This window comes from Parvibaculum sp., from assembly GCF_019635935.1.
In the GTDB taxonomy this organism is placed as follows: domain Bacteria; phylum Pseudomonadota; class Alphaproteobacteria; order Parvibaculales; family Parvibaculaceae; genus Parvibaculum.
The window spans coordinates 1-56074 of record NZ_JAHBYN010000001.1 but is presented as its reverse complement, the minus strand read 5'-3'; the positions used below and the strand labels follow the sequence as shown (position 1 = coordinate 56074).

General features: G+C 63.9%; 55 protein-coding genes (1 of these 55 cut by a window edge). 25 read left to right on the top strand and 30 right to left on the bottom strand.

The window, feature by feature from the left end:
- The 4 genes from KF719_RS00275 to dusB form a co-directional block, all read right to left on the bottom strand.
- Positions 1 to 1820, bottom strand: partial view of a PAS domain-containing sensor histidine kinase gene (locus KF719_RS00275; RefSeq protein ID WP_293506108.1) — the 5' portion only. Its footprint begins 457 nt before the window's first position; 1820 of the gene's 2277 nt are visible here — the first part of the coding sequence; the start codon lies at positions 1818 to 1820; its stop codon lies off the left edge, out of view.
- A gap of 203 nt (positions 1821 to 2023) precedes the next feature.
- Positions 2024 to 3466: a nitrogen regulation protein NR(I) gene (gene ntrC / locus KF719_RS00270; protein WP_293506106.1), complete on the bottom strand. Its 1443-nt coding sequence runs from the start codon at positions 3464 to 3466 to the stop codon at positions 2024 to 2026.
- A gap of 13 nt (positions 3467 to 3479) precedes the next feature.
- A complete protein-coding gene (locus tag KF719_RS00265) occupies positions 3480 to 4607 on the bottom strand; it encodes a nitrogen regulation protein NR(II) (protein WP_293510530.1) in 1128 nt (375 codons plus the stop codon).
- Entirely contained in the window at positions 4607 to 5629 is a 1023-nt protein-coding gene (gene dusB / locus KF719_RS00260) for a tRNA dihydrouridine synthase DusB (RefSeq protein ID WP_293506104.1), read from the bottom strand. Before dusB ends, KF719_RS00265 begins: the two co-directional genes overlap by 1 nt.
- 128 nt (positions 5630 to 5757) lie before the next feature.
- Between dusB and KF719_RS00255 the strand changes: the two genes are divergently transcribed.
- Genes KF719_RS00255 through KF719_RS00245 form a run of 3 tightly spaced genes read left to right on the top strand, consistent with a single transcriptional unit; the run spans position 5758 to position 7894 of the window.
- A complete protein-coding gene (locus KF719_RS00255; protein ID WP_293506102.1) occupies positions 5758 to 6906 on the top strand; it encodes a bifunctional 2-C-methyl-D-erythritol 4-phosphate cytidylyltransferase/2-C-methyl-D-erythritol 2,4-cyclodiphosphate synthase in 1149 nt (382 codons plus the stop codon).
- Entirely contained in the window at positions 6903 to 7403 is a 501-nt protein-coding gene (locus KF719_RS00250) for a phosphatidylglycerophosphatase A (protein WP_293506100.1), read from the top strand. Before KF719_RS00255 ends, KF719_RS00250 begins: the two co-directional genes overlap by 4 nt.
- The gene (locus KF719_RS00245; RefSeq protein WP_293506099.1) at positions 7400 to 7894 is read left to right on the top strand and encodes a CinA family protein; all 495 of its coding nucleotides are present in this window, start codon (positions 7400 to 7402) and stop codon (positions 7892 to 7894) included. The genes KF719_RS00250 and KF719_RS00245 overlap by 4 nt, the downstream gene beginning before the upstream one ends.
- Positions 7895 to 7900: 6 nt before the next feature.
- Here KF719_RS00245 and KF719_RS00240 read toward each other — a convergent pair whose 3' ends face one another.
- The 11 genes from KF719_RS00240 to KF719_RS00190 all read right to left on the bottom strand — a co-directional run bounded on the left by KF719_RS00240 (position 7901) and on the right by KF719_RS00190 (position 19195).
- On the bottom strand, positions 7901 to 8392 hold the full coding sequence (locus KF719_RS00240; RefSeq protein WP_293506097.1) for a type II toxin-antitoxin system RatA family toxin: 492 nt from the start codon (positions 8390 to 8392) through the stop codon (positions 7901 to 7903).
- A 6-nt stretch (positions 8393 to 8398) separates the two neighbouring features.
- The gene (gene lipA / locus KF719_RS00235; RefSeq protein WP_293506095.1) at positions 8399 to 9364 is read right to left on the bottom strand and encodes a lipoyl synthase; all 966 of its coding nucleotides are present in this window, start codon (positions 9362 to 9364) and stop codon (positions 8399 to 8401) included.
- Positions 9365 to 9447: 83 nt separating this feature from the next.
- Complete coding sequence (locus KF719_RS00230; RefSeq protein WP_293506093.1) at positions 9448 to 9945, bottom strand: PAS domain-containing protein; 498 nt, start codon at positions 9943 to 9945, stop codon at positions 9448 to 9450.
- Positions 9946 to 10017: 72 nt separating this feature from the next.
- The gene (locus tag KF719_RS00225) at positions 10018 to 11553 is read right to left on the bottom strand and encodes a sulfatase (RefSeq protein WP_293506091.1); all 1536 of its coding nucleotides are present in this window, start codon (positions 11551 to 11553) and stop codon (positions 10018 to 10020) included.
- 25 nt (positions 11554 to 11578) lie between these two features.
- Entirely contained in the window at positions 11579 to 12976 is a 1398-nt protein-coding gene (lpdA, locus tag KF719_RS00220) for a dihydrolipoyl dehydrogenase (RefSeq protein ID WP_293506090.1), read from the bottom strand.
- Complete coding sequence (locus KF719_RS00215; RefSeq protein ID WP_293506088.1) at positions 12976 to 14253, bottom strand: pyruvate dehydrogenase complex dihydrolipoamide acetyltransferase; 1278 nt, start codon at positions 14251 to 14253, stop codon at positions 12976 to 12978. Before KF719_RS00215 ends, lpdA begins: the two co-directional genes overlap by 1 nt.
- A 10-nt stretch (positions 14254 to 14263) precedes the next feature.
- On the bottom strand, positions 14264 to 15640 hold the full coding sequence (locus KF719_RS00210) for a pyruvate dehydrogenase complex E1 component subunit beta (protein WP_293506086.1): 1377 nt from the start codon (positions 15638 to 15640) through the stop codon (positions 14264 to 14266).
- A 4-nt stretch (positions 15641 to 15644) separates the two neighbouring features.
- Positions 15645 to 16700 (bottom strand): pyruvate dehydrogenase (acetyl-transferring) E1 component subunit alpha, encoded by a 1056-nt coding sequence (gene pdhA / locus KF719_RS00205; RefSeq protein ID WP_293506084.1) that lies wholly within the window; start codon positions 16698 to 16700, stop codon positions 15645 to 15647.
- Positions 16701 to 16876: 176 nt separating this feature from the next.
- Positions 16877 to 17191, bottom strand: a complete 315-nt coding sequence (locus tag KF719_RS00200) for a septum formation initiator family protein (protein WP_293506082.1) — start codon at positions 17189 to 17191, stop codon at positions 16877 to 16879.
- Positions 17192 to 17276: 85 nt separating this feature from the next.
- A complete protein-coding gene (eno, locus tag KF719_RS00195) occupies positions 17277 to 18551 on the bottom strand; it encodes a phosphopyruvate hydratase (protein ID WP_293506081.1) in 1275 nt (424 codons plus the stop codon).
- 86 nt (positions 18552 to 18637) lie between these two features.
- A complete protein-coding gene (locus tag KF719_RS00190) occupies positions 18638 to 19195 on the bottom strand; it encodes a PadR family transcriptional regulator (RefSeq protein WP_293506080.1) in 558 nt (185 codons plus the stop codon).
- A gap of 344 nt (positions 19196 to 19539) precedes the next feature.
- Between KF719_RS00190 and KF719_RS00185 the strand changes: the two genes are divergently transcribed.
- The 8 genes from KF719_RS00185 to KF719_RS00150 all read left to right on the top strand — a co-directional run bounded on the left by KF719_RS00185 (position 19540) and on the right by KF719_RS00150 (position 26597).
- Positions 19540 to 21414 (top strand): DUF1302 domain-containing protein, encoded by a 1875-nt coding sequence (locus KF719_RS00185; protein ID WP_293506078.1) that lies wholly within the window; start codon positions 19540 to 19542, stop codon positions 21412 to 21414.
- A 123-nt stretch (positions 21415 to 21537) separates the two neighbouring features.
- On the top strand, positions 21538 to 22251 hold the full coding sequence (queC, locus tag KF719_RS00180; protein WP_293506076.1) for a 7-cyano-7-deazaguanine synthase QueC: 714 nt from the start codon (positions 21538 to 21540) through the stop codon (positions 22249 to 22251).
- An 11-nt stretch (positions 22252 to 22262) separates the two neighbouring features.
- Positions 22263 to 22892 carry a 7-carboxy-7-deazaguanine synthase gene (gene queE, locus KF719_RS00175; RefSeq protein WP_293506074.1) on the top strand — a complete coding sequence of 210 codons (630 nt, stop codon included), beginning with the start codon at positions 22263 to 22265 and terminating at the stop codon, positions 22890 to 22892.
- On the top strand, positions 22892 to 23260 hold the full coding sequence (locus KF719_RS00170) for a 6-carboxytetrahydropterin synthase (protein ID WP_293506072.1): 369 nt from the start codon (positions 22892 to 22894) through the stop codon (positions 23258 to 23260). The genes queE and KF719_RS00170 overlap by 1 nt, the downstream gene beginning before the upstream one ends.
- 13 nt (positions 23261 to 23273) lie before the next feature.
- Positions 23274 to 23735, top strand: coding sequence for a preQ(1) synthase (gene queF / locus KF719_RS00165; RefSeq protein ID WP_293510529.1), 462 nt, complete (start codon positions 23274 to 23276; stop codon positions 23733 to 23735).
- 307 nt (positions 23736 to 24042) lie between these two features.
- Positions 24043 to 24870 (top strand): hypothetical protein, encoded by an 828-nt coding sequence (locus tag KF719_RS00160; protein ID WP_293506070.1) that lies wholly within the window; start codon positions 24043 to 24045, stop codon positions 24868 to 24870.
- Positions 24871 to 25084: 214 nt separating this feature from the next.
- Entirely contained in the window at positions 25085 to 25669 is a 585-nt protein-coding gene (locus KF719_RS00155; protein ID WP_293506068.1) for a TetR/AcrR family transcriptional regulator, read from the top strand.
- Positions 25670 to 25688: 19 nt separating this feature from the next.
- The gene (locus tag KF719_RS00150; RefSeq protein WP_293506066.1) at positions 25689 to 26597 is read left to right on the top strand and encodes a phytanoyl-CoA dioxygenase family protein; all 909 of its coding nucleotides are present in this window, start codon (positions 25689 to 25691) and stop codon (positions 26595 to 26597) included.
- Here KF719_RS00150 and KF719_RS00145 read toward each other — a convergent pair.
- The 3 genes from KF719_RS00145 to KF719_RS00135 form a co-directional block, all read right to left on the bottom strand.
- Positions 26594 to 28222, bottom strand: a complete 1629-nt coding sequence (locus KF719_RS00145; RefSeq protein ID WP_293506064.1) for a CTP synthase — start codon at positions 28220 to 28222, stop codon at positions 26594 to 26596. The two genes, KF719_RS00150 and KF719_RS00145, sit on opposite strands and share 4 nt — an antisense overlap.
- A gap of 104 nt (positions 28223 to 28326) precedes the next feature.
- Positions 28327 to 28713 carry a preprotein translocase subunit SecG gene (gene secG, locus KF719_RS00140; RefSeq protein ID WP_293506062.1) on the bottom strand — a complete coding sequence of 129 codons (387 nt, stop codon included), beginning with the start codon at positions 28711 to 28713 and terminating at the stop codon, positions 28327 to 28329.
- 126 nt (positions 28714 to 28839) lie between these two features.
- A complete protein-coding gene (locus KF719_RS00135) occupies positions 28840 to 29775 on the bottom strand; it encodes an AraC family transcriptional regulator (RefSeq protein WP_293506060.1) in 936 nt (311 codons plus the stop codon).
- Positions 29776 to 29903: 128 nt separating this feature from the next.
- Between KF719_RS00135 and KF719_RS00130 the strand changes: the two genes are divergently transcribed.
- A complete protein-coding gene (locus KF719_RS00130; RefSeq protein ID WP_293506059.1) occupies positions 29904 to 30689 on the top strand; it encodes a DUF4386 family protein in 786 nt (261 codons plus the stop codon).
- Here KF719_RS00130 and KF719_RS00125 read toward each other — a convergent pair.
- From KF719_RS00125 to tpiA, 5 genes are all read right to left on the bottom strand, one after another.
- Positions 30686 to 30880 (bottom strand): hypothetical protein, encoded by a 195-nt coding sequence (locus KF719_RS00125; protein ID WP_293506058.1) that lies wholly within the window; start codon positions 30878 to 30880, stop codon positions 30686 to 30688. The genes KF719_RS00130 and KF719_RS00125 overlap by 4 nt on opposite strands.
- On the bottom strand, positions 30877 to 31038 hold the full coding sequence (locus tag KF719_RS00120; RefSeq protein ID WP_293506057.1) for a hypothetical protein: 162 nt from the start codon (positions 31036 to 31038) through the stop codon (positions 30877 to 30879). The genes KF719_RS00125 and KF719_RS00120 overlap by 4 nt, the downstream gene beginning before the upstream one ends.
- Before the next feature lie 30 nt (positions 31039 to 31068).
- A complete protein-coding gene (locus KF719_RS00115; RefSeq protein WP_293506056.1) occupies positions 31069 to 31293 on the bottom strand; it encodes a hypothetical protein in 225 nt (74 codons plus the stop codon).
- 52 nt (positions 31294 to 31345) lie between these two features.
- A complete protein-coding gene (locus tag KF719_RS00110; protein WP_293506055.1) occupies positions 31346 to 31555 on the bottom strand; it encodes a cold-shock protein in 210 nt (69 codons plus the stop codon).
- A gap of 208 nt (positions 31556 to 31763) precedes the next feature.
- Positions 31764 to 32522 (bottom strand): triose-phosphate isomerase, encoded by a 759-nt coding sequence (gene tpiA, locus KF719_RS00105; RefSeq protein WP_293506053.1) that lies wholly within the window; start codon positions 32520 to 32522, stop codon positions 31764 to 31766.
- 569 nt (positions 32523 to 33091) lie between these two features.
- Here tpiA and KF719_RS00100 point away from each other — a divergent pair.
- From KF719_RS00100 to trpE, 3 genes are all read left to right on the top strand, one after another.
- Positions 33092 to 33460, top strand: coding sequence for a hypothetical protein (locus KF719_RS00100; RefSeq protein ID WP_293506051.1), 369 nt, complete (start codon positions 33092 to 33094; stop codon positions 33458 to 33460).
- A 168-nt stretch (positions 33461 to 33628) separates the two neighbouring features.
- Entirely contained in the window at positions 33629 to 35521 is a 1893-nt protein-coding gene (locus KF719_RS00095; protein ID WP_293506049.1) for a SurA N-terminal domain-containing protein, read from the top strand.
- Positions 35518 to 37029 (top strand): anthranilate synthase component I, encoded by a 1512-nt coding sequence (gene trpE / locus KF719_RS00090; RefSeq protein WP_293506047.1) that lies wholly within the window; start codon positions 35518 to 35520, stop codon positions 37027 to 37029. Before KF719_RS00095 ends, trpE begins: the two co-directional genes overlap by 4 nt.
- Here the strand turns inward: trpE and KF719_RS00085 are convergent, their stop codons facing one another.
- Together KF719_RS00085 and KF719_RS00080 are read right to left on the bottom strand one after the other, a co-directional pair.
- Positions 37030 to 38241: an FAD-dependent oxidoreductase gene (locus KF719_RS00085; RefSeq protein WP_293506045.1), complete on the bottom strand. Its 1212-nt coding sequence runs from the start codon at positions 38239 to 38241 to the stop codon at positions 37030 to 37032.
- Positions 38242 to 38301: 60 nt separating this feature from the next.
- Complete coding sequence (locus KF719_RS00080; RefSeq protein WP_293506043.1) at positions 38302 to 40533, bottom strand: S8 family serine peptidase; 2232 nt, start codon at positions 40531 to 40533, stop codon at positions 38302 to 38304.
- A gap of 220 nt (positions 40534 to 40753) precedes the next feature.
- Here KF719_RS00080 and KF719_RS00075 point away from each other — a divergent pair, with 220 nt between their 5' ends.
- The 8 genes from KF719_RS00075 to lexA all read left to right on the top strand — a co-directional run bounded on the left by KF719_RS00075 (position 40754) and on the right by lexA (position 47407).
- The gene (locus tag KF719_RS00075) at positions 40754 to 41347 is read left to right on the top strand and encodes an aminodeoxychorismate/anthranilate synthase component II (protein ID WP_293506041.1); all 594 of its coding nucleotides are present in this window, start codon (positions 40754 to 40756) and stop codon (positions 41345 to 41347) included.
- Positions 41348 to 41354: 7 nt separating this feature from the next.
- A complete protein-coding gene (gene trpD, locus KF719_RS00070) occupies positions 41355 to 42383 on the top strand; it encodes an anthranilate phosphoribosyltransferase (protein ID WP_293506039.1) in 1029 nt (342 codons plus the stop codon).
- Positions 42376 to 43173 carry an indole-3-glycerol phosphate synthase TrpC gene (trpC, locus tag KF719_RS00065; protein ID WP_293506037.1) on the top strand — a complete coding sequence of 266 codons (798 nt, stop codon included), beginning with the start codon at positions 42376 to 42378 and terminating at the stop codon, positions 43171 to 43173. Before trpD ends, trpC begins: the two co-directional genes overlap by 8 nt.
- 269 nt (positions 43174 to 43442) lie before the next feature.
- Positions 43443 to 43952 carry a GNAT family N-acetyltransferase gene (locus KF719_RS00060; protein ID WP_293506035.1) on the top strand — a complete coding sequence of 170 codons (510 nt, stop codon included), beginning with the start codon at positions 43443 to 43445 and terminating at the stop codon, positions 43950 to 43952.
- A gap of 48 nt (positions 43953 to 44000) precedes the next feature.
- A complete protein-coding gene (gene kdsA, locus KF719_RS00055) occupies positions 44001 to 44849 on the top strand; it encodes a 3-deoxy-8-phosphooctulonate synthase (RefSeq protein ID WP_293506033.1) in 849 nt (282 codons plus the stop codon).
- 26 nt (positions 44850 to 44875) lie between these two features.
- On the top strand, positions 44876 to 45358 hold the full coding sequence (moaC, locus tag KF719_RS00050) for a cyclic pyranopterin monophosphate synthase MoaC (RefSeq protein ID WP_293506031.1): 483 nt from the start codon (positions 44876 to 44878) through the stop codon (positions 45356 to 45358).
- A 3-nt stretch (positions 45359 to 45361) separates the two neighbouring features.
- Entirely contained in the window at positions 45362 to 46573 is a 1212-nt protein-coding gene (gene glp / locus KF719_RS00045) for a gephyrin-like molybdotransferase Glp (protein WP_293506029.1), read from the top strand.
- A 120-nt stretch (positions 46574 to 46693) separates the two neighbouring features.
- Positions 46694 to 47407 carry a transcriptional repressor LexA gene (lexA, locus tag KF719_RS00040; RefSeq protein ID WP_293506027.1) on the top strand — a complete coding sequence of 238 codons (714 nt, stop codon included), beginning with the start codon at positions 46694 to 46696 and terminating at the stop codon, positions 47405 to 47407.
- 2 nt (positions 47408 to 47409) lie between these two features.
- Here the strand turns inward: lexA and KF719_RS00035 are convergent, their stop codons facing one another.
- Positions 47410 to 49563, bottom strand: a complete 2154-nt coding sequence (locus KF719_RS00035; protein WP_293506025.1) for a ComEC/Rec2 family competence protein — start codon at positions 49561 to 49563, stop codon at positions 47410 to 47412.
- A gap of 266 nt (positions 49564 to 49829) precedes the next feature.
- Between KF719_RS00035 and gltX the strand changes: the two genes are divergently transcribed.
- Together gltX and gltA are read left to right on the top strand one after the other, a co-directional pair.
- Positions 49830 to 51242 carry a glutamate--tRNA ligase gene (gltX, locus tag KF719_RS00030; RefSeq protein WP_293510528.1) on the top strand — a complete coding sequence of 471 codons (1413 nt, stop codon included), beginning with the start codon at positions 49830 to 49832 and terminating at the stop codon, positions 51240 to 51242.
- A 108-nt stretch (positions 51243 to 51350) separates the two neighbouring features.
- Positions 51351 to 52667, top strand: coding sequence for a citrate synthase (gene gltA, locus KF719_RS00025; protein WP_293506023.1), 1317 nt, complete (start codon positions 51351 to 51353; stop codon positions 52665 to 52667).
- A gap of 51 nt (positions 52668 to 52718) precedes the next feature.
- Here the strand turns inward: gltA and lpxB are convergent, their stop codons facing one another.
- From lpxB to fabZ, 4 genes are read right to left on the bottom strand one after another with little or no spacing between them, the layout of a single operon-like run.
- Entirely contained in the window at positions 52719 to 53891 is a 1173-nt protein-coding gene (gene lpxB, locus KF719_RS00020) for a lipid-A-disaccharide synthase (RefSeq protein ID WP_293506021.1), read from the bottom strand.
- A gap of 2 nt (positions 53892 to 53893) precedes the next feature.
- Entirely contained in the window at positions 53894 to 54763 is an 870-nt protein-coding gene (gene lpxI / locus KF719_RS00015) for a UDP-2,3-diacylglucosamine diphosphatase LpxI (protein ID WP_293506019.1), read from the bottom strand.
- A gap of 28 nt (positions 54764 to 54791) precedes the next feature.
- The gene (lpxA, locus tag KF719_RS00010) at positions 54792 to 55592 is read right to left on the bottom strand and encodes an acyl-ACP--UDP-N-acetylglucosamine O-acyltransferase (RefSeq protein ID WP_293506017.1); all 801 of its coding nucleotides are present in this window, start codon (positions 55590 to 55592) and stop codon (positions 54792 to 54794) included.
- Positions 55589 to 56065, bottom strand: a complete 477-nt coding sequence (gene fabZ, locus KF719_RS00005) for a 3-hydroxyacyl-ACP dehydratase FabZ (protein ID WP_293510526.1) — start codon at positions 56063 to 56065, stop codon at positions 55589 to 55591. The genes lpxA and fabZ overlap by 4 nt, the downstream gene beginning before the upstream one ends.
- Between the last annotated feature and the right edge of the window lie 9 nt (positions 56066 to 56074).

The following is a 56074-nucleotide window of genomic DNA, read 5'->3' as shown; positions in this document are numbered from 1 at the left end:
AGACGATATTCGATGTCCGGATGGCCGACGCGCTGAAGAAAAACCGACTGACGCAGAATCTCGCCGAGATCGACAGGCTTCATTGCCGCCACCGGCATGCGCGCAAATGACGAGAACTCATCGACCATACGCCCGATGTCGTTAACCTGGCGGATGATGGTCGCCGTGCATTGCTCGAAAACCTCGGGATCCGATTTTACTTCCTTGCCGTATTTGCGGCGCAGCCGTTCGGCCGAAAGCTGGATCGGCGTCAGCGGGTTCTTGATTTCGTGGGCGATGCGGCGAGCCACATCGGCCCAGGCCGACGTGCGCTGCGCCCGCACGAGCTCGGTGATGTCGTCGAAGGTCAGAACGAAACCGCCCTGTCCGGCATCCGTTACTTCGCGGGTGATACGCAAATTCAACGTCCGATCCTGTCCATCGCGGTGGATCGTGACTTGCGCCTGCGCGCGACGCTCGGGATGCGCGCGCGCATCTGAAATGACGGCTGCCATTTCGGGAACCGTCGTCATGATGTCGCGGCCGATCATGCCGGATTCCGGCCGGTCGAAGAATTTCAGTGCGGCGCGGTTTGCATGGCCGATGCGGCCCTCATTGTCGAGACCCAGCACACCGGCGCTCACGCCGGAAAGCACCGCTTCGGTGAATTGCCGCCGTTCGTCGAGCTGGTGGTTGGCGGCGACCAGATCGTTGCGCTGACTTTCAAGCTGGCTCGTCATCCGGTTGAACGCGCCGGTCAACATATCGAGCTCGTCGCCCGTTTGACCGACATACACGCGCGCGCGCAAGTCGCCCGCGCTGACGCGTTCGGCGGCTCGCACAAGCTCGGAAATCGGATCGACGATCCGGTTTGCCGCCCAGAGGCCAAGCCATATCGCCGCCAGCAGCATGATCAGCGCGAATATCACGTAGATCAGCGCGAACGTAACCTGGAACTGGATGCGGCGGCTTTCCAGGCTTTCATATTCGTCGACGGCGGCGCGCGTTTCGGCGAGATGTTCCAGCACGCGCGCGTCGACCAGACGCGCAACATAGAGATAGGTATCGTCAAGTGCAGGGATCGATACCAGCGCCCGGACCTGGCTGCGATCCTCGACCGTGAAAAGCGCCGCCTCGCCCTTCCCCGCTGCTTCAAATTGTTCGTCCGGCGGCATTCCGAGATCCACGCTCGCGCGGGCCTTGGTCACGATGCGGCCGTCGGATTTGATCAGATAGGCGCCGTTGAGCGCTCGCAAATGCATCTGGTCGGAGACAAGCTGGAAAAAGAGGCCGGGATTCGAGGTCAACAACGGCGAATTTCGATTGATGTCGTTGGCCATGGCGAGCGCGTCGCCGCGCAGCACATGATGGTGTTCGTTGAGATAGGCTTCGGCGACCGTTTCCGCGTTGGAAATGATGATCTGAACGCGTTCGCTGAACCAGGTATCGAGACCGCGGTTCAATGTCATTGCCGCGAATGCGGCCACGATGATCGCCGGCATCACCGCGACGATGGCAAACATGGTGACAAGACGCGCATGAAGCTTGGCGCCCGTCGTGCCGCTGACACGCGCCATGATCAGGCGAATGACGCGCCAGGAAATCAGCCCGAACAGCACCAGGACGATGGTGAGGTTGGCCAACAGGAGCGAGATCAGAACGGTGCGCGTCGGCGCAAAGGGCGTCAGGCCCGTCAGCAGCATGTAGGTGAATGAGCCGAGCAGAACAGCCGCAACGACCAGACCCACGGATACGCCGGCCGAAAAGCCCCGACGGCCTATCAGCTGCCAAAATCGGCCTTCCCACCCTGCCGACCTGTCGATCCGGTCCGTCGTCGCCATGTTGCTTCCCGCGCGGGGTTCAGCGCGAGGCCGACGGGCCTCGCGCGGCATCGCACCGGTAGCGGACTTGCGCCGCGTTGCATCCGGATATGTGCCAATTCCGCCACGCTCCCTTGCGGCAGGGCGACATTCTGTATCGGCAAGCGATACCGTTCAACAACAATGTTGCTGGATTGTGACACTTCGATATCGGGCCGCCTCGGCTATTTCAGCCCTCGAATGACCTGGATATCGAGCTCGCGAATCTTCTTGCGGAGCGTATTACGGTTAATACCAAGGAGATGTGCGGCCTTTATCTGGTTACCGCGTGTCACCGCCAGGCTCATGCCCAGCAGGGGACGCTCAACCTCCTGCAGCAATCGGTCATAGAGGCCGGGCGGCGGAAGGGCGTCGCCATGCGCGGCAAAAATGCGGCCAAGCGTGCGCTCGACAGCCGCGCCGAGCGGCTCGTCGGCGGCCGGTTGCTCGGCGGATTTGCCGAAGTCCGGTTCGGCCAGTTCGTTTTCGAGGATCGACGCCCCGATGATTTCCTCGGTGTAGAGCGCGGCCAGGCGGCGAACCAGATTTTCCAGTTCGCGCACATTGCCCGGCCAGCGGTAACGCTTCAGCAGCTCCATGCCGGCTGCGTCGATTGTCTTGGGCGGCAATCCCTCGTCTTCGGCCTGACCGAGAAAATGGCGAATGAGATCGGGAATATCTTCCGAGCGCTCGCGCAGCGGCGGCAGCCGGATCGGCACGACATTGAGCCGGAAGAACAGATCTTCGCGGAAGAGCCCCTGATTGATGAGCTGGCGCAGGTCGCGATTGGTGGCGGCGACGATGCGGACATCGGTTTTGATCGGCGTGCGCCCGCCCACGGTCGTGTATTCGCCCTGCTGCAACACGCGCAACAGGCGGGTCTGCGCTTCCATCGGCATGTCGCCGATTTCATCCAGAAAGAGCGTGCCGCCCTCGGCCTGCTCGAAGCGCCCGGTGGCGCGCTGGCTGGCGCCGGTGAAGGCGCCCTTTTCGTGGCCGAAGAGTTCGCTTTCGATCAGTTCGCGCGGAATGGCGGCCATGTTGACGGCAACGAAGGGACCGTTGCGGCGGCGGCCGTAGTCGTGCAGCGCGCGGGCGACGAGTTCCTTGCCGGTGCCGCTTTCGCCGGAGATCATCACCGTGAGGTCGGTCTGCATCAGGCGCGCCAGCACGCGGTAGATGTCCTGCATGGCGGGCGAGCGACCGATCAACGGTATCTTTTCGTCTTCCTCCGGCTGCTGGCGGGCAACGGCCGGCTCGCGCGGCGCGGTCATCGCGCGATCGACGACGCGGATCAGTTCGTTCAGATCGAAGGGCTTGGGGAGATATTCGTAGGCGCCGCGTTCGGCCGCGGTGATCGCGGTCTTCAGCGTGTTTTGCGCGCTCATCACCACGATGGGTATGTCGGGCCGGACGCGCTTGATGCGCGGGATCAGGTCGAAGGCGTTTTCGTCGGGCATCACCACATCGGTGATGATGAGGTCGCCCTCGCCCTGGCTGACCCAGCGCCAAAGTGTCGCCGCGTTGCCGGTGGAGCGGACGTCGTAGCCGACGCGTCCGAGCGCCTGATTGAGAACGGTGCGGATTGCCGCATCGTCGTCGGCGAGGAGAATGGTTCCGCTTGGCATCTCTGTTCTCCTGTCAGTGCGGCAGATCGCCGTCGGCGACGGTCGCGCCGGTATGCATGGGCAACAAGACGCGGAAGACCGTGCCGCGCGGCAGGCTTTCGCATTCGATGATTCCGCCGTGATCGCCGATGATCTTGGCGACGAGCGCAAGGCCGAGACCGGTGCCGGACGACTTGGTGGTCACGAAGGGATCGAAGAGGTGTTCCATGATGTCGGGCGGCACACCGGGGCCATCATCGATCACGCAAATTTCGAGCGGCAGGCTGACGCGGTCGCGGCTGCCGGGCATCGAGAGGCGCACGCCGGGCCTGTAGGCCGTCGTCAGGACGATTTCGCCCTCGGGCTTTCCGATCGCTTCCGCCGCGTTCTTGACCAGATTGAGGAAGACCTGAATCAGCTGGTCCTTGTCGCCCAGTACGGGGGGCAGCGAGGGATCGTATTCCTCGACGATGCGAATGCCGCTCGCGAAACCCGTCGCCGCAAGCTGCTTCACATGGCCGAGAACCAGATGGATGTTGACCGGCTCGCGCGGCACCGGACGTTCGTCGGAGAAGACTTCCATGCGATCGACCAGCTTGCAGATGCGGTCGGTCTCTTCGCAGATCAGCCGCGTCAGCGTCTTGTCTTCGGTCGAAGCCGCCAGTTCCAGCAATTGCGCCGCGCCGCGAATGCCCGAAAGCGGGTTCTTGATTTCATGCGCGAGGATCGCCGCCATGCCGGTGACCGAACGCGCGGCGCTTCGATGGGTCAATTGCCGATCCATCTTGTGCGCCATGGTCCGGACCTGCAGCAGCAGCAGCACATGGCCCGGAAACTCGGCCAGCGGCGTCACCTGAATGTCGACCTGCCGGTCGCCCATGCGGGGCGTACCGATCTCGACGCCATATTCGTTGACCGATACGCCGCGCTCGAACACCTGTTCGATCAGCGACAACACCGGACTGCCGAAGGCGACAATCTCGCTCAGCGGATGTCCGACAAGCATGGCGGAACTCGCCGCGAAAAACTCCTCGGTGCTGTCGTTGACATATTCAATGCGGCTGTCGCGATCGACGAGGATCACCGGATGCGGGATCGACTTCAGAATAACGGTGGCTTCGGGCGGCGCGCCGGCCGGGAAGGATTTTGCGGCTTGCGACATCATGCGGCCTCCCTCGATGCGCGGGCGGGTTCGCGCCGCGCGGCTTCGCCGTAAAATGCGTCAAGCGCCGCGAGCACGTCGTCCGGATCGTTCATGCGCACGACGGCGCGTTTGGCTGCGAGCGCCTCTTCCGGGAAACATCGCGACGCATCCTCGAGGTACCAGACGATATGCTTGCGGGCGACGCGCAAGCCCAGTGCCGCGCCATAGTGATCGAGCATGTCGCGGTAATGTCCCGTGACGATCTCGCGTTGCGCTTCCCATGACGGCGCGGCCAGCTTGTTGCCGGTTTTCAGGTAGTGCGCGACCTGCGCCGGGAACCAGGGACGTCCTTGCGCGCCGCGGCCGATCATCACGCCATCGGCGCCCGACACGGCAAGGATTTCGCGCGCGTCTTCTTCGCTGGTTATGTCGCCATTGGCGATGACCGGGATCGAGACGGCGCTTTTGACCTCGGCGATGAAACGCCAGTCCGCACGGCCTTTGTAAAACTGACAGCGGGTGCGTCCATGCACCGTCACCATGCGGATGCCCGCGGCCTCGGCGCGCGACGCCAGCTCCGGGGCATTGCGCGTCGCATCGTCCCAGCCGGTGCGCATTTTCAGCGTGACCGGAACAGACACGGCGCCGACGGTCGCGTCGATCAGGCTTTCCGCATGGTCGAGGTCGCGCATCAGCGCCGAACCCGACAGGCCGGTCGTCACCTGCTTGGCGGGGCAGCCCATGTTGATGTCGATGATGTCCGCGCCGGCCGCCGCGGCGAGCTTCGCGCCCTCGGCCATCCAGTAAGCTTCCCGACCGGCGAGCTGGATCGCCAGCGGCTCGACTTCGCCCGCGCCCGCGGCCCGGCGCACCACATCCCGCCGCTCACGGACCAGCGCGTCGCTCGCCACCATTTCGGAGACGACGAGGCCGGCCCCCAGCCGGTGCGCCACCCGGCGAAACGGCAGATCGGTGACGCCGGCCATGGGCGCCAGCAGGACCTGGTTCGCCAGAACGTGCTTGCCGATAAATATGGTCAAACTTTAGGCACCGATGGAAGTTGCACAAATTTTGTCCAAATTAGCGCCTGCATAATGTTTCGGCAAGGCAAATCGGCAACCGGCAAATCCGCTTGCGAAAGGCCGGTGGGGGTGCGAAACGAGCGGATATGAACGTCGTCGCTCTTATTGTGGCGGCCGGGCGCGGCAGCCGCGCCGGACCGGGCGCGCCGAAGCAATACCGCGAATTGGGCGGCGTGCCGGTGCTGCGCCGGACGCTTGCCGCATTTGCCGCCCATCCCGGCATCGATGGCATTCTGACGGTCATCCACGGCGACGACCGTGCCGAATATGAGGCCGCGGCGGCGGGACTGCCAAAACTGCTGCCTCCCTGCCTCGGCGGCGTGACACGGCAGGCATCCGTGCTGGCCGGGCTTGAGGCGCTGGCGGCGCAGATGCCGGCCCTTGTGCTGATCCATGACGGCGCGCGGCCCTTTGTATCCGCGACGCTGATCTCCAATTGCATTGAAGCGCTGGCGACACATCGCGGTGTTCTCGTCGCGCTGCCGGTCACCGACACGCTTCGGCGTTCCGTGAAGGGGCTCGCAGGGCCAACCGTGCCCCGCGACGCACTTTGGCGCGCGCAGACGCCGCAGGGATTTCGTTTTGACGCTATTCTGGACGCGCACCGGCGCATGGCAGACCAGGCGTTCACGGACGATGTCGAAGTGGCGACGGCGGCGGGGGTCGATGTGGCGATGATCGAGGGCGACGAAGACAACATCAAGATTACGGATGCCGCCGACCTGATGCGCGCGGCGCGCCTGCTAGCGCGCGGCGGCGAGGCGCGGACCGGAACGGGCTTCGACGTGCACAAGTTCGGTCCCGGCGACCATGTCTGGCTATGCGGCGTGCGGGTTTCGCATAGCGCGGGGCTCATCGGCCATTCGGATGCGGATGTCGGCCTGCATGCGCTGACCGATGCGATACTGGGCGCTATCGGCGCGGGCGACATCGGCAAGCATTTCCCGCCCGAGGAAATGAAGTGGGAGGGTGCTGCCTCCGATATCTTTCTCGCCCATGCCGGAAACCTTGCGGCGCGGGCGGGCGCGCGAATTTCCAATCTCGATGTGACGCTGATCTGTGAGCGGCCGAAAATCGGTCCGCATACCGAAGCGATGCGCGACCGGGTCGCGGAAATTCTCGGGCTTGAGCGGGAGCGCGTCAGCGTCAAAGCAACGACGACCGAGGGCCTCGGCTTCACTGGACGCAACGAAGGCATTGCGGCGCAGGCCGTCGCGACGCTGATATTCGGATGAGCCGCTTCACCCCCCTCCCCGCCGGTCTCCGCTTCGGGCATCCGGTCGTGCTTGTTGCGACATGGTTCGGCGCCGGACTGATCCGTCCCGCGCCCGGCACATGGGGATCGCTGGCCGCCATGCCCTTCGCTTTCGTCATTGTCTACCTTCTTGGCGCGCCGGCGCTCGCGCTTGCCGCGTTCGCCGCATTCGCCGCCGGCATATGGGCTGCGGAGCGATATTGCGCCGCCAGCGGAACGGAAGATGCTTCCGAAGTCGTGATCGACGAAGTAGCCGCAGTGTGGCTGGTGCTTGCGGCGCTGCCGATGTCGCCCGTCAACTGGCTTGCGGGATTTGCGCTGTTTCGCCTTTTCGACATCTGGAAGCCCTGGCCGATCGGCGCGGTGGAGCGGCGCTTCAAGGGCGGCTTCGGCGTCATGGCCGACGACGTCGTCGCCGCGATCTATGCCGTGATCGCCTTCATCCTTTGCGACATTCTGATCGGGATCGTCATATGAGCATCTTTCCGCGCCGTCTCGTTCATCTGGCCGAGCTGACGCTGGCCGACGCGCGCGAGGCGAAGCTGAAACTCGTAACCGCCGAGTCCTGCACGGGCGGTTTGATCGCCGGTCTGCTGACCGAGATCGCCGGATCGTCGGATGTGGTGGAGCGCGGTTTCGTCGTCTACTCGAACGAAGCCAAGCGCGAGATGCTGGATGTGCCGGGCGACCTTATCGCCGATTTCGGCGCGGTGTCGGAGCCCGTGGCGCGGGCGATGGCGGAAGGCGCGTTGAAGAATTCGCGCGCACATATTTCCGTGTCGGTGACGGGCGTTGCCGGCCCCGGCGGCGGCACGCCGATGAAGCCGGTCGGGCTTGTGCATTTCGGCGCCGCGCGACAGGGCCGCAGCATTCTTCACGAGATGCAGCGCTTCGGCGATATCGGTCGCGAGGAAATCCGGATCAAGAGCATCGAAACGGCGCTCAATCTCATACGCCGGATGATGTGAGCACCGTCATTCTGCCGAAGTAACGGGCGGACCGAAGACGGATGAGGCGCGCCGGCCGTGCAGCTCGTCCGCCCGATCGACAAAGGCCTGCATCAGGCGGCCGAAGGCCTTGGCGAAAACCGCGTTCATCATTTTCTGCAGCATCTGGCTGCGAAACTCGAAATCGATGAAGAAGTGAATGCGTGTGCCGCCATCGGCTAACGGCTCGAACTGCCATTTGTTGTGGAGATGGCGGAACGGCCCCTCGACATAGGCGACGTCGATCAGGCGCTTCGCGGGGTCGAGCGTGACCTTGCTGGTGAAGCGTTCGCGGAAAAGCTTGTAGGAAATCAGCAGATCGGCAATGAGCACCTCCTTGCCGTCGAGCGTGTCGCGGCGGCGGATGCGCGCGCCGCCGCACCAGGGCAGAAACTCGGGATAGCGCTCGATGCCGGCGACGAGGGCGAACATGTCGTCCGCCGCGTAGGGAACGTCGCGGGTTTGTTCGTGGGCGGGCATGGAGGTTCAGGTCCGCGGCTGCGCGGCGTTGCGCGCAGCGCTCAGGCGGGCGAAGTCCTCATCTGCGTGATAGGAAGAGCGCGTCAGCGGACTTGACGAGACCAGCAGGAAACCCTTGGTGCGGGCTATCGTTTCGTAGGACTTGAATTCGTCCGGCGTCACGAAGCGGTCGACCGCCGCGTGCTTGCGCGTCGGCTGCAGATATTGGCCGATGGTCAGGAAGTCGATATTGGCCGACCGCATGTCGTCCATCACCTGCAACACTTCCTCGCGCGTTTCGCCGAGGCCGGCCATGATGCCGGATTTGGTGAAGATCGTCGGGTCGAGTTCCTTGACGCGCTGGAGCAGGCGCAACGAATGGAAGTAGCGCGCGCCGGGACGGATGTTGAGATAGAGGCGTGGCACGGTTTCGAGGTTGTGGTTGAAGACATCGGGCCGCGCCGCGACCACCATCTCCAGCGCGCCTTCCTTGCGCAGGAAGTCCGGCGTCAGAATTTCGATCGTGGTGCCGGGCGAACGGCGGCGGATTGCCTCGATCACTTCGACAAAATGGCGCGCGCCGCCATCGGCGAGATCGTCACGGTCGACCGAGGTGATGACGACATGGCGCAGGCCAAGCTTCGCCACGGCGTTCGCGACGTTTTCCGGTTCGTCCGCATCGAGCGGCGCCGGCAGGCCGGTCTTGACGTTGCAGAAGGCGCAGGCGCGCGTGCAGGTGTCGCCCATGATCATCATGGTGGCGTGCTTCTTGGTCCAGCATTCGCCGATGTTCGGGCAGCCGGCTTCCTCGCAGACGGTGACGAGATTGTTCTCCCGGACGATCCGTCTGGTCTCGGTATAGACCGGCGAACCCGGCGCCTTGACGCGGATCCATTCCGGCTTGCGCAGGATGGGCGTGTCGGGCCGATGGGCCTTTTCGGGATGGCGCGGCCGCGCCGCAGCCGCCTTCAGCGTGTCGATGACGGTGACCATGACCTTGCTCTGGTGTTCCTGTCAGGACATGGATAGACGCTTGGCCTGATTCAAGCAAATCCCGCTGAATCGGCGGATTTCCGTCAGTCCGTCTGGGCCATGTCGTAGAGGCCGCCGAAAACCTGGAGACCGGTTTCGGCGCGCACCGGCAGGTAGAGGCATTCGAAGCGCGCATATTCCATGTCGACACCGAGGAAATTTCCACGCAACACCACCGGCTTCAAGCGGTCCATGACCCGGTTGTGAATCGCAATCTGTTCGGCGGCCATTTTCGGCTCATAGCATTCCGAGAAGCGGCGGCCGGTGAAGGGCATGCCGAGGCGCTGCTCATTCGCCGCGCCGATCAGCCGGTAGCGCATGTCGGTACCGCCATCGACGGGCTCGACGATGAACATGCCGCCCATCAAAGCCGGCATGTCGAGCGGGTTGATGTCGCGGCGCGGCGCCACATCGCCACCGACGCAACGCGCACGCCAGTATTCCAGCAATTGCCGGTTTTTCGGATGCGTCGGTTCCTGCGCCTCGATGGCGTCGTAGCCGATTTCCCGGTGTCCGGGATGTATGTCTGTGCCCAGCGACATTGCCCAACCTCGATGCTCAAGTATGGAGACCGAGGCGTTAAACAATTGCTATTTTGCCCGTTTTTTCGGCAGTCAGCCGAGGCCGAGACGCTCGAACTGGGCGGCTGGCGCGTCCAATTCCGTTAACGCCGTCCGCAGGCGTTCGGCGTAGTCGGTTTCGAGCGCGGTTCCGGCCAGATTATGGTCCTCCGACGGATCGTTTTCGAGATCGTATAGATGATTGCCGGAGAACTGCGCTCTGGCCCAAAACGGAACGTGATCGTCCTTGTCCCAGCGTTGATGAATGACCGGCACGGCGCTTCCCGGCATACGGTCGAGGAAGGCGCGATCGTCGGGCAGCGGAAGTTCCTGCTCGCGCGTCAGAAAGTGCGTCGGCATGGTCGACCAGCGGTTCGACATCATCGTCAGCGGCGCATTATCGCCAGCCGGGGCGCGTGCATATTTGCGGGCGCCATCGATGTAGTGCACCTCGCGGCCCCAGACGCCAGTGAGCAGCCAGTCGCGGATCGATTTCGTCGCGCCGCGCAGCAGCGGCAGCAGCGAGCGGCCATGCGTGCGCTGGCGGACATTGACGCCGAAGAACTCCGCCAGCGTCGCGAAGAGATCGACACTGGTGGTCAGCGCGTCGCAGGTGCCGGGCGCAATGCCGGGATGGGCGATCAGAAGCGGAATGTGGCCGAGCGGTTCGTAGACCGGCACGCCGGGCTTTCCCCAGATGTCCTTCTCGCCGAGATAATGGCCGTGATCGGTGCAAAGGATGACCAGCGTGTCGTCCCAGAGATTGTTGCGATCGAGCTCGTCCAGCACCTTGCCGAACCATTTGTCGATCATGGTCAGCTTGCCGCCATAGCTGGCGCGTATCTGCCGGGCTTGTTTCTTGTCTATGACGCCTTTCGCGATGCCGCCCTTCACATAGGGCGGCCAGATCAGATGCGCGCCTTCCCAATCCGGGTCGTACATCGACGCATAGGGCTCCGGCGTGTCGAAGGGTTCGTGCGGGTCGAACTCGTCGACGAAGAGCATGAAGCGATCGTGGCGGCCGGCATTGTCGGCGAGCCAGCGCGCGGCCGCACCCATCGTGCGCGGGCCCGGAAAATCTTCCTCGCCACGGAAGTATCCACGCGAGTCGTCATAGGGCATGTGCTTGCGCATGAAATTCGGTGCGCCGGCCCAGCTTGGGTCGGCGACCGTCTTCCACGGGTCGCCCTCGTGACCGCGTTGATAATCCCAGGCGGTGAAATCGATGTGGTAGTTTTCGCCGCCCGTCTCGAAAAGATGTGGATGGTCGGAGATCAGCTGCGTGACGACGCCCGCCTTGCGCAGTTCATAGGTGATGGCGTCTTCCCAGATTTCGACCGAGCCCCAGGGGCGCCAGAGAAAATCCAGCGCACCGCAGAGAATGTCATGTCGCGCCGGCATGCAGGGCAACGAGCCTGTGAAATGCCTTGTGAAGCGCGTGGCGCGGGCGGCGAAGCGGTCGAGATTGGGTGTCGCGAATTCGGCGCCGCCATAAGCGCCGAGCATGTGACGATTGAGACTGTCGAGAAGGATGACGACGGCGTTTTTCGGCCCATTCGACGATGCGCCGGCCGCTTCTTCTCCGCCCATGATCCCTCCCCTTGAGCCGTTTCGCTCAAGTATGGAGAACGCGGCCTTCGGCGTCGAGCACGGCTTCGCCCATCATTTCCGACAGCGTCGGATGCGGGAAGACGGCATGGATCAGATCGGCTTCGGTCGCTTCGAGCGTGCGCGCCAGACCGAAGCCCTGAATGAGCTCCGTGACTTCGGCACCGATCATGTGGGCGCCCAGAAGCTCGCCTGATTTGGCGTCGAAGACGGTTTTGACGAAGCCTTCGGTTTCGCCGAGCGCGATGGCCTTGCCGTTGGCGCGGAAGGGGAAGCGGCCGACCTTTACTTCGTAGCCCTCTTCCTTCGCCTTCGCTTCGGTGAGGCCGACGCTGGCGATCTGCGGCGTCGAATAGGTGCAGCCGGGAATTTTCGTCGTGTCGATGGGGTGGAGGCCCTTCACGCCCGCGATGCGTTCGGCCGCCAGTACGCCCTCGTGGCTCGCCTTGTGCGCCAGCCAGGGCGGACCGACCAGGTCGCCGATGGCATAGAGGCCCTTCGCGCCCGTCTCGAGCCATTCGTTGACGACGACATGCGTTTTTTCGACCTTGATGCCTGCCTTTTCGAGACCGAGGTTTTCGACATTGCCGACGATGCCGACCGCCGAGATCACGATTTCGGCTTCAATGGTTTCGCTCTTGCCGCCGGTCTTCACCGTCGCGACGACGCCAGACTTTCTCTTCTCGATCTTCTCGACCGTTGCGCCGGTGAGCAGCTTGATACCGCGTTTCTTGAACGCGCGCGCCGCCTCCTTCGAGATTTCCTCGTCCTCGACCGGGAGGATGCGGTCCAGCATTTCGATCACCGTCACCTCGGCGCCGAAGGCACGGTAGAAGCTCGCAAACTCGATGCCGATCGCGCCGGAGCCGACGACGATCAGCGATTTGGGGATCGATTTCGGCACCATCGCCTCGCGATAGGTCCAGATGCGTTCGCCGTCCGGCTCAAGTCCGGGGACGGTGCGCGCGCGGGCGCCGGTGGCGAGGATGATGTTCTTCGCGGCGAGCTCGCTCGTCTTTCCGTCTTTCGTTTCGACCGCAACCTTGCCCACACCGGCAAGCTTGCCACTGCCCTCGATGACGTCGATCCTGTTTTTCTTCATCAGGAATTTGACGCCATTCGACAATTGCGCGGCGACCTTGCGGCTGCGCGTCACGACCGCCTCGGCGTCGAAGCCGATATTGTCGGCCTTGAGGCCGAATTCGTCGAGGCGATGCAGCGTTTCGTAGACTTCGGCCGAACGCAGCAGCGCCTTGGTCGGGATGCAGCCCCAGTTGAGGCAGATGCCGCCCAGTGCGTCGCGCTCGACGATGGCGGTTTTCATCCCGAGCTGCGCGGCGCGGATCGCGGCGACATAGCCGCCGGGGCCGGAACCGATCACCACGAGGTCGTATTGGTCCGCCATCAGAGCAGCATCCTTGCGGGGTATTCGACGAATGATTTGAAGGCTTCGAGGAACTGCGCGCCGAGCGCGCCGTCGATGGCGCGGTGGTCGCAGGACATCGTGACCGTCATCACGGTCGCGACTTCGAGCTTGCCATCATGCACAACCGGCCGCTCCTCGCCCTTGCCGACGGCGAGAATTGCGGCTTGCGGCGGGTTGATGACGGCCGTGAAATGCTTGATGCCGTACATGCCGAGATTCGAAATCGAGAAACTTCCGCCCTCGAACTCGCTCGGCTTCAGCTTCTTGTCGCGGGCGCGCGCGGCCAGCGATTTCGCCTCGGCCGAAATTTCGGCGAGCCCCTTGGTTTCGGCGGCGCGGACAATCGGCGTGATCAGGCCGCCATCCAGCGCCACGGCAATGCCGATATCGGCGTGGGTGTGTTTCAGCAGCGCGTTGCCGGCAAAGCTGACATTGGCCATCGGCACTTTCACCAGCGCCAGCGCGGCGGCGCGGATCAGGAAATCGTTGACCGAGAGCTTCGCGCCCTCGCCCGCCTCGGCGTTGAGCTTCTTGCGGGTCGCCAGCAATTCGTCGAGTTCGCAATCGACGGTCAGGTAGAAATGCGGGATTTCCTGCATCGACTGCGTCAGGCGGCGGGCAATGGTCTTGCGCATGCCGTCGAGCGGGATTTCCTCGTAAGTTCCTTCCGCATAGAAAGCACGGGCGTCGATGGCGGATGCGGGGGCGGGCGCAGGCGCGGCGGATTTACGCGCGCCGGGCTTTGCGCTTTCGATGTCGGCCTTAACGATGCGGCCGCGCGGACCCGAGCCCTCAACCGACGAAAGATCGATGCCTTTCTGAGCGGCGATGCGCCGCGCCAGCGGCGACGCGAAGACGCGCCCGCTCTTTCCGTTCGCCGGCGCGGGCGGAGCCGGCTTTGCTTCGCTCTTCGCCGCCGGCTTCGGCACTTCGGGCGCCGCGCTTTTTTCGGCGGGTTTCGGCTTTTCCGGTGCTTTCGCCTTTTCGGGCGCTTTCACATCGGATGCGCTTTCGCCTTCCTCCAGCAGTATCGCAATCGGCTTGTTGACGGCGACGCCTTCGGTGCCTTCGGCAACCAGCAGCTTGCCGATGCGGCCCTCATCGACTGCCTCGACCTCCATCGTCGCCTTGTCGGTTTCGATTTCGGCGATGATGTCGCCCGACTTCACTTCGTCGCCCTCCTTCACCAGCCATTTGGCGAGCGTGCCTTCCTCCATGGTCGGCGAGAGCGCGGGCATCAGAATATCAATCGGCATGGCCCACCCCTCAGCGGTAGCAGACGGCTTTCACCGCCTCCACCACTTCCTCGGCGCTCGGTAGCGCCAGCTTTTCGAGATTGGCCGCATAGGGCATCGGCACGTCTTTCTGCGTCACGCGCAGGATCGGTGCATCGAGAAAATCGAAAGCGTCGGCCTGTACGCGTGCGGCGATTTCGGCGCCGATGCCGCAGACCGGCCATGTCTCCTCGACCGTCACGAGCCGGTTGGTCTTTTTGACCGAGGCGATAATGGTGTCGATGTCGAGCGGACGGATGGTGCGCAGGTCGATCAACTCGACATCGATCCCCTCCTCTTCGAGCTTCGCCATCGCTTCAAGGCAATAGGCGAGGCCGTGGCTGTGCGATACGAGGGTAACGTCGCTGCCCTCCTTCATCACGCGCGCCTTGCCGATGGGCAACACATGATCGTCGAGCACCGGCACCTCGAAGGTCTTGCCGTAGAGCACTTCGTTTTCGAGGAAGACGACCGGGTTCGGGTCGCGGATCGCGGCCTTGAGCAGCCCCTTCGCATCCGCCGCCGAATAAGGCGCGATGACGACGAGGCCCGGAATATGCGCGTACCACGAGGCATAGTCGTGGCTGTGCTGCGCGCCGACGCGCGACGCGGGGCCGTTCGGTCCGCGGAAGACGATGGGACAAGACATCTGGCCGCCCGACATGTAGCGCGTCTTGGCCGCCGAATTGATCAGGTGGTCGATCGCCTGCATGGCGAAGTTGAAGGTCATGAATTCGACGATGGGGCGTAGACCTGCGAATGCCGCGCCGACGCCGAGGCCGGCAAAGCCATGTTCGGTGATCGGCGTGTCGACCACGCGCCGGTCGCCGAATTCGGCGAGCAGGCCTTGCGTCACCTTGTAGGCGCCTTCGTATTGCGCCACTTCCTCGCCCATCACGAAGACGTTGTCGTCGCGGCGCATCTCTTCGGCCATCGCGTCACGCAGCGCCTCGCGCACGGTCTGCGTCACAAATTCGGTGCCGTCGGGAATGCCGGGATCGGTCTTGACCTCGATCTTCGGCTGCTTGTGCTCGACGGCGTCCTTCTCGTCCTTTTCGGTTTTCGCTTTCGGCGCAGGCTTTTCCTTCTTCGGCCGGCTTTCTGTTTTGGCCTTCGACGCATCCTCGCCTTCGCCGGCAAGCAGCGCGATCACCGCGTTGACCTTCACGTTCTCGGTGCCTTCCGGCACAACGAGTTTCGCGACGGTGCCTTCGTCGGCCGCCTCGACTTCCATCGTCGCCTTGTCGGTTTCGATTTCGGCGATGACGTCGCCGGATTTCACCTCATCGCCCTCCTTCACCAGCCATTTGGCGAGCGTGCCTTCCTCCATGGTCGGCGAGAGCGCGGGCATCAGGATTTCGGTCGGCATCGGTTCAGACCTCCGCCAACACGTCGGTCCAGAGTTCCGACGGATCGGGCTCCGGGCTCGATTGCGCGAATTCGGCGGCGTCGTTGACGACGGCCTTGATCTCCTTGTCGATTTCTTTCAGCTCATCTTCGGTCACATGCTTGCCCGCCAGAAGGCGTGCGCGGACTTGTTCGATCGGGTCGTGTTCCTGGCGCATCTTGGCGACCTCCTCCCGCGCACGATATTTCGCCGGGTCGGACATCGAATGGCCGCGATAGCGGTAGGTCATCATCTCGAGGATGTAGGGGCCCTTGCCGCTGCGGCAGAATTCGGCGGCCTTCTCGCCGGCGGCGCGCACGGCGCGCACGTCCATGCCGTCGACCTGTTCGCCTGGAATGTTGAAGCTGGCGCCGCGTTTCGACAGGTTGGTCTGCGCGCTCGCACGGGCGACGCTGGTTCCCATCGCATACTGGTTGTTCTCGATCACATAGACGACCGGCAGGCGCCAGAGCTCGGCCATGTTGAAGCTTTCATAGACCTGACCCTGATTGGCGGCGCCGTCGCCGAAATAGGTGAGGCAAACCCTGCCGTTGTCACGATAGCTATTGGCGAAAGCGAGTCCGGTGCCGATCGGCACCTGCGCGCCGACAATACCGTGGCCGCCATAGAAGCGTTTCTCGATACTGAACATGTGCATCGAGCCGCCCTTGCCGCGCGAATAGCCGCCTTCGCGGCCCGTCAACTCCGCCATCACGCCTTTCGGGTCCATGCCACAGGCCAGCATGTGACCGTGATCGCGATAGCCGGTGATGACCTGGTCGCCCTCCTCTATCGCCATCTGCATACCGACGACGACCGCCTCCTGGCCGATATAGAGGTGACAGAAGCCGCCGATCAGACCCATGCCGTACATCTGACCCGCCTTCTCCTCGAAGCGGCGGATCAGCAGCATGTCGCGATAGGCCTGCAACTCGTCCTTCGGCGACAGGGACGCGGATTTTTCGGCTTTCTTCGCAGGCTTGGCGGCGGGCTTTTTGGCCGGCTTGCCGGCAGCGGATTTGCTGGAAGTGCGGGACGCCATTCGGGGGCCTCGGCGACATCGGGACGGCTGGGGCGCGTCCGGGAAACAGGGTCTCTCGAGAGCTAGCGCTGTTCGCCAGCCCGTTCACCATACTTTAGAAGTGGATGATAAAGGTTTGGTTTCAATCGAAAAACGTCGAATTAACTTGATTTCAGTTAAATGACGTTGCGGGCGCTTCAGGGGCGATCGAGAAAAATCACCACCTCGTTATCGCCTGCATAGCCCAGCGCCGAGCGGGCACGCTCATCCAGAAGATCCGGATCGAGGCTTTCGGGCCGGAGCAGCGCCACCTGCCGGTCGAGCTGCTCGCGCTGGCCGCGCATTTCGACAAGCTGATGTTCAAGCGTGTCGACGCGGTTCTGGATGCCGAGCCAGGCGATGAAGCCGTGACGGCCATAGACCGCGTGATAGGCGAAATAGCCAAGGACGACGAGACAGACGAGCGGGATCAGCGCCTGTCGGAGGCGCAGCGGCTCGCGGGTTCGAATCAACAGCTCGTTTTCCATCAACAGCAGGGAATCACATAGCGATTCCAACGGTCAAGCGGCATTTGTCGGGTTCGACGAAAACCGACACTCAGCGCTTCAGGACGCTCTGCCCGGCAAACTCGGCCGTCGGCCCGAGCAGTTCCTCGATGCGGATGAGCTGGTTGTATTTCGCCAGGCGGTCGGAGCGCGCCAGCGAACCGGTTTTGATCTGCCCGCAATTGGTGGCGACCGCGAGATCGGCGATGGTCGCGTCTTCGGTTTCGCCCGAGCGGTGCGACATGACGGCAGTGTAGCGCGCTTTATGCGCCATCTCGACGGCGCCGAGCGTCTCGGTCAGCGAACCGATCTGGTTGACCTTGACGAGGATCGAGTTCGCGGTGCCGCTTGCGATACCGTCGGCGAGGCGCTTCGTGTTGGTGACGAAGAGATCGTCGCCGACGAGCTGCACTTTATTGCCGATCCTGTCGGTCAGCGCCTTCCAGCCCTCCCAGTCGTCCTCGGCCATGCCGTCTTCGATGGAGATGATCGGGTAATTGCCGACGAGCTTTGCCCAATAGTCGACCATGCCACCAGCATCGAGCTTCTTGCCCTCGCCTTCGAGGTTGTAGACGCCGTCCTTGAAGAACTCCGTCGATGCCGCATCGATCGCCAGAAAAATGTCGCTGCCGGGCTTGTATCCGGCCTTCTCGATCGCCTTCATCACAAAACCGAGCGCGTCCTCGGTCGAGGCGAGGTTGGGCGCGAAGCCGCCCTCGTCGCCGACATTCGTGTTGTGGCCGGCAGCTTTCAGTTCCGCCTTCAGCGTGTGAAAGACTTCCGCGCCCATGCGCACCGCATCGGCAATAGAACCGGCCGCTACCGGCATGATCATGAATTCCTGGATGTCGATCGGATTGTCGGCATGCTGGCCGCCATTGACGATGTTCATCATCGGCACCGGCAGGATGCGCGCGGCAGGTCCGCCGAGATAGCGGAACAGCGGCTGGCCGAGCGAGGCGGCTTCGGCTTTCGCCACCGCCAGCGACACGCCGAGGATCGCGTTGGCGCCGAGGCGCGACTTGTTGGGCGTGCCGTCGAGATCGCACATCGTGCGGTCGATCAGGATCTGCTCGCCGGCGTCCATGCCACCGATGGCGTCGAATATCTCGCCATTGACGGCGTCGACCGCTTTCAGGACGCCCTTGCCCTTGTAGCGCGGCCCGCCGTCGCGCAACTCAACCGCCTCATGTGCGCCGGTTGAGGCGCCGGACGGCACCGCGGCGCGGCCCAGCGCACCGTCCTCCAGCAGCACATCCACTTCGACGGTCGGGTTGCCCCGGCTGTCCAGAATTTCCCGGCCGATAATGTCGATGATGGCAGCCATGTCCGCTCCGTCTCTGCGCGCTTCCCGTGTGGCGGTTTCATAGCGGAGAGGCGGCGGCGGCGAAAGGGGCTATTCCGCGCAGCCGGTCAATCGGCTGAAACGGCCCTTAGCGGGTTTTCGTCGGGACAGCTATCCAGCAGTTCCGCGCCGTGCGCGATGATGTAGTCGCGCTGCGCCTCCATCATCGCCCGGCCGAAGCCGATGCAGAATCGCTGGCCCTCGCGCAAGGTGCCGTTGTCCTCGGCGTCGCGCCGGTCGAGATCTTCCAAAACCGCGTTGGTGTCGGCCAGCCGCTGGTCGAGCAACTCCTTCACCCGCCAGCGCGGAAGGAAGGGCACGAAGCTCAGGATGAAAATGAATTCCGAACGCAGCCGGTGCCGGGCATCGCCCTTCATCAGCGCGCGAAGGCAAGCCTCCTGCCCCGCAGCCGTCAGCTCGTAGATTTTCTTGTTGGGCCGATTGTCCTGCTCGACCTTGCGGAAAGTAACCAATCCTTCGGCGGCCAGTTCGTTCAGGGCCGGATAGAGATTCGAGAGGCTGACATCGACCAACGTCGAGACGTCATGCTCCATGACCTTCTTGATGTCGTAGCCCGTGGCGGGTCCCCCCATGAGGACACTGAGCAACAGTTCCTTGGTATTCAATCCGCTTCCTCCCCGACAGCAGATTAGAACGCTTGCAGAGAGCGTCCATTCGATATATGCAGTTTTTTATTAGGTTTTTTATACCTATAGAAAACCTTTCCATAAAAGATTGACCTATCGCGAAGCTTCTCCTCGATCCTCGCAAAAGGTCAGCATCCCTCACCACCTCGGCGGCCGGTTCCTGGGGGCACCGGCCGTTATTTCCCGACCAGATGTCCCCGCCCCAAACCCATCCAGAACCGGGCCAACCGGCCGAATCCATCCAAGCGGGAGGAACTAGCAAAATGACAGTATCGACAGGAAAGCGGCCTGTCACGAATGAACCGGCGCTACGCAAAAGTGGCATGGCCGGGGCAATCGCCAGTGCGGCCGCCGCGCTCTTCGTCTTCGGCGCCTCGGACGCCGCGGCGGCGAGCTATCAGTTCGGAGACATGAATCTGTCCATCGACACCACCGTCTCCGCCGGCGTCACGGTCCGCGCCAGCGAGCGCGACTGCCGCCGTGTATCGCTGGTCAATGGCGGCTGCATGAATAGCGACGGGCGCGTCACCGGCGTCAACTCGGACAACGGCAATCTCAATTTCGATCGCTGGGACTTCACCAACGCCACGCTGAAGGCGACGATGGACATTCAGGGAAGCTGGGAGAATTACGGCTTCTTCCTCCGCCCGACAGCTTTCTACGATCACATCTATGCGAAGAACGATCTGCGCTTTCGCGACCTCAACAAGGACGGCAAGGATCAGCTTGATTACGACTTCGACGTTCTCGATGCCTTCGTCCATGGCAGTTGGGACATCGACGGTCACTTCACTACCGCCCGTCTCGGCTGGCAGGTGCTGAATTGGGGCGAGAGCCTGTTCATTCAGGGCGGCGTCAATGCTTTCCAGGCCGTCGATGTCAGCCGCATTCGGACGCCGGGCGCGGAGTTGAAAGACGCGCTGACGCCGATGCCGATGCTCTTCGCTTCGACAACGATCACGTCGAACCTATCCTTCGAAGCCTTCTGGCAGTTCGGCTATGAGCGCACCGAGCTCGACCCGGCAGGCTCCTTCTTCTCGAACGACGACATCGTCGGCCGCGGTTCGCTGCCGGCCCTTCTCAATGCGGTCGTCGACAATCCCGATCTTGCGGCGCCTCCCGGCAGCTTCCCGCCCAACCCGCTGGTGCCGGTTGCCGTGCAGCGTTCGGCGGACCGCGTGGAAAGCAAGCGCGACCAGTTCGGTGCGGCGCTGCGCTACTATGCCGAGGATCTCGGCTCGGGCGTCGATTTCGGACTTTACTTCGTTCGTTACACGAGCCGTCTTCCCTATCTCGGCTTTACGACGGGTCCGGACGATCTCGCCAGCGCCTGTGCGACGGTTCAGGGCTTTGTCGGCGCGTTGCCTTGCGGTTCGCCGGGCGATGCGCTCAACGACGCGGCCTTCGCCTATGCGGCCGGTCAGCTTCGCTACTTCTACAGCTTCCCGACAATCGAAACGCTTGGTGTGAGCTTCGCCACCACGCTTGGCGGCACCGCCGTCTCCGGCGAAATGACGTTCTCGCCGAACATGCCGTTCGGCGTTTCCGACATGGAGCAGAACGCCTCGCAGCTCGATGGCACAGGGGCATCGGGCGGTCTGCTCGGCTCGCCCGGCCCGGTCAGCATGCTGCCGGCCGCCGGTCCCAACCAGGACACGGTTCACATGATCGAACTCGACGCCTGGCAGGGACAGATCGGCACCATCCAGTCCTTCACCACCACGGACGACATCCCGGCGTTTCTGCGCGCGGATTCGGCGGCCTTCGTCTTCAATGCCGGGTTCGTCTATGTGCCGGATGCAGGCGACTATCCGCTCAACCGCGTCGGCCCGGAAGGCGGCGTCCGCAATCCGTTCGCCGCGGCCCTGTTGTCTCCGACCTTCAACAATCCGCAATATGCGACCAGCTTCTCCAGCGGATACCGCGCCGTCCTGATTGCCAGCTACAACAACGCCTTCGGCTCGGCAGTCACATTGAGCCCCAATATCGGCTGGCGTCACGACGTCAGCGGCTATTCGCCGGGGCCCGTCACGGCCAACTACCTGAAGGGCATGAAGCAGGTCTCGATCGGCCTTGATGCCGACTACCAGAGCACCTGGCGTGGCAGCATCAGCTACACCAACAGCTTCGGGGGCGGCTTCAACAATCCGATTGCCGACCGCGACTTCATCAGCGCCAGCCTCGCCTATTCCTTCTGAGGCGGACCTGAACCCGGCGACAATGGCCCCGGACGGCATCGAACCCGTCCGGGGCCATTTTCTTGCCTGCTTGACGCGAGGGAGCCCCTCCTGTTCAACAGCCCCGAACGGAGCGGACAGGCAATGGCGATACCCGAAACTTCCAAGGCGCTGGTGCTTTTCTCCGGCGGGCAGGACTCGACGGTCTGCCTCGCCTGGGCGTTGGCACGCCATGAATACGTCGAGACGGTGGGCTTCGACTACGGCCAGACACATGCGGTCGAGCTTTCCTGCCGCGAGACGCTGCGCGCCGGCATCGCCGCCTTGTCGCCGGACTGGGCAGCGCGGCTCGGTCCCGATCACACGATTTCGCTGCCCGAACTCGGGACGATCAGCGAAACCGCGCTGACCCGCGAAGTCGAGATCGAAATGGGCGAGAACGGCCTGCCGACCACCTTCGTGCCGGGCCGGAACCTGCTGTTTTTCACCTATGCGGCGGCACTGGGCTATCGCCGCGGTGCGACGGTGCTTGTCGGCGGGATGTGCGAAACCGATTATTCGGGATACCCGGATTGCCGCGCCGACACGATCGCGGCGCTGGAACGGGCGATTTGTCTCGGCATGGATCGGGAATTCAGGCTTGAAACGCCCCTGATGCGGATCGATAAAGCGGCGACATGGCGGCTCGCCGAGGAACTGGGCGGCAAGGCACTGGTCGAGCTGATCGTCGAGGAGAGCCATAGCTGCTATCGCGGTGACCGCTCGAAGCGTCACGACTGGGGCTATGGTTGCAATGCCTGCCCGGCCTGCGAACTGCGCGCGCGCGGATATGCGGCCTATGTCGCCGGCAAGACCTAGAGAACGAGACGATGTATTCGGTGAAGGAAATTTTCTACACGCTGCAAGGCGAAGGTGCGAATGCCGGTCGCGCGGCGGTGTTTTGTCGTTTCGCCGGCTGCAATCTCTGGTCGGGCCGTGAGGAAGACCGCGCCTCGGCCGTCTGCAATTTCTGCGACACGGATTTCGTCGGCACCGACGGCGAGGGCGGCGGCAAGTTCGCGCAAGCGGCAGCGCTGGCGAGCGCCGTCGAGCGCGCATGGCAGGGCGCGGCGGCGGATCGCTTTGTCGTCTGCACCGGCGGCGAACCGTTGTTGCAGCTCGACGCGGTGCTGATCGACGCGCTGCACGAACGCGGCTTCGAAATCGCCGTCGAGACCAACGGCACCATCGCGGCGCCGGCGGGGCTCGACTGGATCTGCGTCAGCCCGAAGGCCGAGGCCGGTTTGAAGCAGACAAGCGGCGACGAATTGAAGCTGGTCTATCCGCAAGACAAGGCAAAGCCGGAACGCTTCGAAGGGCTCGACTTCCGGCATTTCTTTTTGCAGCCGATGGACGGCGACAACACCGAAGACAACACGCGCGCGGCGACCGCCTATTGCCTCGCGCATCCCAAATGGCGCTTAAGCCTGCAGACGCACAAGCTGATCGGTATTCCGTGATGAAGATATATAAAGAGTTCCATTTCGACGCCGCGCATTTCCTCCCTTACGCGGAGGAAGGCCATCCGAACCGCCGGATGCACGGTCATTCGTTCCGTGTCGTGGTGTGGCTAGCGGGCAAGCCCGCGGCCGACACCGGCATCCTTCGCCATTTCGAGGATGTCGAGCGCGAGGTCATGGCGGTGCGCGAGAAACTCGATCATCATCTGCTTAACGAGATCGACGGCCTCGAATTTCCGACGCTGGAGCGGATCGCCGCCTGGATATGGAACGAACTCGCAAAGCCGTTGCCCGAGATCGCGCGGGTCGAGGTTCATCGCGGTTCGTGCCGCGAGGGCTGCGTCTATGACGGGCCCGAAAGCGAATGACGGAGAGCGAATGATGGCGAAGAAGCCGGCAGGCCTGAAACAACTCGGCAAGGCGGCGCCCCTGCCCGCCTCGCCCGGCGAGGCGGTGCTGGAACGCGTCGTCAATCCGCATGCCGACACCGATTATGTGGCGCGCTTCACGGTGCCTGAATTCACTTCGATCTGTCCGGTCACCGGCCAGCCCGACTTCGCGCATCTCGTCATCGACTATGTGCCCGGCAAATGGCTGGTCGAGTCGAAATCGCTGAAGCTCTACATGCAGTCCTTCCGCAATCACGGCGCGTTTCACGAGGACTGCACGGTCGCCATCGGCAAACGGCTGGTCGACACGCTGAAGCCGAAATGGCTCCGCATCGGCGGCTACTGGTATCCGCGCGGCGGCATACCGATCGACGTCTTCTGGCAAAAGGGCCGGCTCCCTGCCGGTCTCTGGGTGCCGGACCAGGGCGTCGCGCCCTATCGCGGACGCGGCTGAGCCGGCACACGGGCATTTGCTATCCACCTTGCGCCCGGCCCCGATTTTTATATAATCACCATTATGCTAAAAAAGATCGACCACAATGCCCGCTGCCGCGATATTGCAACGGCGCAGGGACAGCGTGGTCGAACGCGACATGCATTGCGGTCAGCAATTCGTACGGCTGCTGCATGTCGATCCGGGCCGATGCTGGCCTGTGCGCGGATTGAAGAAGTTTAAGCCGTTCGAACTCTCCGCTTGAATGATAGGCTCAGTCCATTGACCCGGCGCCTCTTTGCGCCGGGAAAAATGGGGGGATATCCAAATGAGCTTCACTACATGGGGCCGCTCGACGGTCGCCCTTGCTTTGTTCGCCGCGCTTGCCGCCTGCACCAGCATGGAGCAGAAGGAAGCAATCCTGGCGCCGCAGTTCCAGAATTACGCGTATCCGAAGCCCGATCTGGTCGAAAGCTCGCCGGCGGTTGGTGCGAAGCAGACCGTCGCGCTCAACAAGATCATCTACACCGCGACATATGGGCCCAAGCATGGTGCTCGCCTTCTCGCGGACATCAACGACGAAAATTGGGCTTTCCGTTTCACGGCTTCCAAAGGCGCTACCTTCTCCGCCTTCACGCGGGGAAAGAACGGCGAGGCGGTTTACTGCACCACCGTGCCGGTCACATATAGCGGTTTGGCGGGCAATCTGGGCGGTTGCCTGATCGATCGGACGGGCGACGGAACTTTCGATGCGTTCTCGCGGCTCAACCACCCGCTCGACGTCTACGATCCGTCCACGGGGGTCGCAGACCTCGCGTCATCCGTTCCCTACGAGATGGTGGAGATCGGCGAGCCGGAATTTCTCATCAAGATGAACGTCTATTTCGGTGGCATCGAGGGAGGACAGCTTCTTCTCACCTCCGCAGGCGCGCGGACCAAGGGAGCCGATTTGCCCAAACGCAGCCTCACCTATGAGGACAAGCATCTGTTCGGGGCGAATACGCAGGACGTGAGGGCGAATGTCGATGGTGTCGTAATGATCATCCATAGCGCCACTGCCTCGGAAATCACCTACACCGTTGAGAGTGGCGGCTTCCAGAACATCCAGTTCCTGCATCAGGGCCGGTTGGCCAATATACGCTATCCAGTGAACTAGGCGGCCTCGTCGGGCGGCGGTCCCTCCGACCGTCGCCCGGGTCTACTCGACCGGAACAAACGAGAGATGCCTATAGGAGCCGTTTCTGGCTTTCTATTTTTCCGGCCATGCCTTCTCTCTCTCTCTCTCTCTCTCTCTCTCTCTCTCTCTCTCTCTCTCTCTCTCTCTCTCTCTCTCTCTTGCACCCCAGCGCAATTTTTATATAATCACCATTATGCCAAAAAAGATCGACCACAATGCCCGCCGCCGCGACATCGCCAGAGCCGCCATCTCCGTGATCGGCGAACAGGGCATCGACAACACGCGACTGGTCGATGTGGCCCGCGCCGCAAACGCGACGACCGGCGCCATCACCCATTATTTCGAGGGCAAGGATGCCTTGCTGCTGGCGGCGCTGGATCGTCTCGCGCAGGACATTCTCCATGCCATTCGTCACGCGACCGCCGACGACGACCTTGTCGAACTGGCGGCGCTTCTGCTGCCCGTCGACGAACAGCGGCTGCGCGACTGGCGCGTCTGGCTGAGCTTCTTCGGCCGCGCCGTCGGCGACCCCGCCCTCGCCCGCATCAACAAGGCCTATTACGAGGAATTTCGCGACGGCATCGCCGGCCTCATCCGCGCCCAGCAGAAGCTCGGAAAGCTGAGCCGCGACATCGCACCCGCAAGCACCGCCGACGCGATCATTTCGGTCATTGACGGCTTTGGCGTCCGTACCTCGCTGGAGCGCGAGGAGTGGCCGCCCGAACGCCAGCGACAACAACTCGAAGCCATGCTGCGCCCGCTTTTGCCGTCGCGCTGAAAACCGGAGGACAAACAGAATGCCGAAACTTCAGACGCTGCCTGCCACCGCGTCGGCCGATGAAATTCTGGCGGTGCTGAAACGCGACGGTGCGCTGATCCTGAAAGATGCGCTGACGCCGGCGCAACTCGCGCAGGTACGCGCCGAGACCATGCCCTATATCGAGGCGACGGAATTCGGCCGCGACGATTTCACCGGCAATCTGACGACCCGCACCGGCGCCCTTGTCGCCCGCTCGCCGGCCTGCCGAGACATGGTGATGAACAAGACCGTTGTCGAAGCGGCGAACGCCTTCCTCAAGCCCTTCTGCGAGCGCATCCAGCTTCACCTGACGCAGGTCATCCGCATCACGCCGGGCCAGAAGAAGCAGCAGATCCATCGCGACCGCTGGGCCTGGGGCACCTACCTCAAGGGCCTCGAACCGCAGTTCAATACCATCTGGGCGATGACCGACTTCACGAAGGAAAACGGCGCCACGCAGGTCTGCCCCGGCAGCCTCGACTGGCCGGACGATTATCAGCCCAAGGACGAAGAGATCGGATACGCCGAAATGTCGGCGGGCTCGGTGCTGATCTATTCGGGCGGCGTTTTTCACGGCGGCGGCGCGAACGTCTCCAATGGCGACCGCATCGGCATCAACATCACCTACACGCTGGGCTGGCTCCGGCAGGAGGAGAACCAGTATCTCTCCTGCCCGCCCGAGATCGCAAAGACGCTCGACCCCGGGCTTCAGGCGCTGATCGGCTATTCGATGGGAAGCTACGCGCTCGGCTATTACACGCCGCCGCTGCCGGCCGGCGAAGGCCCGGAAGTCGTGCCGCCGGAATTCGCACTCGGCAAGCTCGATCCCGCCGCCGCGCAATTCGGATCGGAAGAGCTGCGCGCGCAGGTCTCGGCGCAGATCAGGGGCGAGAAGCAGACGGCCTAGACCAACCGGCTCTGCTCGACCGCCGCTTCGACGAAGGAGCGGAACAGCGGATGCGGCTCGAAGGGCTTCGACTTCAGCTCCGGGTGGTACTGGACGCCGATATACCAGGGGTGATCCGGTATCTCGATGATCTCGGGCAACAGCCCGTCGGGCGAGACGCCTGACATGACGAGCCCCGCCGCCTCGATTTGTTCGCGATAGGTCATGTTGACTTCGTAGCGGTGGCGGTGGCGCTCGTTGATGCGGGTCGAGCCGTAGATCTGCGCGACGCGGCTTCCTTCCGCCAGCACCGCGTCGTAGGCGCCGAGCCGCATGGTGCCGCCGAGATCGCCGTGGGCGGCGCGCTTCACCAGTTCGTTCTCGCGCATCCATTCGGTCATCAGGCCGACGACCGGCTCGTTGGTCGGCCCGAACTCCGTTGAGCTTGCGCCTTCGAGGCCGCCGATATTCCTGAGTGCCTCGATCACCGCCATCTGCATGCCGAAACAGATGCCGAAATAGGGAACGTTGCGGGTGCGGGCGAATTCGGCAGCGCGGATTTTCCCTTCCGAGCCGCGTTCGCCAAAGCCGCCCGGCACCAGAATGCCGTCGACGTCTTCGAGGTAATGCGCGGTGTCCTCGGAATCGAACACCTCCGACTCCACCCATTTGACGTTGACACGCACCTTGTTGGCGATGCCGCCATGCACCAGCGCTTCCGACAGCGACTTGTAGGCGTCCTTGAGGCCGGTGTACTTGCCGACGATGGCGATGGTCACATCGCCTTCCGGCTCGCGTATGTTATGCGTGATGGTCTGCCACTTGGCGAGATCGGGCGCCGGCGCATCCTTGATGCCGAAAACGGCCAGCACCTCGGCGTCGAGCCCTTCCATGTGATAGGCGTGCGGTACGTCGTAGATCGTGTCGACATCCATCGCCTCGATGACAGCACTCTCGCGGACATTGCAGAAGAGCGCGATCTTGCGCCGCTCATCCTTGGGGATCGGGCGGTCGCAACGGCACATCAGCACGTCGGGCTGGATGCCGATCGAGCGCAGTTCCTTCACCGAATGCTGCGTCGGCTTGGTTTTCATTTCGCCGGCCGACGGAATGAACGGCAACAGCGTCAGATGGATGAAGCAGGTCTGGCCGCGGTCGAGTTCGTTGCCGAGCTGGCGGATCGCCTCGAAGAAGGGCAGGCCCTCGATGTCGCCCACCGTGCCGCCGATCTCGCAGAGCACGAAGTCGACATCCTCGTTGCCCGAGAGCACGAATTCCTTGATCGCGTCGGTCACATGCGGGATCACCTGCACCGTGCCGCCCAAGTAGTCGCCGCGGCGTTCGCGCGCGATGATGTCCTGATAGATGCGGCCGGTGGTGATGTTGTCGGCGCGGCTTGCCGGCACGCCGGTGAAGCGCTCGTAATGGCCGAGGTCGAGGTCGGTCTCCGCCCCGTCGTCGGTCACATAGACCTCGCCGTGCTGGATCGGCGACATCGTGCCTGGATCGACGTTCAGATAGGGGTCGAGTTTCCGAAGCCGCACGGAATAGCCGCGCGCCTGCAGGAGCGCGCCGAGCGCTGCGGAAGCGAGACCCTTGCCGAGGGAGGAAACCACGCCGCCGGTGATGAAGATGTACCGCGTCATGGGCCCCTAGATTACACCAAGCAAAACGATTCGAAGCGGCAAAGGCGGCTTCGGCGAAAAATAGTCGAGGGCGCGGCCCGGCCGGGCCCTGCCCATGCGGCGGGTTATTCGGCCCGGGGTACGCTCGGTTCGGCCGGTTCCGGCGCGGCCGGGGCCTCTTCGGCGGGTGCGAATTCGGTGCCGAGCGGCGCCGGCACTTGCGGCAGGTCGTCGTCCGACAAGGTCTGCGGCGCCGGCGCCACGCGGTCGAGCACCGAGTCGGCCGAGCCGCCGCGCGAGGCGAGAATGCCCAGCACCAGGCTTGTCGTCATGAACATGGCGGCCAGAATGGCCGTCGTGCGGGTCAGCATGCTACCGGCGCCTCGGCTCGACACGAAGCCGTCGCCGCCGCCGCCGATCCCGAGCGCGCCACCTTCGGAGCGCTGCAGCAGCACGGACGCCACCAGCGCAATCGCGATCATCAGATGAACAATGAGAATGATGGTCGCCATGATGCTCCGCGGGGTCCGAAATCTGGTCAAAAAGCGCCACCTGCCGGGCCTCGACGGTCCGGCCGGTCGCGGGCGCGTTGTAGCGCATGAGCGCCCCGGTTTCCAGCCCTCTCGGGCGAATAGCCGTCAGGCCGCCGTTTGCCGGTAAAGGGCCGGAGGCACGCCCAGCGCGCGCCGGAATTCCCGCGAAAAATGCGGGCTGTCGGAGAAGCCGCACCAATAGCCGATCTCGGTCAGCTTGAAATCGCTGCCGGTCAGCAACTGGCAGGCCTCGCGGGTCCGCACGGCGCGCGTGATGGCCGAAAGGCTCGTCCCCTCCTCCTTCAGACGCCGCTGGAAGGTCCGGGCTGAAAGCCCCAGTTCCCTTGCCATTTCGGCACAGGCCCAGTTGCGGGAAATGTCGGCGGTCAACAGCCGGACCACGCGCCGGGCGAGCGGCCGGGCCTCGTCGACGCCATAGACCTTCAGCGGCTCGCGGGCGCGCTGCGCCTCCATCCCCATCGGATCGCTACCGGCATGGGCGGGCATGAAGGCCGCCCAGCGCAGGTGAAACCGATCGAAGGGCTCCGGCCCCGGTTCGGCCGTCACCTCCCGGCAGCCGATCTCCTCGAGCATGGCCTTCAGCAGCCCCGCGATCAGCAGGTTCTCGACCGCGACCGGCGGCGGGCCGGAGACCGAAAACCGGCGGATGGCAAGCCCGCCCTCGCCGTCCGCCGCGATCTCGCAGCGGTGACGCGAATGGGTGAACTGCTCGAAACGCTGGAACTTGCCGGCCATCACCTGCGGCGTCGCCGAACGCAGCATCACATGCATAACCGGGTCGAAACCGATCTGCTTGATGCGCTGGCCCATGTCGAGAATGAAGCCTGCGCCCTTCGCCGCATAAGCCGCTGTCAGCAGCCGCCGCTTGATCGACGCCGGCGCATGCGCCAGGGCGCAATCGGGCATGACGATCTCTTCCGGCAACAGTTCCGGCGCCTTGAGCCTGAGCGTCGAGATCACCAGCGCCAGCAGGCCGGAGCTGGTGACGTCATTCTCGGGGATGGCGGTGTCGCTGGACATGGCCGCAGCATGCCACGCCGCGGCCGAATGGGCTTGAACAATCGCGCCAGAGCGAATTTGGCGTGGCTGTTCAAGGCGGATGGCGCGGACCTTCCTAGGTTCCGGGGAGCCTCAACCGGAGATCCGCCATGATCGACAAGACCCATGACCGCTGGACCGCCCTGCTGCTGGCCGGCCATATCGTTCTGCTCTTTGCCGGCTTCACGATCCTTGCCGCCGTCTTCGATTTCCCGGAGGTGCTGCGCCTTCCCGCGCCGGAACGGCTGGCGCTCTTCCAGGACGGCCAATCCGTCATCATGCCGACCTACTGGATGCTGGCCATGACCGGCATCACGCAGGTGCTGCTGACCGTCCTGCTCTGGCGGACGCTTGGCCCTGCCGCCGGCACCGCCGCCACCCTCGCTCTTGTTTTCGGCATCCTCACCGGCTTCGGTCAGGCGATGGGTTTCGGGCGCTGGGCGATCCTCATTCCCTGGCTTGCCGAACGCATGGCCGATCCGTCGACCACCGAGGCGGGCCATGAAGCGATTGCGCTGATGGAAGGTGCGTTCAACCGCTATGCCGGCATGCTGGTCGGCGAACACCTCTCGAATATCTGCTGGGGCTTCTGGCTGTTCTTTACCGGCCTCACGGTCCGGCGCAGCGGCGTACTCGATGCACGCATCGGCCGGGCGATGATGGCGCTGAGCCCGCTGATGTTCATCCTCGCGGCCGAACAACTCGGCTTCGAGGGACCGATCCTCGGTCTACTGACGGATTTCGGATTTCCGCTGCTGGCGCTCGTCCACTTCGCACTCGCCTGGCAGATCCTGCGGCGTCCGGAAGGCGCGGCGGCGCAACCGCTCGGCATCGGCGCCGGCGTTGCGGGTGTCGTTCTCTATGTCGCGATGATCTGGCCGGCGATTGCCGGTTAGCCGAGCTGGCCCTCGCGGACCATGCGTTCCTGGCCGTCGGTCACGCTCTTGATGCGGTACTGATAGTCGACGCCTTCGGAGGGGAGCTGGCGCAGCACGACGTAGCTGCCGCGCGCGGTCGGCGGATAGGAACCGCCGGGGCTGAACTCGACTGTCTCGCCGATTTCGAATTTATGCTTTTGCGTCGTCATTCGGCGGAACCTTCTTCAGGCGCGGCATCATTGCCGTCGCCGGTCGCCTTGCGCTGGGCTGCCTTTTCCTCGCGCGCCTTCAACTTCTGTTCGGCTTTCGCGGCCTTGGCACGGTTGCGCTCGGCACGTTCGTGATTGTAGTTGGGCTTGAAAGCCATGCGTATCTCCGTTCGGCCGGTGCAGCGGAATTATTTGCGGCCGGCGCGGTCGATCGACTTGACGCGGCCCCGCGGCCTGCCCGATTTCTCGGCGATCTCGCGGTCCTGCGCCTCGATGATGGCGCGTGCGGCGGCGAGGTCCTTGACGCCGTCGAGTTCGGCTGTCGGCACTTTGCGGTTCGAGCTCAGCGAGCCGTCTTCATAGACGACGTTGAACATCAGGAAATCGCCGTCCATCGGCTTCTTGCGCGCCATAAGAGCCGCTCCGGATAAAAAAAGGGGCGCCGAAGCGCCCCTTTTCGGGCAATCAAGCCGAGCGCAGATTCGCGGCCGAAACCTTGCCGCTGCGCTGATCGGTCTCGAGATCGTAAGCGATCTTCTGGCCTTCGTTCAGCGTGCTCATGCCGGCGCGTTCAACCGCCGAAATGTGGACGAAAACGTCCTTGTCGCCGCCGTCCGGCTGGATGAAGCCGAAACCCTTTTGACCGTTGAACCACTTAACTGTTCCGTTCGCCATAGTTGGCATTCCTTCGTGTGTTTGGATCGTGCCGCCATCGCACGCGCGAGTGGCGGATCAAAATTTTTCGGGATCGGGGAAGACAGGTCCGGCGCTCGATCGCGAGCGTGGAGAGCAGCCGAACCAGAAAATTCGATGGCCGGTATATAGGCGGTTTGCCGCCGACTTACAAGGAATATAAGAAATCCGCCGTTTTCAGCGGTTTCCGTCAGCAATAAGCCGAAATAATTCCCCAGAAATCATCCGCTTTCAGGCTCGCGCCGCCGACCAGCGCGCCGTTGACATTGGCGACGCCCATCAATTCGGCCGCATTGGATGGCTTCACCGAGCCGCCATAGAGAATGCGCATCTTCGCGCCCTCGGCGCCGAAGCGCGCTTCGAGGCTCTTGCGGATCGCGGCATGGACCTTCGCCACGTCGTCCGCCGTCGGCGTGCGCCCCGTGCCGATCGCCCATACGGGCTCATAGGCAATCACGGTCGTCTTCGCGGTCGCGGCGTCCGGCAACGAGCCTTTCAACTGGCCCTTGATGAGGCTGAGCGTCTTGCCCGCATCGCGCTCGGCCTCCGTCTCGCCGACGCAGACGATGGCGATCAGGCCCGCGCGGTGCGCGGCCTCGGCCTTGGCCCTCACCACGGCGTCCGTCTCGCCGTGATCGGCGCGGCGCTCCGAATGTCCGGCGATGACATAAGTGGCGCCCGCGTCCTTCAGCATCTCGGCCGCGATGTCGCCGGTATGTGCGCCGCTCGCCTTTGCATGGCAGTCCTGGCCGCCAATGGCGATCTTCGATCCCTTGGCTGCTTCCTTCAGCGCAGCAATCAGCGTCGCCGGCGGGCAGACCAGCACGTCGCAGGCGGGCTTCTTCTTGCCGGCCAGCTTCCGCTTCAGCGCAACGACTTCCTTCTTCGACGCACCCAAGCCGTTCATCTTCCAGTTGCCCGCCACCAACGGTTTGATCCGCGCCGCCATTCCTGTCTCTCCATCGCCTCGAAATTCGCTGCGCATCGTTTACCAGAGCGCCGCCGAAGCGCCAACCGGCAGCGTCTGCGTGAAAAAGAACACAGGTGCGACAAAATTCTCCATTGCGTCGATTATTTGTTTGGCAAGTAAACGACTCAGGCGTAGGTTGCGCGCCATGACAAAAGACCTCATGCAATGGGCCTTCGGGGCCACCGTTCGAAACTACTCGCCTTCGGGGCCGGGTCGCTTGCGCGCGCGCTGATATAGCCTGCAAAATCGACACTTTAGAGCCCCATCCCACCAGATCGGGGCTCTTGTGTTTTCAGGGTTCCGGTCCGCAAATCCACCGCGTTACCGGAGTTCAGCCATGCATCATCAATACTTCACCGGGCTTCCCAGGCGTGTGAGCCGATCTTCCGTTCCCGGATCGATCCGGGCGCCGGAAATCCACGGCCTGCCGCGCCCGTAAGACCTCACCCGTCGAACGGTAGCGGGCGCGGCGACGCGCGCCGGGCCTCGCGAATACTTTGAAACGACTTGTCACTTTCTTCGTGAGCGAAGAGAGAAGGAGAAGACTCATGTCCACGCTTACCGACCGCGCCGGCCTGCACCCCGCCCGATGGCTCGCCCGGAATCCCCGGACCGTCGGCGTCGGTGCGGCGCTTGCCGCCTTTCTCGTCGTCGCCTTCCGCGCCCGTCCGCCCGGCGACCTGCTGGCGGCGCTCATCGTCATCGTGCCGGCGTTGCAGGCGGCGTTCTTTGCCGTCATCGGCGCTCTCGCCGCGGAGGACCGCGACACCCCGGCCGGTCCGGCGGCGTTGCGCGATCTCGCACTCTGGTTCGGGGCGACCTTCATCGCCGCCTGGCTCTTCGTGCTCTTCGCGCAGGCCAGCATCGATGCCTATGTGCGGTTCGGCGCGCCGCCGATGATCGGTCACGCGATCTAAGACGACGGAGCGGGAAGCGGGGGCCGTTTTCCCAAGAAAATCAAGCCGGAAGCCCCCGCGATCCGCTTGCGGGGGCAGGCCCCCGCACCTATCATGCCGCCCTCGCGAAGGGGTGGTTCGCCGCCGCCCCTTTGTCGAATTTGGGGCTCTCGAACGGAAAGACCGGACATGCTGGACGCAATGCGAAGAAACGCCTCGGGCTGGGTTGCCAAGGTGCTGATCGGCCTTCTGGTGGCCAGCTTCGCGGTGTGGGGCATCAACGACATTTTCACCGGCTTCGGCGGCGATACGGTTGCGACCGTCGGCGACGAGAAAGTCGATGCGATCGCTTTCCAGCGCGAGCTTCGCGCCGAGATGAACCAGTTCGGCCAGCGCCTCGGCCAGCCCGTCACGCTTGAGATGGCGCAACGCTTCGGCATCGACCGCATGGCGCTGTCGCGGCTGATGAGCCTCGCTGCGCTCGACGGCGCCACCCGGCAAATGGGTCTCACGGTCGGCGACGACACGGTGGGCAACGACATTGTCACCGATCCGGCATTGCAGAGCGCCTTCGGCACCTTCGACCGGGACCTCTTCCGTCAGGCGCTGCAGAACCAGGGCATCACCGAGGAACGCTTCGTCGAGCAGCGGCGCAAGTATCTGGCGCGGCGTCAGCTGATTGACGTCATCGACAGCGGCGTCGCAGTGCCCGATACGATGATCGCCGCGGTCGGCAACTATCAGGAACAATCCCGCACCGTCGGCTACGTCATCCTGCCGCCGTCGCTGGTCGCCGATGTCGGCGAGCCCGATGAGGAAACGGTGCAATCGGTCTATCAGGCGGGCGCTTCGGCTTTCACGCTGCCCGAGACGCGCGATTTCAGCATCATGGTGCTGGAGCCTGAGGACATCACCCACACCGTGACGATCGACGACGACGAACTTGCCATCGCCTTCGAACAGCGGCGCGGTGACTACGACAAACCCGAGCGGCGCGACGTCGTGCAGATCCCCTTCGGCACGGAAGCCGCGGCGCGCGAAGCCCATGAGAAGCTCGTTTCGGGGACGCCGGTGTCGGAAATTGTCGCCGGTCTCGGCCTCACCGCCGCCGATGTCGAATCCGGCATGCTCTCGCGCGACCGGTTCCTGTCGGATGAAGTCGCTGCGGCGGCTTTCGCGACCGCCAAGGGCGCGTTCAGCGAACCCGTTCGGGGGCCGCTGGGCTGGGTCGTCGTTCAGGTCCGCGACATCGAACCCGAAACGCGCGTCGAATTCGAGACCGTGAAGGACGAGCTGCGTGCCGCGCTCGAACTCGAACTGGCGCGCGACCAGGTCTACGACATCCAGAACGCCATCGAGGACGCGCGCGCCGGCGGCGCCTCGCTCGAGGACGTCGCGCGGACCAACAACCTGACCGTCCGCCAGATCGCATCCGTCACCGCGAACGGCAAGACGCGGAACGGCGATGACGTCGAACTGCCCGACCTGCCGAACCTGCTACGCAACGTCTACGAGACCGAGATCGGCGACGCGGCGCCGCCGCAGCACACCGACGACGGCTATTACTGGGTTCAGGTCGACGCGATCGACCCGCCGCATCTGAAACCGCTTGAGGAAGTCCGCGATGAGGTCGTCACCCTGTGGCGGCAACAGAAGCGCGACGCGGCGCTGATCGAACTGGCCGAAACGCTGGCGGCGCGCGCCAACAAGGGCGAGAGCTTCGAGACGATCGCCGGCGAGCTCGGCCGCGCCGTCCTGACCGCGCCCGGCATGAAGCGCAACCTGCAGAGCGATACATTCTCGCGCCAGGCCGTGGCCAAGGCTTTCGCGACGGGCGAAGGCCGCGTCACCTGGGGCCCGGTCGGTCTCGGCGAGGGACTCGTGCTGATGCATATTCGCGAAGTTCACGACCTCGAACTCGATCCGGCCTCGGACGCCTATGCCCGTGCCCGCGAGAACGTGCTCGATTCGATCAAGGCCGACCTGATCCAGACCTTCGTTGCCGGCTACCAGGAAGAGCTCGGCTACAACGTCAACACGGTGCTTCTGCGGCAACTGACGGCGACGGACACCGGCCAATGATCTCGCCGTCCTTCGACGATTTCGAGCGTGCCCACGCGGCCGGCGCCGCGCAGGTCGTCTATCGCCGCCTCGTCGCCGATCTCGACACGCCGGTTTCGGCAATGCTGAAAATCGCCGACGGCAAGCCGAACAGCTTCCTGCTGGAATCGGTCGAAGGGGGCGACGCGCGCAACCGCTATTCGATCATCGGCCTCAACCCGGACGCTGTCTGGCGCGCCCGGGGCGATGCGTCGGAAATCAACCGCAAGGCGCGTTTCGACGACGCCGCTTTCGAGCCCTGCCAAGGCGGCGCGCTCGCGTCCCTGCGCGCCTTCATCGAGGAAAGCCGCATCGACCTGCCGGAAGACCTGCCGCCGATGGCGGCCGGCGTGTTCGGCTACATGGGTTACGACATGGTGCGGCTGATGGAGCGTCTGCCGGACGAGAACCCGGACGCACTCGGCCTGCCGGACGGACTGTTCGTCCGCCCGACGATCATCGCCGTCTTCGATTCCGTGAAGGACGAGGTGACGCTCGTCACGCCGGTGCGTCCCGAACCGGGCGTGACCGCCAAAGCCGCCTATGCCCGCGCCGAAGAACGCCTCAACGACATCGTCGCCGATTTCGACCGCGCGCTGACCCATGCGCCGCAGCAGCTCGATGTCGACGCCCTGGCCGAGCCGACATCGAACACGCCGAAGGAACGCTATTTCGGCATGGTCGAACGCGCGAAGGAATACATTGCCGCCGGCGACATCTTTCAGGTCGTGCTGTCGCAGCGTTTCGAAACGCCGTTCACGCTGCCGCCCTTCTCGCTCTACCGGGCGCTGCGCCGCATCAACCCCTCGCCCTTCCTCTATTTCCTCAACTTCGCCGATTTCGCGATTGTCGGATCGAGCCCGGAAATTCTGGTGCGTGTGCGCAACAACCGCGTCACCATCCGCCCGATCGCCGGCACGCGCCATCGCGGGAAGAACCGCGCCGAGGACGAGGCGATCGGCGAGGAATTGTTGGCCGACCCGAAAGAGCGCGCCGAGCATCTGATGCTGCTCGATCTCGGGCGCAACGATGTCGGCCGCGTTTCGAAAATCGGTTCGGTCGAAGTCACCGAGAAATTCGCGCTGCAACTGACCTCGCATCTCATCCACATCGTTTCCAATGTCGAGGGCAATCTCGACCCGTCTTACGACGCGATCTCCGCGCTGGTCGCCGGCTTCCCGGCCGGCACGGTTTCGGGCGCACCGAAGGTCCGCGCCATGGAAATCATCGACGAACTGGAACTTGAAAAGCGCGGGCCCTATGCCGGCTGCGTCGGTTATTTCTCGGCCGCCGGCGAAATGGACACCTGCATCGTGCTGCGCACCGCCATCGTGAAAGACGGCAAGATGTATGTGCAGGCCGGCGGCGGCGTCGTTGCCGACTCCAGCTCGCAAGGCGAGTACGACGAGAGCGTCAACAAGGCCAAGGCCCTCTTCCGCGCCGCCGACGAAGCCGTGCGCTACGCCTCGCAGGCGGGCAAGCGGCAGTAGCTACCCCTCCCTCACATGCTCCGGTCGCGCGCCGATGCCGACGGCGTAGCCCGGTATGCGGCGCAGCAGCGGAAAGCGGTTCAGCAGTCTCAGCGGCAGCGGTGGCGCGATGTCGCCTTTCGCGCGTAGCGTCGGCCCGATAAGGAAGCGCTGCGCGAGAACCTGCACGGCCTGCGTTACCCTTGTCGGAAACATCCGCCGCCTTTGCACGGCGCACAAATCGTCGAGCGTCAGCCGCCTCTCGCGCAGCGGCCCGGCCAGAATGTTCGCGGCCGCCACAGCGTCCTGAATCGCGAGGTTGATGCCGACGCCGCCCACCGGCGACATCGCATGGGCTGCATCGCCGATGCACAAGAGGCCCGGCCTTGCCCATTCGCGCAGCCGGTCGACCTTCACCGTCAGCAGCTTCACATCGTCCCAGCTTGTGATCTCGCCAATGCGGCCGGCGGCCATCGGCAGCACGCGCGCGATGTCGGCGCGGAAGGCGTCGAGCCCCCTCGCCTTCACTTTGTCGAAGGCACCCTTCTCGATCACGAAGGCGCATTGCCAATAGTCGCCGCGGTTGATGGTGATGACGAGATGGCCGGGCACGACACGGAACAACGTATCGGACGGGTCGTCTGGTCGCCGCGACAGCCGCATCCAGAGCACATCCATCGGCGCGCCGAAGTCGCGCACCGCAAGCCCCGCCCGCTCGCGCACCACCGAGCCGCGCCCGTCGGCGCCGACCACGAGATCGGCGCGGATCTCGAGCAGCCCGTCCGGCGTCGCCGCGCGCAAACCCGCGACGCCGCCTTCCGCCTCGATCAGCCCGGTCACTTCGGTTTCCATGCGCAAATGAAATCCCGGATAGCGCCGCCCGGTTTCGGCCAGGAAGTCGAGAAAATGCCATTGTGGCATGAATGCGATGAATTTGCAGCGTGTCGGCAGGTGCGAGAAATCGGCGGCCTTCAGCATCGCACCGCCGATCTCGACGCCGGCCTCGTGCATCTTCTCGTGCGGCCGCGCCAGCAGCACATCAAGCAGCCCGAGTTCGTGCATCACTTCGAGCGTCGAGGGGTGGATCGTGTCGCCGCGAAAATCGCGCAGGAAATCCTTGTGCTTTTCGAGCACCGTCACGTCGATGCCGGCGCGGGCCAGCAGCAGCCCCAGCATCATCCCCGCCGGGCCGCCGCCGGCAATCGCACATGTGGTGGTGATCGTCGCGGTCATCGCGGCCTCCGCCTTCGCCGCCGAGCCTAACGGCCACGGCGGCGAGGGGGAAGCGGCGGATTAAAAGGCGAAAGAGAAGCCCGCCCCCAGCGCAAGCGCTCTTTCGCCATCCCCCCGGAGGTTCGTGTCGACCAGATCGAGTGCGACGCCGAACGTGCCGGCACCCGTTTCGGCGATATATTCGAGCCGCGCCTCGACCGGCGTTGCGTTGCCGTCGAAGCTCGAGCGGCGCCGGTCGTAATTGACCGTGCCGTCGAGTTCGCGCCCGACCGGCACGCGCGCCGAAACCGTGCCGCTCGTGATCTGAAGCGGCTTCACCAGCGAGAAGCGGAGCAAGCTGTTCTCGCGCACAACGTTTTTCGCCGTGAAGGTCGCGCCGAAATGATCGGCCGTCCAGCCATCGGCAGCGTCGAACAACGATCCCGCCGTGCCGAAGCTTTCGATGCTGGCCCGCGTGTAGAAGGCGCCGACCGAATAGTTCTCGTTGAAGTCGCCGGAAACATTCAGGCCCTGGAATTGCGTCAGCGCCTGTTCGCCCAGCGAGAAAGCCCCGCCCGATTCGATACCGGCAACACTGCCCCGCTCGTGCAGCACCGCATAGGAGGCGCCGAGCGACCAGCCGTCTGCAATGCGGTACGAAAGGCCGAGGGCGGCAAAGCGGCTGTCGCCGTCGGTCTCGCCGCTGTTCTCGAAAAGGATCGGCGCGTAGGCGTCTTCCGTCTGCCCGGTCGCCGTCATGCTGAAGAAGGTGCCGTCGAGGCGGTCGGAAATCGGCGCCCGGAAGCTCACCGACATGGCGTTGTCGAACAGCGCGCCGGCCTCGCCGAGCGAGGAGAACATGACCTGCGAGAAGTGCTGCGGCGTGGCGGCACGATGGGCGGTCGGCAGGTTCGCCAGAAAGATTTCCGGCGCGCCGAGCCCGACGCTCAGCTCATATCCGTCCGCGACCATGCGAACCGACGAGGTCGGCCGGCCGTCGAGGCCGGTCGCCGTCCAGGCGAGAACCGCCCGATCGCCGCTGTCGAAATTCATCGTCTCCTGCCGCGACACGAGACCGAGCAGCGACAGACCCCGGCGTGACAGCGAGGGCGGCGCAGATTGGGTCAGGCCTGCGGGATCGGCTTCGAACGGCCGTCCGTAATCGTCGAACACCACCAGCCCGTCCAGCAGCGCCGGATCGCCGACCCCCGACCGCGAAAATTTGGAACGCTTCAGCTTCGGCGGTTGTATGACTTTGGGCGCCGTGACGGTCGGACCCGTCGCAACGGTCGTTCCGCCGACAGGTGCCAACGCCGCCGGGACATTGAGCAGACCCCAGCCATAGACCGCGTCGACGCCCTTGGTGCCGAGATCGGTCGCCGACTTCTTGATGATCGAGGCAATCTGCGTCGGCGTCAGCGCAACTTTCTTGCTCAGGCCATCCTCGGCGATCAGCGCGACCGCGCCCGCGACATGCGGCGCGGCCATTGAGGTGCCCGACGCCCAGGCCAGCATCTGGCCCGGATAGTCGGAAAGAATGTTCGACCCCGGCGCGACGATAAAGAAGTTCGAGATTTTCTCGCTGGCAGTGCAGGTCTTCGTCGCCGAGATGCAAGCGTTGCCGGGCTTGGTCGAGTAACTCGAAATCTTGTTGTTGGCGTCGACGGAGCCGACGATCAGCAGATGTGCGAGATCGACACTCGCTTTACCGGAATAGGGTTCGTAAATGGCATTGCTGCCATCGTTGCCGGCCGCGCGCACGATGACGAAGTCGTTCTTGTAGCCCGCGAACAATGACAGTTCGCCGTTCAGGAAAATATCGCCCTTGGCCACCGGGCCGTAGCTCATGTTGACGACTTTGATATTGGCGCCGCTGAGGTTCCTTGTCCTCACATTGTTGAGCGCGGCGCGGCCGAGATCTGTCGCCACCCACGTCTGGTCGTCGAAAACCGCATAATTGTAGATTGACGCGCCCGGCGCCACGCCGACAATGCCGAGATCGTTCGCGAGAGCGCCGGCGATGCCGGAGACATGCGTGCCGTGGAAGTCGTATTTCCTGTAGGTGCCCTTGTAGACGACGATGTTCGTCGTTTTGCCGGCGAGATCGACATGTGTGCGATCCGCCAGCGAATCGAATACGGCGATGCCGACGCCCGAGCCCGTCACCGTTTTATGCAGCGTTTTCGTCACGCCGATCTGCGTCAGGTTTTTCTGGTGAGAAGCCAGGTATTCATAATTGTTTGCCCGCGCGGCAAAGGCGGCGAGGCAAACCGACAACCCGGTTGCGACGGCTCCGGCGATTGACCCTTTCATGGCATCAGCCCTCCCAATAGAACCCACGGCGTGGGCCCGGCGGCACGAAATGCACCCGTCGCTTCATTAGTCTCCTGCGATGACAAACGGTCCGTTAACGCCTGAACCCCGAAGCCCCGGAATCGTCCCTCGGTGTGCTTCGTCTTGCCCAAAACTGCATCCAACCCCTATATAAAGCCCTGTGCGGCTCCGTCCGGGGCGGCAATCCAAGGATCCGGCCATGTTGCTCCTGATCGATAATTACGACAGCTTCACCTACAACCTGGTCCATTTCCTGGGCGAGCTGGGGGCGGAGGCGCGCGTCCATCGCAACGACAAGATCACCGTCAACGAGGCGCTGGCCGCCGCGCCGCAGGCCATCGTCCTGTCGCCGGGCCCCTGCGACCCGGACAAGGCCGGCATCTGCCTCGACCTGATCGCAGCAGCCGCCGCCCACCGCATCCCGCTTTTCGGCGTCTGTCTCGGCCATCAGGCCATCGGCCAGGCCTTCGGCGGCAAGGTCGTCCGCGCGCCGACCCTGATGCACGGCAAGCTCAGCGCCATCCATCATGGCGGCAAGGGCGTCTTTCGGGGCCTGCCGAGCCCCATCGAGGCGACGCGCTACCACTCGCTGACTGTCGAGCGCGAGAGCTTCCCCGACTGCCTCGAAATCACCGCATGGACCGCCGACGGCGTCATCATGGGCGCGCAGCACAAGGAGCTGCCGATCCACGGCGTCCAGTTCCATCCCGAAAGCATCGCGTCGGAACACGGCCACGACATCCTGCGCAACTTCCTGCAGATCGCCCGCGTCAACACGCGCGAACTGGCGTGAGGCGGCCATGACCGATCTCAAACCGACAATTGCCCATCTGGCGGACGGCAAGACGCTCGACCCGGCCGAGGCGCGCGCCGCCTTCGAGATCGTCATGTCGGGCGAGGCGACGCCGGCGCAGATCGCGGCCTTTCTGATGGGGCTTCGCGTGCGTGGCGAAACCGTGACCGAAATCACGGCAGGCGCCACCGTCATGCGTGAAAAGGCGTTGCGCGTCACCGCGCCGCGCGAGGCCATCGACATTGTCGGCACCGGCGGCGACGGTGCGGGCACTTACAACATCTCGACCGCTACGGCGCTGGTCGTCGCGGCATGCGGCGTGCCGGTCGCCAAGCATGGCAACCGCAAGGCGTCCTCGCTTTCGGGCACCGCAGACGCGCTGGAAAGTCTCGGCGTCAAGCTCGACATCGGTCCCGCCGTCATCGCCGACTGCATCGACCAGGCCGGCATCGGCTTCATGTTCGCGCAGGCGCATCATTCGGCGATGAAGCATGTGGCGCCGGTGCGCGGCGAACTCGGCATCAAGACGATCTTCAACATGCTGGGCCCGCTTTCCAATCCGGCGCTGGTCCGGCATCAGCTTCTCGGCGTCTTCGATGCCAAATGGGTCGAGCCCTTCGCCGAGGCGCTGCGCAATCTGGGTTCGGAAAGCGCCTGGGTCGTTCACGGATCGGACGGTCTCGACGAATTGACGACGACCGGCGCCAGCACCGTTGCCGAACTGAAGGGCGGCGAGATCCGCATCTTCGAGGTGACGCCGGAGGAAGCGGGCGTGAAGCGCGCGACCGCCGCCGAGCTCAAGGGCGGATCGCCATCCGAGAACGCGCAGGCGATCCTGCGGCTTCTCGACGGCGAGAAAGGCCCCTATCGCGACATCGTGCTGCTCAACGCGGCGGCGGCGATGATCGTTGCCGGCAAGGCGTCCAATCTGAAAAAGGGCGCCGAACTCGCGGCGCTTGCCATCGACAGCTGCGGCGCGAAAGCCGCGCTCGACACGCTGATTGCCGTTTCGAACGGGAAGCCGGCCAATGGCTGACATTCTCGAAAAGATCGGCGCCTACAAGCTCGACGAAATTGCGGCCGCCAAACGCGCCCACCCGATCGCCGAGGTCGAGGCGGCAGCGCGCGCGGCCTCGCCGGTTCGCGGTTTTGAGAAAGCGCTCCGTTTACGGATCGATTCGGGCAAATATGCGCTCATCGCCGAAATCAAGAAGGCCAGCCCGTCGAAGGGCCTGATCCGCGCCGATTTCGACCCGCCGGCGCTCGCCCGCGCCTATGAAGCCGGCGGCGCGGCCTGCCTGTCGGTGCTGACCGATGGTCCGTCCTTTCAGGGCGCACCTGATTATCTTGCCGCCGCCCGCGCCGCCTGTTCGTTGCCGGTCATCCGCAAGGATTTCATGTACGACGCCTATCAGGTTGCCGAGGCGCGCGCGATGGGCGCCGACGCCATCCTCATCATCATGGCCGCCGTGTCCGACGCGCAGGCGCGCGAGATCGAGGACGCCGCTTTCGGCTGGAAGATGGATGTGCTGGTCGAGGTTCACGACGAGGGCGAGCTGACACGCGCGCTTGCCCTCAAGAGCCCGCTTCTCGGCATCAACAACCGCAATCTCAAGACCTTCGAGACGACGCTCGAAACGACGGAGCGTTTGGCGCCTCTCGTCCCGGCCGGCCGGCTCATCGTCGGCGAGAGCGGCATCTTCACGCCGGCCGACCTCGTGCGGCTCGCGAAAGTCGGTGTACGGACGTTTCTGGTCGGCGAGAGCCTGATGCGCCAGGCCGATGTGGAGGCAGCGACGCGCGCGTTGCTGGCCGGTCCCGCATAAACCGGGGATAAATCGCGGGCGTTTTGTGCGCTGCAGCGTCGAAACGGGGATAAGTTTGACTTATCCCCGCCGCCGGCCTGTCGCGCTACGGAACTTATCCCCGCTCCGGCGGCCTCATCCGGCAGCCGGAAAATGGGTTGTGACAGTTTTTTGACAGTTCGATGACAGTCGGGCCAAATGAGGTATCCAGATACCCCATTCCGGCCTCTTATCCCCGGTGCGCTGGTGCCGTGTCATTCTGTCATGTTCGCCGGAATCCGGAATACCAGATGACCTATGAAATCAGACAATCTCGCGCCAACGACCTGCCGCTCCTTGCAGATATCGAGCGTGCCGCCGGTGCGCTCTTTGCAAATGCCGACATCGGCGAAATCGATGTCGACGACGTCGCCGAATTGCGTTTCGTCGAATCCGTTGCCCGTGCCGCAGGCGTTTTCGTCGCAACGCAGAACGACAAGCCGGTCGGCTTCATCCTCGCCGCGCCGCTCGATATGCACCTCCACATCTATGAATTGTCCGTACACCCCGATCACGGGCGGCAGGGCCTCGGCCGCCGTCTCGTCGAACGGGTCTGCGAGGCGGCGGCGGCACGCGGTTTCAAGGCCGTCACGCTGTCGACCTTCATCGACGTGCCGTGGAACGGGCCGTTCTATGCGGCCTGCGGCTTCCGCGTTCTCGACCCCGCCGAGTGGACGCCCGCCCTTTACCTCGCGCACTATCGCGAAGAAGAAATGGGGCTGCCACTTGAACGGCGCTGCTTCATGCGACGCGATTTGTAGGCTATACCGGCCTTCCCGCACATTCCTGAATTTCAACGGTGCCCGAAAATGACTGTCCTGCAACTACCCAAATGGTCTCTCTCGATCGGCGACGGCCAGCCGCTCTTCTGCATTGCCGGGCTCAACGTGCTGGAAGACATCGACCTGACGATGCAAACGGCGACGCATCTGAAGGATGTGCTGACACGGCTCGAACTTCCTTTCGTCTTCAAGGCAAGCTTCGACAAGGCGAACCGTTCGTCGATCAGGAGCTATCGCGGGCCCGGCCTCGAAAAGGGTCTCGCGATGCTCGCCGAAGTGAAGCAGCGCCTCAACGTTCCGATCTGCACCGATCTCCATGAAGCGCAGCAGGCAGAAGCGGTGGCCGCCGTCGCCGACCTCGTGCAGTTACCGGCTTTCCTCATCCGCCAGACCGATCTCGTCGTCGCGGCGGCGCGGGCGACGCACAAGGCCGGCGGGTTGTTGCACGCCAAGAAGGCGCAGTTTCTCGCGCCGTGGGATTGCCGCAACATTCTGTCCAAGATCAAGGAAGCGACGAATGCCGACTTCACGATCCTTTGCGAACGCGGTTCGTCCTTCGGCTACAACAACCTCGTCGTCGACATGCTCGGCATTTCCGAAATGAAGAAGTTGGGGGCACCGGTCACCATCGACGCGACCCATGCCGTGCAGCTACCGGGCGCCGACCCGCGCACGGCCGGCGCATCGACGGGCGGACGGCGCGAAGGCGTTCCCATCATCGCCAAATCGGCCGTCGCGGCGGGCGCCGACGGCGTCTTCCTCGAATTTCATCCGGACCCGGACAAGGCGCTTTGCGACGGACCGAGCTGTCTGCCGCTTGCGGGCGCCGAAGACCTGTTCCGCAGCCTCAAGGCGATCAGGGCCGCGGTGGCCTGAAGCGCGCGCAGCGGGAACGCAACACCATGACGAAGAAGAAGCTGACACATCTCGACAAGACCGGCGCGGCGCGCATGGTGGACGTGTCGGCAAAGCCCGCGACATCGCGAAGCGCAACGGCCAAGGGTCGCGTTTCGATGAAGCCCGCAACGCTGAAACTCATTCTTGAAGACGGATTGAAAAAAGGAAATGCGCTCGAAGTGGCGCGGCTCGCCGGCATCATGGCGGCAAAGCGCACGTCCGATCTCATACCGCTCTGCCATCCGCTGGCGATAACGAAAGTCGAAGTCGATCTTGTTCCGGATGCAAAAAACGCTTCGGTCGAAGTCGTCGCGACCGTGAAGGTGACCGGACAAACCGGCGTCGAAATGGAAGCGCTCACCGCCGTCAGCGTCGCCTGCCTGACGCTTTACGACATGGCGAAGGCCGTCGACAAGGCCATGACCATCGGCGACATCCGCCTCACCGCCAAGTCGGGCGGCAAGTCCGGCGCCTACAAGGCGAAGTAGCCGATGGCGCAGCAACCTCTCCTTTCGGTCGAAGAAGCGCGGGCGCGGATTCTGGCAGCGCTTTCAACGACGCAATCCGAAATCGTTTCTCTGGCGCAGGCGTCGGGCCGCGTTCTCGCCGAGGAAGCGATCGCGCGGCGGACGCAGCCGCCCGCCGATCTTTCGGCGATGGACGGATATGCCGTGCGTGCCGACGACGTTGCGAACGTACCGGCACGGCTCCGCGTCATCGGCACCGTGCCGGCGGGTGGATCGTATGACGGCATGCTCGGACGCGGCGAAGCGGTGCGTATATTCACGGGCGCACCTTTGCCCAACGGCGCCGACAGCATCGTCATCCAGGAAGACACTGTGCGCGACGGCGAAACCGTCACTGTCAACGAAGCCGCACAACGCGGACAGCATGTGCGTGTCACCGGCCTCGATTTCCGCACCGGCGATGCCGGGCTTCCGGCGGGCCGCAAACTTTCATCCGCCGACATCGCCTTTGCCGCGGCGATGAACCTGCCGACGCTCGCCGTTCACAAGCGTCCCGTCGTCGCCTTCTTCTCGACCGGCGACGAACTCGTGCCGCCGGGAACCGAACCCGGTCCGAACCAGATCGTCTCCTCCAACAATGCGGGCCTCGGCGCGCTGATCGCCGAAGCCGGCGGCATACCGCTCGACCTCGGCATCGCCCACGACAATGAAGACGATATTCGCGCCGTCGCGTCGCGCGCGGCGGATGCCGACATGCTGGTAACGCTCGGAGGCGCGTCGGTCGGCGAACACGATCTCGTCCAGCGCGCGCTGGCGCCCGCCGGTCTCGACATCGATTTCTGGAAGGTTGCGATGCGTCCCGGCAAGCCGCTGATGTTCGGCAGGCTCGGCCCGCTGCCGATGTTCGGCCTGCCCGGCAATCCGGTGTCGGCCTTCGTTTGCGCGACGCTCTTTCTGCGGCCCGCCATCGCGCGCATGCAGGGCGGCGACAGCGCGCTCCACACGACGCTGGCGCGGCTCGGCAAACCGCTCCCCGCCAACGGTCCGCGCGAAGACTATATTCGTGCGGCGCTTGACCACGTTCCGCATGAGCTTCCCGTCGCCACGCCCTTCGATCGGCAGGACAGTTCGATGCTGTCCGTCCTTGCCCGCGCCGGATGCCTGGTGATCCGGCCCGTCGGGGCGCCTGTCGCCCAAGCCGGTGATTCTGTTACCGTTTTGCCGCTTCGGTCCTGACTTATCCACAATTGCGCTTGACAGACGCTTGAGAACCAAACTAGAACGTTCGCAGTCGTTTTTGTTTTGTTCCCGAGGCGCCCGGTGGCGTCGCGAGCGCAAAGGGAGAGACCGGAGCCGATGCTGACACGCAAGCAACACGAGCTGCTGATGTTCATTCATGAGCGGATCAAGGAGAGTGGCGTTTCGCCGAGCTTCGATGAAATGAAGGAGGCGCTGGACCTGCGTTCCAAGTCCGGCATTCATCGCCTCATCACAGCGCTCGAGGAACGCGGCTTCATCCGCCGTCTTGCCCATCGGGCCCGGGCGCTCGAAATTCTCAAGCTTCCCGAATCGGCGTCGCCGAGCCTCGCGACCATGCGCGGCAAGGGCTTCTCGCCCAGCGTCATTGAGGGCGGCGGCCGGGCCAAGGCAACGAGCCGCGATCTTGCCCCGGCGCGCGAGGCCGGCGAAACGATGACGCTGTCGGTGATGGGCCGTATCGCTGCCGGCACGCCCATCGAGGCGCTGCAGGAAGAAAGCCATCAAGTCAGTGTACCGCTCAATCTGCTCGGCACGGGCGAACACTACGCGCTCGAGGTCAAGGGCGACTCGATGATCGAGGCCGGCATTCTCGATGGCGACACGGTTCTCATTCAGCGCTGCGACACGGCGGGAAGCGGCGACATTGTGGTCGCGCTGGTCGATGGCTATGAGGCAACGTTGAAGCGGCTGCGCCGGAAGGGCGCGTCGATCGCACTCGAAGCAGCTAATCCAGCCTATGAGACGCGCATCTTCGGTCCGGACCGGGTCAAGGTGCAAGGCAAGCTGGTCGGGTTGCTGCGCCGCTACTGATTTCAGTTTTTTCGTTTGCGCTGGACCCAGGGACGATTGCCGCGCATTTGCAGCGATGTTGCGACGATGATTTTTCCGTCTTCGTCGAACGTCAGCGCGGTGGCACCCTCCCGCCAAAGGTCGAAATAGTCGAGAACGACATCGGCGCCGCACTCCCGCCGCGCGCGCCGTGACAACGGCACCTGCGCGATAACCACATCGGCCAGCGCGCAATCCTCCATCGCCGCGTCGAGCGTCTTTGCGAAAGCGACCACAGGCCGCCCTGCATCGCGATAGACACAACCATCAACATCGCAAAGCATATCGGGCGAACGCGCCGCCTCGCGCGGAGTGCGCCGGTCGCCGTCGTGCCGGAGCCATTGTTCGGCAGCATAGGCCGGTCGTGCGGCGCCGAGCGCCAGTCGCCCATCGGCGCCGCGAACCGCAAAGAGCGCCGCGTTGCGATCGATCAGAATGTCGTGCTTCGGTGCGGCGCCCCAAAGGGCAAGCCCGAGCAACATCGGCGCCAGGCCGAGATAGCGCCAGCTTTCGCGCCAGAGCGCCAGCCACAAGCCGCCGAAAACCGTCAGCAGCAAGGCATGGAGCGGCGCGTCGGCAACGAGACTGTCTGCGCCGTCCCAACTCGCCACTTCATGTGCGACGGTGAGCATACCGTCGACGCCGGCGCCCATGATCCAGAGGGCGGGCGCATCGAGGCCAAGCGGCATCAGCAGCAGTGCAAGCAGAGCCATCGGCATCACGACAATGCCGACCAGCGGCATCGCGGCCATGTTGCCGGCGAGGCCGTAGACGGCGATGCGGTTGAAATGAAATGCACCGATGGCGCCGGTCGCCGCGCCCGCAACGATGCTGGTGAATGCGAGGCCGAGCGCATAGGCGCCGATCCGTCGCGGCATGTTGGCAAGGCCGATGCGGTTCGGGCTCGACGTCAAGCCGCGGATGCGGTCACTCTCGTAGAAGGCGATCAGCGCGACGACGGCGGCGAAAGACATCTGGAAGCTTGCGCCGAGCAGGCTTTCGGGCCGCCAGAGCAGGATCAGGATTGCGGCCAGCGCGACGTTGCGGAGGCTGAGCGCCGGGCGGTCGAGCATGATGGCGACGAACATCAACGCGATCATGATCCAGGCGCGCTGGGTGGCGATGGCGGCGCCCGAGATCGCCAGATAGAACGTCGCACCGGCAAGCGCGACGGCGGCGGCCCATTTCTTGATCGGGTAGTTCAGCGCCAGCCGGGGAACCAGCGCCAGACCGGCGCGCACCAGCCAGAAAACCGAGCCACCGAAGAGCATCATGTGAAGGCCCGATATGGCCAGCACATGCGCAAGGCCCGCCGCCCGGAGATCGGCGGCAACCGCTTTCGGGATTGCCGCGCGCTCGCCGGTCACCAGCGCGGCTGACACGGCGCCCGCCGGTCCGCCGATGACGTGCCGGATGCGCGCGCCGATGCGGCCGCGCAGTTCGACCAGCATCGCCGTCACGCCGGTTGGCGGTTCCAGTTCTTCAGGGGCGGTGTAGGCAAAACCGACGCCGCCCAGGCTCTCGAACCAGACCTGCCGCGCATAGTCGAAGCCGCCCGGCAGCACCGGTTCCGGCGGCGGCATCAGGCGGGCGCGCAGGCTCACCGTGGCGCCGGGCGCGAGCGACGCCTCCTTCAGCCGAATGTTGACGCGGACGCGCCGCGGCAGCTCGTCCGTCCGCAGCCGCGCGAAGGATGCCGGTTCGAGCACCGCGACGAGGGCCCCCGTTTCGGTCTCCTCCACAGCGACGACCCGGCCGGTCAGAACCCCCGCCTGCGGCCTTTCGAGGACAGGGCCCGCCACCACATGGCTGCGAAGCGAGGCCGCCGCGAAGCCCAGCGCCACGCAGAGGAGGCCCGCCGCCAGTGGCGCAACGGCCGCGCGTTGCCGAAGCGGTATGAACGCAAGCGCCAGAACTGCGGCCGCCGCCAGCGCCGCGACCAGCGGCGGTTCGAAATCGTCCGCGAAATAGGCGGCAACGCCGGTCGCAATCAAAACCGGGGTCCACAGGAACAGCCGGTCGCCATCGGCCACCATGCAGCCGCGCAGCCACGCCGCCATGGCTGCCGGCGCATCGCCGAACGCAATGGCGCCCCGCCGAAGCCAAAGCCTGTCGACACGCTGCGCCGATAGCGCCAAAACCGCCCTCCGTGGGTCGAATACAGGCAAAGGCCGGCCTTAAGAGAGCGACCCAAGATACCGAACGCAAACGACTTTCCCGGATCCCGGCCAGCCGCCCTCGGGCTTGCGTTTCGGGCTTACGCTGCGTTGCCGCAATGTGCTAGAAATCCCCCTGCCCCGCAGCGGACCCTCAAGGCCTCGCGCCCCAGTTTCCGGGTCGAAGCTTGCCAACATTTACCGGAATTGCCTAGCCGCGCGGCTGCGGAGCCGGATCGCAGGAGATGATGAGCGAAAACAAGACAGTCATTACCCGTTTCGCGCCGTCGCCTACCGGTTATCTGCATATCGGGGGCGCCCGTACCGCATTGTTCAGTTGGCTCTTTGCGCGGCATCACCAGGGCAAGTTCCTGTTGCGGATCGAGGATACCGACCGGCAGCGTTCGACCGAGCCGGCGGTCGCTGCCATTTTCGAGGGCCTGCGCTGGCTCGGCCTCGACTGGGACGGCGAAGTCGTGCATCAGTTTTCGCGGCAGGCGCGTCATGTGGAAGTCGCCAACGCACTTCTGAGCCAAGGCAAGGCCTATCGCTGCTATGCGAGCCCCGAAGAGCTGGACGAGATGCGCGAGAAGGCGCGCGCTGAGGGACGCCCTGCCCGCTATGACGGGCGTTGGCGCGACCGCGATCCGTCAGAAGCACCCGCCGGCGTCAATCCGGTCATCCGCTTCCGCTCGCCCGACGAAGGCGAGACGATGGTTCGCGACCATGTCATGGGCGATGTGCGGTTCCCGAACGATCAGCTCGACGACCTCATCATCGTCCGGAGCGATGGAACGCCGACCTACAACCTGTCCGTCGTTGTCGACGATCACGACATGGGCATCACGCACATCATTCGCGGCGACGACCACCTGACCAATGCCGGCCGACAGAGCCAGATTTATGCGGCGCTTGGCTGGCCGGTGCCGGAGTTTGCCCATGTGCCGCTGATCCACGGACCGGACGGCGCGAAGCTCTCGAAGCGTCACGGGGCGCTCGGCGCCGAGGCCTATCGCGATATGGGCTATCTGCCGGAGGCGATGCGCAACTATCTTGTGCGCCTCGGCTGGAGCCACGGCGACGACGAGATTTTTTCGACCGAGCAGGCCATTGAATGGTTCAACCTCGACAGCATCGGCCGGTCGCCGGCGCGTTTCGACTTTGCAAAACTCGAAAACCTCAACGGCCATTATATCCGTGAGGCGGACGACGTCCGGCTTGCCGACGATACAATTGCGCTGATGGAGCGGCTTGAAGGCTGGGTCTGCGACGACGCCTTCCGCGCCAAGCTGATCGCCTCGATGCCGGGATTGAAGGAACGGGCAAAAACCTTGCTTGAAATCGGGCATGGCGCCGCCTTTCTGCGCGTACAGCGCCCGATCGCCCTCGACGACAAGGCGTCCCAGCTTCTGAACGGCGAGGCAAGGTCGCTGCTGAAGCGATTGCTCGACCGGCTGGAAATGAAGAACGACTGGGCGGCCGGCGAAATCGAGGCCGTCGTACGCAGCTTCGCGGAAGACGAGAACCTCAAGCTCGGCAAGGTGGCGCAGCCTCTTCGCGCGGCGGTGACCGGGAGTTCGGTTTCCCCACCCATTTTCGACGTGCTGGCGACACTCGGACGCGACGAGGCGCTCGGCAGGATCAAGGATCAGGCAGCCTGACCTCCAATTGCGGTTGGGTCAGCATGCAAGCAATATGGTATCAACACACGGTCCGGGCTGCCGTCTACAGGGCAGACCGGACAGACAGACAGGGACAGGCAGGCAAGCATGACAAAATTCGGAACCAAGGCCGGCGCGACTTCGAACGCGACCCTTTCGGTGGGCGGCAAGTCCTACGAGCTTCCTGTCTATGGCGGATCTCTGGGACCGAGTGTTGTCGATATCTCGACACTCTACGGCAAGAGCGGTCACTTCACCTACGATCCGGGCTTCACCTCCACTGCGAGCTGCGAATCCGACATCACCTATATCGATGGCGAGGAAGGCGTTCTGCTGTATCGCGGCTACCCGATCGACCAGCTCGCGGATCACGGGAATTTCATCGAGACCTGCTACCTGCTGCTCAACGGCGAGCTTCCGAACGCCGAACAGTACCGGGAGTTTGAGCGCGCCATCACCATGCACACGATGGTGCATGAGCAGATGACATTCTTCCTGCGCGGGTTCCGGCGCGATGCCCATCCCATGGCCATTATGTGCGGCATGGTCGGCGCGCTGTCGGCCTTCTATCACGACTCGACCGACATCAACGATCCGCTGCAACGCATGATCGCCAGCCGCCGCCTGATCGCCAAGATGCCGACGATCGCCGCCATGGCCTATAAATATTCAGCCGGCCAGCCGATCGTTTATCCGCGCAACGATCTCGATTACGCCGAGAACTTCCTGCATATGTGCTTTTCGGTGCCGGCCGAATCCTACAAGGTCGATCCGATCCTTGCCCGCGCGATGGATCGCATTTTCATCCTGCATGCCGATCACGAACAGAACGCCTCAACCTCGACGGTGCGCCTCGCCGGTTCGTCGGGCGCCAATCCGTTTGCCTGCATTGCCGCCGGCATCGCCTGTCTCTGGGGGCCGGCGCATGGCGGCGCCAACGAAGCAGCCCTCAACATGTTGCAGGAAATCGGGACGGTCGACCGTATTCCGGAATACATCAAGAAGGCGAAAGACAAGGACGACCCGTTCCGCCTGATGGGTTTCGGACACCGCGTTTACAAGAACTACGATCCGCGCGCACGCGTGATGCAGCAGACCTGCCACGAGGTTCTGAAAGTTCTCGGTATCAAGGACGATCCGATGCTCGACGTCGCATTGGAGCTCGAACGGATCGCACTCAACGACGAGTATTTCGTCGAGAAGAAGCTCTATCCGAACATCGACTTCTATTCGGGCATCACGCTGAAGGCGATGGGCTTCCCGACGACGATGTTTACGGTGCTGTTCGCGCTCGCGCGCACAGTCGGCTGGGTCGCGCAATGGAACGAGATGATCGAGGACCCGGGCCAGCGCATCGGCCGGCCGCGCCAGCTCTATACCGGCGCGCCGCAGCGGGACTATGTCGAGGCCGGCAAGCGCAAGTAAGGGATTTGCCTTCGCGAAAATTTGGGGCGCCACGTTCGTGGCGCCCCTTTTTTATGCCGGCGACGCTTCAAGAATTTCCAACACCGCACGCGCGGCACGGCGGCTTGGCGGTTCCCCGCCGACGCCGATCCTCTCGCGGAGCTCGTCGAGATCGGCCAGGGCACGTGCGCGTTCCGGCGTGTCCTGGAGCAATGGTGTCAAACCTTCGGCGAGCGCTTCCGGTGTGCAACGGAACTGCAAGTACTCGCGCACCGACGGACGGTCTAGAATGAGATTGACCAGCACGACGGACGGAATTTTCAGAATTCTGAGCGCAAACCAGCCGACAACAGCCTCCGCGCGATAGGCGACCACCATCGGAACGCGAGCAAGACCAAGCTCCAACGACACCGTGCCGGAAGCGGCGAGCGCGGCGGTGGCGGCGTCGAATGCCGCGCGCTTTTCTATTTCTTCCTCAACGATTGCGACATCGACCGGCCAGTTTGCAACCGCCGCTTCCACATGCGCACGAACATGGGGCACGACCGGCAATACAACGCGCAGGTCCGGGGTCGCCGCCGCGGCGCGACGCACCGTTTCGCCGAAAATGCCAATCAGATGCTTTACCTCGTTGAGGCGGCTACCCGGCAGCACCAGCAGCAAGGGTGCGTCCGGTGGTATACCGTGCGTGGCACGAAAGCGCCCGCCTGCGCCAGCCTCAGGCACGCGGTCGATGGCGGGATGTCCGACATAGACGCAGTCGACACCGACGGTGCGCAGGAAGGCCGGCTCAAAAGGAAGCAACGCCAGAACACGCCGGATATATTTTTTCATGGCGCGGGCGCGACCTCGCCGCCACGCCCAGACGCTCGGCAGCACATAATCGACGATCGGAATGGACGGCGCCCGGCGCGCCACACGGCGCGCCACAAGATGCGTGAATTCCGGACTGTCGATGACGATCAAAATGTCCGGCTTTTCGGTAACGGCGTGGTTCACCGTCTGACGAATGCGATTGAGGATCGAGGGTAGTCGCGGAACGATCTCGCGCGGCCCCATCACGGAAATGTCGGTCATCGGGAAGATCGAAGCAATGCCTTCGGCCGTCATTTGAGCACCGCCGACACCGGAGAAGCGGACGCGACCGCCAGTCATGTCCTTCAACGCCGCCATCAGCTCGCCGCCCAATGCGTCGCCGGAAGGCTCGCCGGCCACCAGCATGATATGAGGTATGGCGGCGTTCACGTTCACCGCCCCGCCGCCGCGATGCGGGCGCCGCCGAGGCCTACGACAAAGAGGCCATGCGCATCGGCGGCAGCGGCGACGGCTTCACTATCGACGATCAGCGTACCACCCGCTTCGACGGCAATCCCCGCAAGGCCAGCCGCGGCCGCGTTCTCGACCGTGTTTACGCCGATGGTCGGCATATCGACGCGACGTTCCTGGCCCGGCTTCGTCAACTTGACCAGCACACCTTCACGCGCGCCCGGCCGCCCGCGCAAGGCGGGGTTCATGGCGGCGACACGCGCCAGCATTGCGTCGGTTCCCGCATCGTCTTCGGTTGCGACGACGGCGCCGCGGCAGGCGACGGCCCCCTGCCCGATATCGCGCATGCCGACATCCAGTGCCGCCCGAATGGCCGCGTCGATGTCGGCGTTGTGTTCCGGCGCGGGCGCTATCTTCGTGAGCACCGCCTCGGGCGCGAGCAGACGCTCGGCCACCTCATGCGCGCCGATGACACGAAGACCGTGGTCCTTTTCCAGATAGCCGGCAATGCCGCGCAGCAAACCGTCATCGCCCTGCGCCAGCCAGCGCACCAGACGCGGCAGCAGTTTGATGCCGGCGAAATCAAGCCCGATCTTCGACAAATCCGGCCGGTTGATTGCGCCGATCAGGACGATGTCCTTGCAGCCGTTTTCCTTCAGCAGACGAAGAAATTCGCCATGCGCGCCGATGCGAACATGCGCATGGGGAAAGCGTTCGATTTCATTGCTGACGTCGTCGTCTATCGCGACGATGAAGACCTCCCGTCCCGCGGCGACGGCAACATCCGCAAGTGCGGCGGGCAGCGGACCGCGCCCCGCCACAATCCCGAGTTTTCTGGGTCTATCGGTCATGGCGGTGGCGCATCGGGCTCACCCCGGCTCAGGCCGCCCGGTCGTGTCTGGGCATGCAGATCGCCCGATCCGATTCCGCGCGGATAAATTCGACGATCTCCATCACTTCGGGCTCGTCGGCGAAGCGGTCTGCGACGCGTTCCAGCCGGTCGCGCAACGTGCCGTCTTCAGCAAAGAGAACGCCATATGCGTCGCGCATGGCATGTATCCGGTCGCGTGAAAATCCGCGACGCTTCAGACCGATCAGATTCAAACCCATCAGCACCGCCCGGTTGCCGACGACGAGACCATAGGGAATGACGTCGTTCTCGACGGCACTCATGCCGCCGATGAACGCATGTTTGCCGACGCGGCCAAACTGATGGAGCGCGGCGCCGCCGCCGAAGATGACATAATCGCCGATCTTGCAATGGCCGGCGAGCATCACATTGTTCGAAAAGACGACGTGATCCCCGACGATGGAATCATGTCCGACATGCGAACCCGCCAGAAACGCGCAGTTGTTGCCGATGCTGGTGACCATGCCGCCGCCCTCGGTGCCGGGGTTCATCGTCACATGCTCGCGGATGAGATTGTTCGAACCTATTTCGAGCCGGCTGGGCTCTCCCTTGTACTTCAGATCCTGCGGCGCGTGACCGATGGTTGCGAAGGGAAACACCTGCGTTCCCGCACCGATGCTTGTCCGGCCTTCGATGACGACGTGTGAATGCAGAACGACGCCATCGCCCAGAACGGCATCCGGACCGACGACACAATACGGCCCCACCTTCACATCCGGGGCAAGCCGCGCCTTCGCGTCGACGATGGAGGTCGGGTGAACTTCCGTCATTTCGTAGCCTGATCGGCAATCATGGCGCCGAGATCGCATTCGGCCACGAGTTGCCCGTTGACGCGCCCCTCGCCGTGATACTTCCAGACGGTGCCGCGGCTCTGCAGCTTGGTCACATGGACGTGCAGGACATCACCCGGCACGACCGGCTTGCGAAAGCGCGCACGGTCGACCGTCATGAAATACACAAGCTGGTTGGTGCCCGAAGTGCCAAGATGATTGATGACGAGCGCCCCGGCGGTTTGCGCCATCGCTTCGACGATCAGGACGCCCGGCATAACCGGATAGCCGGGGAAGTGGCCCTGAAAAAAGGGTTCGTTGTTGGTCACATTCTTGATGCCGATCGCCGATTCGTCGCCCTTCATTTCGATGATGCTGTCGATCATCAGCATCGGATAGCGATGCGGAAGAAGCTCCAGAACGCGCTGAATATCGGCGCTATCGAGCGCTTTTGCCACTTCTGCCTCGCTCATGCCTCGTAT

Bases quoted from the DNA above. Each gene is read 5' to 3' on its own strand.
- eno (WP_293506081.1), bottom strand. From the start codon at position 18,551: ATGGCTGCCATCATCGACATTATCGGCCGGGAAATTCTGGACAGCCGG.
- KF719_RS00250 (WP_293506100.1), top strand. From the start codon at position 6,903: ATGAGCCGCTTCACCCCCCTCCCCGCCGGTCTCCGCTTCGGGCATCCG.
- lpdA (WP_293506090.1), bottom strand. From the start codon at position 12,976: ATGGCGGACCAATACGACCTCGTGGTGATCGGTTCCGGCCCCGGCGGC.
- trpE (WP_293506047.1), top strand. From the start codon at position 35,518: ATGATCTCGCCGTCCTTCGACGATTTCGAGCGTGCCCACGCGGCCGGC.
- KF719_RS00120 (WP_293506057.1), bottom strand. From the start codon at position 31,038: ATGGCTTTCAAGCCCAACTACAATCACGAACGTGCCGAGCGCAACCGT.
- kdsA (WP_293506033.1), top strand. From the start codon at position 44,001: ATGACTGTCCTGCAACTACCCAAATGGTCTCTCTCGATCGGCGACGGC.
- queF (WP_293510529.1), top strand. From the start codon at position 23,274: ATGGCGAAGAAGCCGGCAGGCCTGAAACAACTCGGCAAGGCGGCGCCC.
- trpC (WP_293506037.1), top strand. From the start codon at position 42,376: ATGGCTGACATTCTCGAAAAGATCGGCGCCTACAAGCTCGACGAAATT.
- KF719_RS00095 (WP_293506049.1), top strand. From the start codon at position 33,629: ATGCTGGACGCAATGCGAAGAAACGCCTCGGGCTGGGTTGCCAAGGTG.
- tpiA (WP_293506053.1), bottom strand. From the start codon at position 32,522: ATGGCGGCGCGGATCAAACCGTTGGTGGCGGGCAACTGGAAGATGAAC.
- KF719_RS00060 (WP_293506035.1), top strand. From the start codon at position 43,443: ATGACCTATGAAATCAGACAATCTCGCGCCAACGACCTGCCGCTCCTT.
- KF719_RS00100 (WP_293506051.1), top strand. From the start codon at position 33,092: ATGTCCACGCTTACCGACCGCGCCGGCCTGCACCCCGCCCGATGGCTC.
- KF719_RS00110 (WP_293506055.1), bottom strand. From the start codon at position 31,555: ATGGCGAACGGAACAGTTAAGTGGTTCAACGGTCAAAAGGGTTTCGGC.
- KF719_RS00115 (WP_293506056.1), bottom strand. From the start codon at position 31,293: ATGGCGCGCAAGAAGCCGATGGACGGCGATTTCCTGATGTTCAACGTC.
- trpD (WP_293506039.1), top strand. From the start codon at position 41,355: ATGACCGATCTCAAACCGACAATTGCCCATCTGGCGGACGGCAAGACG.
- moaC (WP_293506031.1), top strand. From the start codon at position 44,876: ATGACGAAGAAGAAGCTGACACATCTCGACAAGACCGGCGCGGCGCGC.
- lexA (WP_293506027.1), top strand. From the start codon at position 46,694: ATGCTGACACGCAAGCAACACGAGCTGCTGATGTTCATTCATGAGCGG.
- lpxI (WP_293506019.1), bottom strand. From the start codon at position 54,763: ATGACCGATAGACCCAGAAAACTCGGGATTGTGGCGGGGCGCGGTCCG.
- KF719_RS00125 (WP_293506058.1), bottom strand. From the start codon at position 30,880: ATGACGACGCAAAAGCATAAATTCGAAATCGGCGAGACAGTCGAGTTC.
- KF719_RS00150 (WP_293506066.1), top strand. From the start codon at position 25,689: ATGCCGAAACTTCAGACGCTGCCTGCCACCGCGTCGGCCGATGAAATT.
- gltA (WP_293506023.1), top strand. From the start codon at position 51,351: ATGACAAAATTCGGAACCAAGGCCGGCGCGACTTCGAACGCGACCCTT.
- lpxA (WP_293506017.1), bottom strand. From the start codon at position 55,592: ATGACGGAAGTTCACCCGACCTCCATCGTCGACGCGAAGGCGCGGCTT.
- secG (WP_293506062.1), bottom strand. From the start codon at position 28,713: ATGGCGACCATCATTCTCATTGTTCATCTGATGATCGCGATTGCGCTG.
- queE (WP_293506074.1), top strand. From the start codon at position 22,263: ATGTATTCGGTGAAGGAAATTTTCTACACGCTGCAAGGCGAAGGTGCG.
- glp (WP_293506029.1), top strand. From the start codon at position 45,362: ATGGCGCAGCAACCTCTCCTTTCGGTCGAAGAAGCGCGGGCGCGGATT.
- fabZ (WP_293510526.1), bottom strand. From the start codon at position 56,065: ATGAGCGAGGCAGAAGTGGCAAAAGCGCTCGATAGCGCCGATATTCAG.
- queC (WP_293506076.1), top strand. From the start codon at position 21,538: ATGGCGATACCCGAAACTTCCAAGGCGCTGGTGCTTTTCTCCGGCGGG.
- KF719_RS00170 (WP_293506072.1), top strand. From the start codon at position 22,892: ATGAAGATATATAAAGAGTTCCATTTCGACGCCGCGCATTTCCTCCCT.
- KF719_RS00210 (WP_293506086.1), bottom strand. From the start codon at position 15,640: ATGCCGACCGAAATCCTGATGCCCGCGCTCTCGCCGACCATGGAGGAA.
- pdhA (WP_293506084.1), bottom strand. From the start codon at position 16,700: ATGGCGTCCCGCACTTCCAGCAAATCCGCTGCCGGCAAGCCGGCCAAA.
- KF719_RS00085 (WP_293506045.1), bottom strand. From the start codon at position 38,241: ATGACCGCGACGATCACCACCACATGTGCGATTGCCGGCGGCGGCCCG.
- KF719_RS00245 (WP_293506099.1), top strand. From the start codon at position 7,400: ATGAGCATCTTTCCGCGCCGTCTCGTTCATCTGGCCGAGCTGACGCTG.
- KF719_RS00130 (WP_293506059.1), top strand. From the start codon at position 29,904: ATGATCGACAAGACCCATGACCGCTGGACCGCCCTGCTGCTGGCCGGC.
- KF719_RS00265 (WP_293510530.1), bottom strand. From the start codon at position 4,607: ATGTCGCAAGCCGCAAAATCCTTCCCGGCCGGCGCGCCGCCCGAAGCC.
- KF719_RS00255 (WP_293506102.1), top strand. From the start codon at position 5,758: ATGAACGTCGTCGCTCTTATTGTGGCGGCCGGGCGCGGCAGCCGCGCC.
- KF719_RS00225 (WP_293506091.1), bottom strand. From the start codon at position 11,553: ATGGGCGGAGAAGAAGCGGCCGGCGCATCGTCGAATGGGCCGAAAAAC.
- KF719_RS00160 (WP_293506070.1), top strand. From the start codon at position 24,043: ATGAGCTTCACTACATGGGGCCGCTCGACGGTCGCCCTTGCTTTGTTC.
- KF719_RS00155 (WP_293506068.1), top strand. From the start codon at position 25,085: ATGCCAAAAAAGATCGACCACAATGCCCGCCGCCGCGACATCGCCAGA.
- KF719_RS00145 (WP_293506064.1), bottom strand. From the start codon at position 28,222: ATGACGCGGTACATCTTCATCACCGGCGGCGTGGTTTCCTCCCTCGGC.
- KF719_RS00080 (WP_293506043.1), bottom strand. From the start codon at position 40,533: ATGAAAGGGTCAATCGCCGGAGCCGTCGCAACCGGGTTGTCGGTTTGC.
- KF719_RS00240 (WP_293506097.1), bottom strand. From the start codon at position 8,392: ATGCCCGCCCACGAACAAACCCGCGACGTTCCCTACGCGGCGGACGAC.
- KF719_RS00075 (WP_293506041.1), top strand. From the start codon at position 40,754: ATGTTGCTCCTGATCGATAATTACGACAGCTTCACCTACAACCTGGTC.
- lipA (WP_293506095.1), bottom strand. From the start codon at position 9,364: ATGGTCACCGTCATCGACACGCTGAAGGCGGCTGCGGCGCGGCCGCGC.
- KF719_RS00135 (WP_293506060.1), bottom strand. From the start codon at position 29,775: ATGTCCAGCGACACCGCCATCCCCGAGAATGACGTCACCAGCTCCGGC.
- KF719_RS00215 (WP_293506088.1), bottom strand. From the start codon at position 14,253: ATGCCGATTGATATTCTGATGCCCGCGCTCTCGCCGACCATGGAGGAA.
- KF719_RS00185 (WP_293506078.1), top strand. From the start codon at position 19,540: ATGGCCGGGGCAATCGCCAGTGCGGCCGCCGCGCTCTTCGTCTTCGGC.
- KF719_RS00230 (WP_293506093.1), bottom strand. From the start codon at position 9,945: ATGTCGCTGGGCACAGACATACATCCCGGACACCGGGAAATCGGCTAC.
- ntrC (WP_293506106.1), bottom strand. From the start codon at position 3,466: ATGCCAAGCGGAACCATTCTCCTCGCCGACGACGATGCGGCAATCCGC.
- gltX (WP_293510528.1), top strand. From the start codon at position 49,830: ATGAGCGAAAACAAGACAGTCATTACCCGTTTCGCGCCGTCGCCTACC.